This window comes from Moraxella oculi (assembly GCF_023336735.1).
GTDB classification, from domain to species: domain Bacteria; phylum Pseudomonadota; class Gammaproteobacteria; order Pseudomonadales; family Moraxellaceae; genus Moraxella; species Moraxella oculi.
In genome coordinates this window covers 1-42,748 of the sequence record NZ_JAMBAQ010000015.1, presented here as the reverse complement: position 1 = coordinate 42,748, position 42,748 = coordinate 1, and the positions used below count along the sequence as shown (strand labels likewise).

Genomic DNA, 42,748 nt, shown 5'->3' with positions numbered 1-42,748 from the left:
ATCGACGAAATCGCTGACAACACCAATGACATCGGTAAATTGGCTGTGATTTCTGAAACCACTGTTGATGAAGTGGCTAAGAACCGTGCACAGATCAAAGATAATAAAGCAACAATTGATGCCCTAGCTACTGCATCTAATGTACTCGTCGACGAAATCGCTGACAACACCAATGACATCGGTAAGCTTGCTGTCATCTCTGAAACCACTGTTGATGAAGTGGCTAAGAACCGTGCACAGATCAAAGATAATAAAGCAACAATTGATGCCCTAGCTACTGCATCTAATGTACTCGTCGACGAAATCGCTGACAACACCAATGACATCGGTAAGCTTGCTGTCATCTCTGAAACCACTGTTGATGAAGTGGCTAAGAACCGTGCACAGATCAAAGATAACCACGGCAAAATTGCAGAAAACAAGCAAGCCTTGGCTCAAAAAGCAGACAAGAGCGTTGTCGATGCAATGAGAAGCTTCGATACTTACCTTGCATCTCTTGCAGGTACCAACCAAGGTAAGGTTAATAAGCTAGAAACTGCCGTTGCCGATAAAGCTGATCAAGCAACTGTTGACGCCTTAACCACAGCATCTCATGTATTAATCGACGAAATCGCTGAGAATCGTGAGCAAATCGTAGCCAATATCGGTGATATTGACAAGTTGGCAGAAGTGGTAACAGACAACATCACTGCCACTGAAAAAACAGCTGAACAAACTACAAAAAATGCTCAGAACATTGCCAAGAACCAAGCGGACATCGCAACTTTGATGAGCAGAACGCCAGCGGCAGTTGATCTACAGCCCATCAATGACAAGATCGGTGCATTGGACAGCAGCCTTAATGACAAAATCAACAAGCTTGATGACAAGCTAAGTGCAGGCGTGGCTGGTGCTGTGGCCATTGCCATGATGCCAGCACCGGCTGCTGGTAGCCATTACATCACTGGTGGCACAGGCTTCTATAATGGTGAAAAGGCCTTGGCAGTTGGTCTTACTGGTGCAAGTGAGACTGGCACCTTTACCTATAAGATCGGTGGCTCAGTAAATTCCTCTGGCTCTGGTACTTTTGGCGCTGGTGCAGGCTATCGCTGGAAATAATCCACGATCATTGCATGAAAAAATCGCTCAATATTTTGGGCGATTTTTTTATTCAATCATCTGCCCAAGACATGATCAACTGACAAAAAGTTGATGATGCGTGCAAACCCTAAAAACCAAAATCAAGCACAATCATTCAAATTAATGGCATGAGAAATACCCAACAAACACCCAATAAAAAACACCCATCATAGGGTGTTTTTTATCATCTTGATATTTTTTGCATTTAATCAGCGTTTTTTGCGTTGAATGGCGTGAATCGCACGACCATCTGCAGACAGTGCCGCTTCATGCACTGCTTCTGAAACGGTCGGATGTGCAAAAGTCATGAGTTGCAAATCTTCAATGCTAGACACAAACTCAAGTGCAATCATACCTTGATGCACGATGTCGCCTGCGCCCACACCCACCATGTGCATGCCTAGTAGGCGATCAGTCTTGGCATCTGCCACGACCTTGACCAAGCCCATGCCTTCACCCTGTGCTAGAGCACGACCATTCGCTGCTAGGCTAAATGATCCAGTCTTAACTTCATGACCTTTTTCTTTAGCGGCTTGCTCGGTCAGGCCCACCCAGGCGATTTCAGGGTGCGTATATATGACGCTGATGATGGCATCATAGTTTACTTGAGCTTTTTCACCATGAATACGCTCCACCGCCATCATGCCCTCTTCCATGGCTTTATGAGCCAGCATCGGTCCACGCACCAAATCACCAATGGCATACACGCCATCCAAATTGGTTTTGCATTGATCATCTACTGCTACCAAACCACGATCTGTCAGCTCAATGCCACAGCCTTCTGCCAATAGCTTCTCGCTGTATGCACGGCGACCCACGCAGACGATGAGCTTATCAAAAGTCTCAGTCTTAGTTTCGCCTTTGACATCGGTAGTAACGACCACCTCACCATTCACGACTTCAGCATTGGTTACCTTGGTATCCACACGAATGTCCAGACCTTGTTTTTTAAGCAGCTTAGCCGCCTCTTTGGAGATGTCTTTATCCGCCACCGCCAAAAACTCTGGCATGGCTTCATACACGACCACCTCAGAACCCAAGCGACGCCATACTGAACCAAGCTCAAGACCAATCACGCCTGCACCAATCACACCCAGACGCTTAGGTGCTTGGGTAAATTCTAACGCACCAGTCGAATCCACGATGTACTCGCCATCAGTCTTGGCAACTGGAATCTCAATTGGCACAGAACCTGATGCCAAGATGACATATTTGGCAGTGATTGCGTGTTCAGCACCATCATGGTCGGTAAATTTGATTTGCTTTTGTTCAGTCTTACCATCAACCAAAGTGCCCCAGCCTTGCAGCCAATCAACGCCATTACCCTTTAATAGACCTGCAACACCACCTGTCAAGCCTTTGACAATGGCATCTTTACGCGCAAGCATTTTGCTAATATCAATGCTGACATCGCCTGTCGTGATGCCGTGTTCGGCAGTCTCATGGCGAATCGCTTCGTAGCGATGCGAGCTGTCTAGGAGTGCTTTTGATGGGATACAGCCAACATTCAGACAGGTGCCGCCAAGTGCTGGCTCACCCTTATGAATGCGTTTTTCAATACAGGCAACAGAAAAGCCCAACTGAGCACCACGAATGGCCGCTTCATAACCACCAGGGCCGCCACCAATGACGACCAAATCATAAGATGTTTTCATAGTTTTCTCTTAGTTTGTTAACATGGCAATTTTAACAGAAAAATACCGACTTATTCAGCCAGTATTTTTTATCAATATCAGATGTCTAAAATCAGGCGTGCTGGATCTTCGATAAGCTCTTTAATAGCCACCAAGAACTGTACAGCATCTTTACCATCGATCAGACGGTGGTCATAAGATAGAGCTAGGTACATCATTGGTAAGATAACCACTTCGCCATTTACCGCCATTGGGCGTTCGTTGATGGCATGCATGCCCAAAATGGCAGTCTGTGGCGGATTGATGATGGGGGTAGAAAGCAATGATCCGAACACCCCACCATTAGTAATGGTGAATGTACCACCAGTCATCTCCTCGATGCCCAGTTTGCCCTCACGGGCTTTGATGGCATAATCACGAATGCCACTTTCAATATCAGCCAAGCCCATGCCATCAGTATCACGCAGTACAGGCACAACCAAGCCACGATCGCTTGATACCGCCACACCCACATCATAATAGCCATGATACACAATGTCATCACCATCAATAGAAGCATTCACCGCAGGGAAACGCTTCAATGCCTCGGTGGCTGCCTTAACAAACAATGACATGAAGCCCAATTTGACACCATGGCGTTTTTCGAATTGATCTTTATATTTTGCACGCAAATCCATCAACGGCTTCATGTTCACTTCATTAAAAGTGGTCAGCATCGCCGTTTCTTGGGTGGCAGAAAGCAGACGCTCTGCGATACGCTTACGCAGTCGAGTCATTGGCACACGAGTCTCGGCACGCTCACCCACCGCCGTGGCAATCACACTACCAGCAGTGGTTTTTAGCGTTGGATTGATCATATCCGACTTGGTCACACGACCGCCACGACCTGAACCTTGAACATCAGCAGGATTGATGCCAGTCTCCTTGGCAGCCTTGCGTACTGCTGGGCTTTGGTCTTTAAAATCTTGCTCAGCGGTTTTTGGCTGTACAGGAGCTGCGACAGAAACAGGATCAATGGTGGTACCCTTAGCAGCCTCTGACTCAGACAGAGTTTGGGTTGGGGCCGCTTGACTGGCATCGGCGGTCGCACCTGCCTCAAATTGAGCAATGACTTCTGCCGATAAGACTGTGCTGTCAACACCTTTAACGATGGCGGTTACGACACCATCATCAGGTGCGACGACTTCTAATACTACTTTATCCGTTTCAATTTCAGCCAATAATTGATCACGAGACACTTGCTCGCCTTCGCCGACATGCCACTCCACAATCGTACCGTCTTGTACTGATTCTGGGAATACGGGGGCTTTGATTTCAGCCATGGTAAACTCCTAGGTTGATAAATTTAATAAAAATGATAAAAATGCCAAACCAACCACTTCATTGATCTGGCAAAGTCTTGTTTATTGTAATGCTTCTACTGCCACACCAAGTGCGTCAGCAATGACTGTTTGCTGTTGAGCGTTATGAATCTTAGGCGAACCTGTTGCAGGAGCGGCGGCGGCAGGACGAGCTGCAGGAGTAGCCAGCTTGGCAGACTGGGTTGCCATGATACGATACATTTCTGGCAGCAGATAATACCACGCACCTTGATTTAAAGGTTCTTCTTGTGCCCACACGACATCGGTTAGATTTGGGTATTTTGCCAACTCTTCTAAGATGCGGCTTTCTGGCAATGGATAGAGTTGTTCAATTCGCACGATTGCCACATGGTTCAAGCCAAGCTTACGACGCTGGTCAAGCAACTCATAGTAAACCTTACCGCCACACAGTACAAGGCGAGTTACTTGATTGGCGTCTTGTACATCAATCTCTGATAGGACAGTTTCAAATTTACCTTCAGCCAGCTCTTCTAGGGTTGAGGTGGCAAGTGGATGACGCAACAGCGATTTGGGCGACATGACAATCAAAGGCTTGCGTGCTGGGCGAATTACTTGGCGACGAAGTGCATGGAAGATCTGTGCTGGTGTTGTCGGTGTGATCACCTGCATGTTATCCTCAGCACACAGTTGCAAATAACGCTCCAAACGAGCAGATGAATGCTCTGGGCCTTGACCTTCAAAGCCGTGTGGCAATAGCATCACCAAGCCTGACAGACGCTGCCATTTGGTTTCGCCAGAGCTGATGAATTGATCTATCACAACTTGGGCACCGTTAGCAAAGTCGCCAAATTGAGCTTCCCACACGACCAAAGCATTTGGCATGGTGGCAGCATAGCCGTACTCGAATGCCAACACCGCCTCTTCTGACAGCAGTGAGTTATAGGTGGCAAATCTTGCTTGACCTTCACGAATGTGTTGCAAAGGAACATACATGCTGCCGTCTTTTTGATTGTAAAGCTCGCTATGGCGATGTGAGAATGTGCCACGACCAACATCTTCACCAGTGATACGCACCAGCAGACCCTCATCTACCAAAGACGCATATGCCAAAGTTTCAGCCGCACCCCAATTGAGTGGCTCTTGACCTGTCTGCATGGCAAGGCGTTGCTCCATGACTTTAGCAACTTGACGCTGCAACTCAAAACCCTCAGGCATCGTCGCCATCTTCTGAGCATAAAACTTGAGTTTATCAATCGCAACACCCGTCTCCCAATCATCTTCTAGCTGATGACCGAGGTAAGGCGACCAGTCAACGAACAAGCTGGTATCTGGTTCTTTAGTCAGACCTTGTGCCACATCGTCGCCATTATCCAATGCCACACGGTAGTTGTCCTCAATCTGCACACTTTGCTCTTTGCTAATGACACCCTCTTTGATCAATCGATCGGCGTACTGAGTGCGAGTCGTGGGCAGTTTTTTGATGATTTGATACATCAAAGGCTGGGTCGCTGATGGCTCATCTGATTCATTATGACCGTTACGACGATAGCAGACAATATCAAGGACGATATCACGACCAAACTCATTGCGATAATCCACCAGCAATTGAGAGGCAAATACCACCGCTTCTGGATCATCACCGTTGACATGCAAGATTGGTGCATGTACCATTTTTGCCACATCAGTACAGTACTCTGTTGAGCGAGCATCTTCTGGGCGAGAGGTGGTAAAGCCTACTTGGTTATTGATGACAATGTGCAAAGTACCGCCTGTCTTATAAGCACGAGTTTGCGACATTTGGAAAGTTTCTTGGTTCACGCCCTGACCTGCAAACGCCGCATCGCCGTGTACTACGATTGGCAGCACTGTCTTATTATCAATCTCATGACCATATTTATCAGAGCGTCTGGCTTGGCGGGCACGCACCGAACCTAACATCACAGGCGATACGATTTCTAGATGTGAAGGGTTATATGCCAATGCCAAATGCAACTCACCACCATCGGTCAAGACATTGGAACTAAATCCATTGTGATACTTCACATCGCCAGAGCCAGCCGTTGGTTGTACTTTGCCATCAAATTCATCAAATAACGCTGATGGGTTTTTGCCCATGATATTCACGAGCAAATTTAGGCGACCACGGTGCGCCATGCCAATCACCACTTCTTTGGCACCATAGCCACCAACTCGCTGGATCATTTCATGCACGGCAGGAATGAAGCTTTCACCACCCTCCAAGCCGAAGCGTTTGACACCCGTATACTTACGAGCCAAGTACTTCTCCAAACCCTCAGCGGCGGTCAGGCGGTCAAAAATCTCTAATTTTTTATCTTTATCAAATTCGATGCGACCTTGTGCAGATTCGACATAGTCCTCAAACCATTTTTTTTCTTTGGCAGAGAACACATGCGTATATTCATAGCCAATACTGCCGCAATAGATGCGTTCACAAATCTCAATGATTTCACGCAAAGTGGCCTCAGATTTACCGATGCTCATCAATGTTGTTGGGAATACCGTATCAAGATCAGCCTCCGACAGACCATGATAAGCCAAAGTCAACTCTGCAACATCAGGGCGTTTTTGTAGACCTAAGGGATCTAAGTTGGCTGCACGATGACCACGGCGACGATAGGCAGCTATCAATTGCTGTACAGCCATCTGTTTTGGGTTGGTCTCACCAGCACTAACGGATTGTACCATAGGTCGAGCTTTGGTTTGGTTACGAGCGAGCAATAAATACTGCTCTTTAATTGCATTATGCGGTGCATCAGTATCGGCACGATAGTCAGCAAAATACTGCTGCCATTCATCACTCACACTGCCATTATCCGCCAAATATTGCTCATACAGTGCCTCAATGTACGCCGCGCCGTCCGCTGCCAATTCGGTGTTTTGATATGCCACCGCAGTTTTACTATTCGTCATAATTCTTGCCATTTTTTTGGTGAATTTGAGGTTCAATATCCATCAATATCAAAGATTTTGATGCCAATTAATGCCTACCTACGCGCCAGATTTTCTTAGACGCATATCATTGCATAGTGTACGCCATTTCATAACAGATAACAAGTTGCAAAAACTTTTAAAGTGCAAACAATATTAATTTTTTAAAAAAAAAATGACAAAATTCACATCGTTTGCCATTTTTAACATATGATAGAATTCACATGGGCATAAAAAAACCACCAAGCATCGCCAGTATGATTGACAATCACTTCATGACACTCACCTAAGAAACCAATCCTGTACCAAATGCTACCATACACAATCAGCCTTTAACCTTTAAAAAAGACAACGCATCACAAAAGCTTTGGCATGTGATAAGTATTTAAGTGTTGATGACAGATCAGCCCATCATTCAAACTAGTAACATATCACCACCCAAAAAAACAAAAAAATGAGCAGCACATGACACTGCCCATTTTAAAAAATGACTATTTAAAAATTAGCCCGCCGTATCAAGCAGCATGTTACGAATGTGTCCGATTGCCTTGGTTGGGTTTAGCCCCTTTGGACAAACCGACACACAGTTCATGATGCCACGACAGCGGAACAAGCTAAATGGGTCATCAAGTCTGGCAAGACGCGCTTGGGTATCACTATCACGGCTGTCAATGATGAAGCGGTAACCATTAAGCAGTGCTGACGGCCCTAAGAATTTATCAGGATTCCACCAAAATGATGGGCATGAAGTCGAACAGCACGCACACAAGATACATTCATACAATCCATTTAGCTTCTCACGCTCTTGTGGCGATTGTAGGCGTTCTTTTGGCGGTGCAGGCTGGTTGTTGATGAGATATGGATGCACTTTTTCATACTGTGCATAAAACTGGTTCATGTCCACAACCAAATCTTTAATCACAGGCAAACCTGGCAATGGGCGAACAACGATTTTTTTTGGCAAGGTGTTCATGTTAATTAAGCACGCCAAGCCATTTTTACCATTGATATTCATACCATCAGAACCACAGATGCCCTCACGGCAGCTGCGACGGAATGTCAAGGTTTCGTCCATCTTTTTTAGACGCAACAAGACATCAAGAAGCATACGATCAGAATCTAACAATTCAATCTCGTAAGTTTGCATATAGGGGGCTTTGTCTTTGTCTGGGTCGTAGCGATAAATCTCTACAATGCGAGTGCCTCGACTCATAAAAATTCTCCATTGGGCATTTGGGATTTTTAACATGGTCAATCCAATGTTAAAAATGACCTAATTTAATTATGAATATTCAACTTAAAATTGACACAAATAGCAATTTAACCCACATGGTCTATCGTGCCAAAAGGCGGCGGTTTTTTGGTGTCGTCCAAGCAAAACCGCTCTGTTTTTATCAAGCTTAGAAAGTACGCACGCGTGGCTCGCAATAATCCACAGTCAGTGGCTTTTTGCGGACTGGTTTGTAAATCACACGATTCCCCTCTGAGTACCAAAGGGTGTGCTTCATCCACTCATGATCATTACGACCCAGCGGTGCATATTCATCATCAGAAGGGCGTTCATAATCCAGTACTGAGTGGGCACCACGGCATTCATGGCGAAGAGCTGCTGATAGCATGGTAGCCTTGGCGACTTCATAAAGGTTTGCCACTTCTAACGCCTCAATACGGGCAGTGTTAAACACGGCTGATTTGTCTTGCAGATGAATATTTTCAACTTTCGGTGCCAATGCTAAAATTTTCTGCACGCCCTCATCCATCAGGGCTTGGGTGCGGAATACGCCAGCATGTGCTTGCATGATGGCACGAATCTCATCGGCAACCTCTTGGGCATTATGACCTTGAGTTGAGTTTTGAAGTTTGTCAAGGCGTGCTTGGGTAAAGTCAAGCACTCTAGGATCAAGAGGCTTATAGCCACGATCTGACTTAGCAAACTCATCTAAAATGTGCTGACCTGCTGCACGACCAAACACCACTAAGTCAAGCAAAGAGTTGGTGCCTAAGCGGTTCGCTCCGTGCACAGACACACACGCACATTCACCAATCGCATAAAGACCCTTAATGATGCGACCTTCTGTGTAAAGACCTTGTTCATCTACATGACCATCAAGCACAGGGACGGTTACCTGACCGTGAATGTTCGTTGGAATGCCACCCATCATATAGTGAATAGTCGGCACTACTGGTACTGGCTCTTTGGTGATGTCCACATTGGCGAAGTTGTGGCTGATTTCAAATACTGATGGCAGGCGTTTCATGATTTCAGCATGACCCAAGTGAGTCATATCCATCACGATATAGTCGCCATTAGGACCACAGCCACGACCTTCTTTGATCTCTTGGTCCATTGAACGAGAAACGAAATCACGAGGAGCCAAGTCTTTTAATGTTGGGGCATAACGCTCCATGAAGGCTTCACCGTGCTTATTACGAAGAATGGCACCTTCACCACGACAACCTTCAGTCAAAAGCACGCCAGCACCTGCCACACCGGTTGGGTGGAATTGCCAAAACTCCATATCTTGTAGCGGAATGCCTGCACGCACCACCATGCCCAGACCATCGCCAGTATTGATGTAGGCATTCGTCGATGCACGGAATATACGCCCTGCACCGCCAGTTGCTAAGACAGTCGTGGGTGCTTGAAACGCAGAGATGTTGCCAGTTTCTTGGTCAAGAGCGATGACACCGTTGATATTACCATCTGCATCTTTGATGAGGTCAAGAGCAATCCACTCAACAAAAAACTGAGTACCCTTTTCTAGATTCTTTTGATATAGCGTGTGCAAAAGTGCATGTCCAGTACGGTCCGCCGCAGCACACGCACGAGGCACTGGCTTTTCACCATAGTTGGCAGAGTGTCCGCCAAATGGACGCTGATAAATCGTACCATCTGCATTACGGTCGAAAGGCATACCCATGTGTTCAAGCTCATAGACGACCTTTGGTGCTTCACGGCACATGTATTCAATCGCGTCTTGATCGCCCAGCCAGTCTGAACCTTTGACAGTATCATAAAAATGAAAATGCCAGTTATCATTACTCATGTTACCCAAAGATGCTCCGATACCACCTTGTGCGGCAACGGTATGGCTACGAGTTGGAAACACCTTGGTTAGGACGGCCACTTTCATGCCACCTTCTACCAGCTGTAACGATGCACGCATGCCAGAGCCACCACCGCCGACGATGACAGCATCAAAATTGAGCGTTGGGATATTATTAATTTTATTATCTTGTGCTGATGCCATGTTAATTCCTAAAACTTTATCAATGTATCAGATGATGATCGGCAACTTACCAAAAAATCATCACGCCCCAAAACAGATACACCAAAACAGCAATGATGACCACTGCCTGGAGCAACAAACGCAAGCCTGATGATTTGACATAATCAGTAAAAACCGTCCACATACCCACCCATGCGTGGAATACGAGCGATAAAATCGCCACAAGGCTAAACAGTCTCATCGGTAGGCTCATCATAAAGCCATGCCAAGTGTCATAGTTAACATCACTAAGCAAGAAAAAGCCCATAATGACCAGTGAATACACCGCAAGCACAACGGCACTGATGCGCTGCAGCACCCAATCACGAGAGCCTGAGCCAGTCAGACCTGTCGCACTTTTCATACCCGAATTATTTCTAGCCATCAGAACATCACCCATACAAACGAAGCCACAATCAAGACAGCAGCGATCACAAAGCTTACAATCGCAGCCATCTTGCCTGACTTAAATTCTTCATTCATGCCAAGGTCGGCCAACAAATGCTTGCAACCCATCACAAAATGGTATGCCGTTGCCGCCACAAAAACCCATGCTATAAAACGAACCAGCACATGATCAAACACCGAAGCAAAACTTTCTGGCGATGACAATGAGGTTTGCAAGGCAAACAGCATGATAGGAACAAGTAAAAACAGCACAATGCCAGAGACACGGTGCAAAATAGAAGCCATTGCAATCGGTGATTTTGAGTTCACCGCAATGACTTGACTTAAAGGTAAGTTAATCGGTCGGTTGCTTTTCACAGCGGGCATCCTTATCTAATTTTAAGCCACATAGGGCAAGGAGAGCTGGCTGACGGAAAAATCCTTGGGCAGCCATGTCAATGGTAAAATACACCAAAAACAACACATGGCTTTTAATAAGTGATGTGGTCAACCCAACACACCCAAGAGTTCACATTCTACACAGCGAACACCATCAAACTACTTTCATAAACAACACATCTAAGTAAGCTAAGTCATCAAGAATCACATCGCTCAAACCCTTAGGGTGCAAGTGATTATCATTTATAAAAGTAGCTTGGTAAATATTGAAATTATAAAACGCTTAAAGAAATTTTACAAATGAATTTGACCGTTTTTGTTAAAAATGTGGCAATTTTTTGTAACTAATAAAAAACAATCGCAAAATCACAACAAACCTAAAAATATTCAAACAAATCATCACATCAGCATGCAATCAATGACAGCAACTTCAATGACCACTTTTGACAATCATGTTTACAATATCAGCCAAGAATCGTTGAAGAACGGTTTGGCATGCTTGCAACTTTGATGCTTTAAAATAATAAAATAAATTGTTACAAATAATGTCATTGTAAATAAAGTTCTTGCCAAAACAATTCATTCCCCCTAAAATCGCCAACCGCGACCAACACAATCATCTTTTCACTCCGTCAAGACCGTCTGGTCAGCGGAAGGTTTTGATTTTTTTGTGTTGAAAGCTTGTAAGTTGTGCAAAGTTTTTGTATTATCAATACGCCAGCTGTTTGTTTGGTGTATTTTTTCATGCACCAAAGTACAAAACAAGGATGTCGCATCAAGATAAAGGCTTATATGGATGCGATCTGATCGTCAATTGCATTTTTGGTTTGCCATGGTGGTGAAGTAAAGATGCTCAAGGACACTAACAATCAAAAGAGGTTTATCATGTCAGAAGTTAAATTAGTTGTAGATGGCACAGAATATGAGATGCCAGTACTAGAATCGACTTTAGGTCGCCCTGTTTTAGATGTTTCTGCGGTTAGCAAGGCAGGTTTTTGGACTTATGACCCAGGCTTTATGGCAACCGCCCCTGTAGAATCGAAGCTGACTTATATTGATGGCGAAAAAGGCGAGCTGTTGCATCGTGGCTATGCAATTGATGATTTGGCAGCAAATGCCGACTATCTAGAGGTATGCCACGCCCTACTCTATGGCGATTTGCCAAATGCTGAAGAAAAAGAAGCGTTTTATAAACGAATTTCCAATCAAATGGCGGTACACGACCAACTGCGTAAATTTTTTGAAGGCTTTCGCCGTGATGCTCACCCGATGGCAATCATGGTTGGTGTGGTTGGTGCATTGTCTGCATTTTATCACAACCACTTGGACATCTCTGACCCAGAACATCGTGATGAGACGGCAGTTGATTTGATTGCCAAAGTTCCCACCCTAGCAGCGATGAGCTATAAGTACTCAATCGGTGAACCATTCTTGTATCCACGCAAAGATTTTAGCTATGCTGAAAACTTCTTGTACATGATGTTCGCCACGCCAGGAGATGTTGATTACAAGCCAAACCCTGTGGTGGTCAAGGCAATAGATAAAATCTTTACTTTGCATGCCGACCATGAGCAAAACGCCTCCACCTCTACAGTTCGTCTGGCAGGCTCAACTGGTGCCAACCCTTATGCGTGTATCGCTGCAGGCATTGTGGCATTGTGGGGCCCATCACATGGCGGGGCTAATGAAGCGGTTCTTGAAATGCTTGATGAAATTGGCACGATTGAAAATGTCGCACCATTCATGGAAAAAGTAAAAGCCAAAGAAGCCAAATTGATGGGCTTTGGTCATCGTGTTTACAAAAACTTTGACCCTCGTGCCAAAGTAATGAAAGAAACTTGCGATGAAGTACTAGGAGCATTGGGCGTCCACGATCCTAAGCTAAAACTGGCGATGGAGCTTGAACAAATTGCTCTAAATGACCCATATTTTGTAGAACGCAAGCTATATCCAAATGTAGACTTCTACTCTGGCATCATCTTAAAGGCAATTGGCATCCCAACCTCAATGTTTACCGTCATCTTTGCCTTGGCTCGTACGGCAGGCTGGATCAGCCACTGGACAGAAATGCATTCAGAGCCTTTCAAAATCGGTCGTCCACGCCAACGCTACACTGGCGAAACACACCGCCCATTCGTCAAATTAGAAGACCGCAAATAATTTCCATGCACATAAAAAACTCTCCATATTTGGAGAGTTTTTATGTGTCAGAACACATGAGCCATCATAATCAGACGACTCATCTGCCAAATCATCAAAGCCCTGCTTGCTTTAATAGAGTGCCAAAACTACCTACCTTATCAGTCGATTTGGCTTGGTTTGATTTTTGTGGACGGACATCTTTTTTTGACGCGTTCTTGGTCTTTTTATCAACATGCCTTGGCTTGTCAGTCTGGGATTGCTGAGTCGCCGCCTTATCCGATTTCATACTAAAACCGATACGACCACGAGATTCATCCACCGAAATCACACGCACACTAACGATGTCTTGTGGTTTGACTACGGTTGCAGGATTATCTACGAAAGAGTCAGAAAGTTCGGAGATGTGCACCAGGCCATCTTGATGCACACCCACATCAACAAAGCACCCAAATGCCGTCACATTGGTTACCACACCTTCTAACACCATGCCGACTTGCAAATCCTTAATATCATTAACATCATCACGGAACTTGGCCGTCTTAAACTCACCACGCGGATCATGGGCAGGCTTCGCCAACTCGCTAAGCACGGTAGCAAGCTGACTAAAATCATCCGCACTGTCATTAAGTGATCTGGCAAGCACTTCATTACCAAGCACCTCCGCCAAAGACTTATCCGCTTTACGCAAAATCTCATAGACCAGACCATAACTTTCTGGGTGCACGCCAGTAGCATCAAGTGGCTCCGTACCGTCTTTGATACGCAAAAATCCTGCCGCTTGCTCAAAAGTTTTGACGCCCAATCGAGGCACAGCTTTTAACTCTTCACGATTTTTAAACACACCATTAGCACGACGATAATCAACGATTTGCTGGGCGACATTTTTGTTCAAACCTGCAATGTGAGCCAAAATTGCAGGGCTTGCAGTATTGACATCAACCCCCACCGCATTCACACAGTCTTCTGTTACCTTGTCCAGACTGCTACCAAGCTCTGTCTGATTGACATCATGCTGATATTGGCCAACGCCGATTGCCTTCGGCTCAACTTTTACAAGCTCTGATAAAGGGTCTTGTAAGCGACGAGCAATCGACACAGCCCCACGCACCGACACATCCAAATCAGGCAGTTCAGCACTGGCAATTTCACTGGCAGAGTATACGGAAGCACCTGCCTCAGAGATGACGACAGCTTTGGCGGATAACTCATCATCATTAATAATGGATTTGACCAACGATTCAGATTCACGACTTGCCGTACCGTTACCGATGGCAACCAACTCCACACCATGCGTCTTAATCAAGCCAGCAATGATGCGGCGTGCCTCATCAACTTTATTGTAAGGCTCAAATGGATACACGGTATCCGTCGCCAGCACATCACCCACCGCATCAATCACCGCCATTTTTACGCCATGGCGTATGCCTGGATCAACACCTAAAATCACCTTGCGACCAGCAGGCGGTGTCATTAACAGATGTTTTAGATTCTCAGCGAACACCCCAATGGCATCAGTTTCGGCCATCACACGGCGTTCGGTTAAAAGTCGGTGCTCAATTTGACCACGCCATTTGACATGCCAAAGCTTATCTGCCACATCTGCCAAAAACGCCCCGTTATCCGCTGTCTCATCGACTTTAAAGTGTGATTTGATTTTACTAATGAATGGTTCGTCTTCGCCATCAACATGCAATACCAGCACATTTTGTTGGCGACCACGCAACATGGCAAGGAGGCGATGATTGGAAAGCTTTGAGAACGGCTCATCATGCTCAAAATAGTCTTTAAACTTCTCACCCGCCTCTCTTTTTTCCTCACTCACAAGTTCTGAACGAATGCTTGCCGTCTGATTAAAGCCAAGTCTTACCTCATCAAGCAAAGCCAACTCTTGAGCCCAGGCGTCCAAGATGATGGCTTGCACGCCTGACAATTGCTTATCAAACTCTTTAAAATCCGCCTCAAAAGTTTCGCCTGTCTCATCGGTCAAGGTATCAGGGCAATCAAACCCTGCCAACGCATCAACAGGACTTGCTCCTGCCAAAATCGCTTTGGCGACTGGATCTAAACCCGCCAATTTGGCACGAGCAGCAACAGAACGCCTGCGTGGACGATAAGGCTGATAAATCTCTTCAAGTTCCAATTTTGTGCCTGCTTGCTCGATGCGTGCCACCAGCTCATCTGTTAAAACATTTTGAGCAGTCATCAACTCCATGATTTTTAGACGCCTTGCTGCCAAATCACGCTCAATGGTCAAGTTTTTTTCCAAAATACGCAAAACGCCATCATCAAGACCGCCAGTCTGCTCTTTGCGATAACGGGCGATGAATGGCACACTCGCCCCCTCATCAAACAACTGGGCAAATGCCGCCACTTGATTTTGGCGTATGCCATGATTCTTAGCCAGCTTATCATAGATGTCGTCATGATTGATGACGGATTGAATGTTTTCACTCATAAGTATTGTTCAACCGTGGATTTGAAAATAGTTACCATTTTATCACAGTCAACCGATCTTAAAAACCGCAAATTAGACCAAAAGCATGATTTGGGTTAAAAATTGTTATTGTTGGTAAATTTTATCTCATACAAAAGCTTCGGCATGATATGATGATGGTGCATGGTCAAGGCTTGATCAGCAACACTTGATCACTCTAAAATGACCAAGCTTGTCAAAAAACTAGTTACATTTTTTTGTGCAATGTTGTACACTAAATAACACATTTTAAAAACAACCAAGGATAACCCATGACAGAACTCAATGAAAACATCGCTCATCGAATTTTGGTGGTGGATGATGATGTGCGTCTGCGTACGCTGTTACAGCGTTTCTTAGAAGATGCTGGTTTTGTGGTGCGTGTGGCACATGATGGCAAGCAAATGGACAAGCTTATTGCTCGTGAGATTTTTTCACTGATCGTACTTGATTTGATGTTGCCTGATGAAGACGGCATCAGCATCTGCAAACGCTTGCGTACTGAAAATTCCGACATACCCATCATCATGCTCACCGCCAAAGGTTCAGACAGTGATCGCATTGCAGGATTGGAAGCTGGTGCAGATGACTACTTACCCAAGCCCTTTAACCCAAAAGAACTGCTTGCACGCATCAAAGCAGTGCTTCGCCGTCAAAATCGTGAATTGCCTGGCGCACCAAGCCAACAAATGGAAGTGGTGGAGTTTGGCCCTTGGACGCTTGATCTATCCACACGCACCTTAAAGAAAGATGGCAACATCGTTACACTGACAACAGGTGAGTTTAGCGTTCTAAAAGCTCTTGTTCAGCACCCAAGAGAGCCTTTGACTCGTGACAAACTCATGAATTTGGCACGCGGTCGTGAATGGGGAGCAATGGAAAGATCCATCGATGTGCAGGTGTCTCGACTGCGTCGCTTGATTGAGGACAACCCTTCTCAAGCCCGATACATTCAAACCGTCTGGGGTGTAGGATATGTATTTGTGCCAGATGGTGCAGAAGGCTAGATGTTCATCAAATCTGAACAAAAAAGCAGGCGTCCACCTGCTTTTTTCAGACTTAATCTTAATCAAACCTAATGATGATGCAGCACACGCCTGCAACCAAACTTGGTGATGCACCAAATCGCTCAAGCAAATACCGACCATACACTCTGCACAAAGTACCTATCGACGCCTTTGTAATAAGTACATTCCTGCCAACGCACTGATGACAATCGGTAGTAGCGACATCATGAATGGCGACAACTTAGCTGCCAACGCAATGAATCCCATCAAGTCGGTCAAGTAGCTAAACAACAACCCTGTCAATAAAGCCAAAACAATCCGAAGCCCTAAGCCTTGAGAACGCAACGATCCAAAAACAAAAGATGATGCCACCAGTACTAAGGATAATACCGCAAAGGGAGACAGTAGTTTTTGCCAAAAGATAAGTTCATGACGCAAACTGGGTACTCCTTGATGACGCATCAGCTGTCTGTGAGCATACAGATCTGTTAAAGACATGTCATCAGGCTTGCGAGTTAATAAATGCACATCGCTGGGTGCAATCGGTAGCGTCAAGGTTGTGGTGCGTTCACGATTTTGACTCACACCTTTTACACCAACATCAATGGCATTGACATCATTCAACTGCCAAGTATAGCGAGTGTCATTTTTGGCGTTTGTATGACTGCCTGAACCTGCACGCATGGCAGCGATCAGACTGCCCTCATGAAGCGTATAGCTTTTGACCTCGCCCAATCCACCCTCACTGTCGGCATAGCTGATATAGATGATGTCTTGAACGCCATCATGCTCACTGACAGACCAATAGCCGTTCACAGAGGCCAGCCGATCGATGGGCTTACCGACGCTGACAGCATCAGCTTTTTGGTTGGTTATCGGCAAAACGAACTGACTGGTTATTAAAGAGATTGCCACAAATAGGCTTGCAGGCATCATCGCCCAACCAATGATACCTGACTTACTCACGCCTGATGCCTGCATGCTGACCAATTCACTGTTATTTGCCAGCAAACCAAGCCCAATTACCGTACCCAAAAGAGCACCTGTTGGAATGAACTGCACCAAAAAATAAGGCGATCGGTATGCAATGAATTTAAGTGCATCCACCAGCGTATAAGATTCCTTAATATTTTCAAGTTCACTTAAATACGCAAACACCATTTGTAATAGCCAAAGCCCTACAACTGCCCCAAGCATTGCCCAAAATACCGCTTGAATGACATAGCGTGCTAAAATATAGGATCTCATCATCTAACCTTGTTCATCATTTCGAACATTTTGGCGATTGAGTGCTAAGCGTGCCATCAATTGAGCATGGTAATTGACATACATCGCAAACAGCATCAGCAAAACAAGCACCAAAGGATACGCCCAATCACCAAGTCTGCCTTTGGCAACCAAGCCTTTTAGAGAAATCAAAATCAGCACATTTGCCACAAATATGAAAATTGCAGGAATAAGCCTAAACCACCTACCCTGTCTTGGTCGCACCTGTGCCAATGGAGGGGCCAGCATCACCGCAAGCACAATCAGCCATGGTAGACTCATTCGGTAGCCCAATTCGGCGCGAATCTCGGCAAGAGTCACCCCATTGGCAGGTTTATGCAGATGTTGCAACAACTCTCCTGTCGCCCACCCTTCAATTTTCATCGGTTTTAGTTCGTTTGCTTGACCTACTGCCAATGAGATGCGGTAGTTCTCAAAACCAATCTGACTGTACTTCTTGCTGGCAGCATCCACCTCATAACGCCGACCTTGATGCAAATCCAACCGCAACACGCCATCACTACTTGGTATCTGCACGGCAGACTTGGCATAAATGATGGTATCTTGTTCTCGCAACAATTCACTTGGCACATTTTCGGCAAGCGTTTGTGCTTTTTTAGCAATCTCTGCATCCTGTGTTGCAATGTCATTGATTGACTGAATGGATGAATTTTTTGGCATCTGAATGACGATGACATCTTTTAGATATTCCCTATTGTCGTCAACTTCACCTACATACAGATGGTAATCTCCACTACTGACAAATTTTTTTGGTATGATGAAATCAAATACTTCCAATACCGATTGTTCTTGCCAAATGTTGGTCGCTTTTGCCACACCCCACGGCTTACCTATGATTGTGATGCATGATTGTGCCACAAATGCCATGATGACCAATGGCAGCAGCATTCTCGCCACTCGACCACGACTGATGCCACTAGCATTTAAAACCGCCATTTCACGGTCTTCATAGAAACGGCCAAAGACAAGCATCAACCCAATAAAAAATGACAGGGGAAAAATTAATTCTAAAAAATAAGGCAGATTATAGCCGATCAGCGTAAACAGCACGCCGATATCCAACCCACCTTCTGCAGCCATGCCAAAATAACGAATCAGACGCCCGCCTAACAGCATCACCACCAAAAACCCCAAAACCACAGCAGTGGTTATGGCGACTTCTTTATTGATGTATCGGCGTAAAATCACGAATTTATCCAAAATAAGCAGACTAATCGGTCATTATATCAAAACTTTAAGACAAAAATCTTAAATTTTAGATGGTTGACAATCGGTTTTTGCAACCGAATATGTCAATCACCGACCCAAGAATTTTTCAAAAAGCAGTCAAGGGATTTTTAATTCAAGATCAGTTACAACCAGTCTCTTACACAAAATTCAATAAATGTGTTAAACTAAATATGTGCAAATTTTGCCAACCTCATTGATCATTGTCATAAATACACTTAAGGAATAACCATGACATTTACCACCCAAGTTCATTCAAAATTAACTTTAAAAAAACCAACCAAAAACACCCCAGCTCCCCAACTTGTTTTTTTTGCTGACAGCAACGGCAATCTTTTAGGCAATGTCTCTGGCGAACACGCCAAGCGTGCTGAACGATTGATCGCCAAATCAAGCTTTAGCGGTGAGCTGTGTGCCAGCATTAGTGATTATGGACTGGATATTGATGGCAGCGGCATCACAGTCATTGGTGCAGGTAAATTGGAAAAGTTGGCAGGCAATATCCAAAAACTTGGAGCAGCCACCTATAAATCCATCAAAAATCACACAACAGCTTTCATCAATTGGGGTGATGCCATCTGCCAAAAGCATTTCTCACAGTTCGCCCTTGCACTACTAAATGCCAGTTATCGTTTTGACCGACACTTTTCTAAAAAATCAGAATCAGATGCCTTGAAAGCGGTACATTTTGTCAATCATAAAGACAGTTTGGTAGAGTATGAGGCAGCTTTAAGTCTGACAAAAGCAACTTTCAAAGGTCAGTCTTTTGCACGAGATTTGGCGAATGAAGCTCCTAACATCTTAAATCCCAGCACTCTTGCCAAAGAAGCTAAAAAGCTTGCCAAAGAGTATGGCGATAAGGTTGAACTGACTGTGCTTGGCGAAAAGGAAATGACAAAACTTGGCATGGGCTGCTTCATGTCTGTTTCAAAAGGTTCAGCAGAAGAAGGCAAACTGATCATTCTAGAATACTTTGGCAAAACCAAAAAGACCAAAAAATCCAAACTCAATCAACCCATCGCACTGGTGGGCAAAGGCATTACTTTTGACACAGGTGGCATCTCACTAAAACCAAGTGCTGGCATGGATGAGATGAAATTTGACATGGGTGGTGCAGCAGCCATGTTAGGCACCACTAAGGCCATCTGTGAAGCAGGCATTGAGATTGATCTCGTTACCGTCATTGCTGCTGCTGAAAACATGCCTTCTGGCAAGGCGACACGCCCTGGCGATATTGTTACAGCAATGGATGGCACCAGCGTAGAGATTTTGAATACTGATGCAGAAGGTCGTTTGGTTCTGTGTGATGCTTTATGCTATGTCCAAGACAACTATCAGCCTCGAACCATCATTGATGCGGCTACTTTGACGGGTGCCTGTGTCATTGCACTAGGTTCAGTACGCTCGGCTGTGTATAGCAATGATGAAGATACGCTATTTGCCCTAGAAACTGCTGGCGAATACACCAACGACCTGCTATGGCAAATGCCACTTGATGATGAGTACGCCGCACAGCTTAAATCAAATTTTGCCGACCTTCCAAATGTTGGTAGCCGAGAAGGCGGCTCCATCACAGCAGCGTGCTTCTTAAAGCATTTCATCAAAGAAGGTCAAGCATGGGCACATCTGGATATCGCAGGCACAGCATCAATCAGCGGTGCAAATAAAGGTGCTACTGGTCGTCCTGTACCGATGTTGGTACAATTCTTAAAAGCACAAGCATCTTAACCATCTTTTTTAATCCATAGCACACTCAATAAACCACCCTAAGATCTGGGTGGTTTTTCTATTGAAAGATGCGATTGTGAAGATGATAAACGGTGCTTCATCGTAAAACGCAGACACCTAACAGCAAAATGGTGATGGCATCATTGAGAATGGCTGGCATCAGACCATGCCAACCTTAGACACAAAAACATGCATCGCTACCTCAATCACCCATCAAGGCTTCTGCCATGATTATATCCGGTCAACACCAACAGCTTTTGATTTGATCTTAAGTATCTAATATTGGTTCTTGCAGACAGCTTAAAGTCCAATGACTTTTGCATTAAAACACCCCAAAGTTCAGCAGAGTAACTTTTGGGGCGTGGTTCAAATTAAGAGGCTTTCTGATAAGACAGTCAACACATCACTTCAACACTTCCGCCATGGCATTGGCGACATATTCAATGTTTTTATTATTCAAGCCTGCAATGCACATGCGACCATTTTCCACCATATACACCGCAAACTCTTCACGCAAGCGTACCACTTGCTCAGTAGTCAAGCCAGTAAAGCTAAACATGCCACGCTGCTTAATGAAATAGCTAAAATCACGCTCTGGTAATTTGGCACTGAGCAGATCGTGTAGTTTTTGACGCATGTCACGAATGCGATCACGCATTTCATACACCTCGCCCAACCACTGCTCAAATAACACCTCATCATTCATCACGGTATCCACCACCGCACCGCCATGTGCTGGCGGGCTAGAGTAAATACGACGCACGGTGGATTTTAACTGACCAAGCACACGACAAGCTTCATCTTGTGATGGTGCAACGACAGACAGACCGCCGACACGCTCACCATAAAGCGACAGATTCTTTGAAAATGAATTTGAGATGAATACTGGCAAGCCTAACTCGACAGCACGGCGAATCGCATGAGCATCGCTTTCCATGTTCTCGCCAAAGCCTTGATACGCAATGTCCATGAAAGGAATGAGTTTTTTGTCTTTGATGATGTCCAGCACGATATCCCATTGCTCATCACTCAAATCAACCCCTGTTGGGTTGTGGCAGCATGGGTGCAACAACACCACATCATTTTCATTCAAAGTTTTGAAAAACTCGCACATTTCATCAAACTTAACGCCAATCGTAGCAGCATCATAGTATGGGTATTTGCCCACTTCGATCCCCGAGCCCTCAAAGATGCTGATATGATTACCCCAAGTTGGGTTTGACACATAGCATTTGGCAGCTGGGAACCACTGATGAATGAATTCTGCGCCAATTTTGAGTGCTCCAGATCCACCCAAAGTAGCGATTGTCGCCACACGCCCTTCAACCACCGCTTGACTGTCTTTACCTAGCAATAGATTTTGGCAGGCTTGCTGATAACCTTTCAAACCGTCCATCGGCAAATAACCACGAGGGCGTGGTGGATTGGCGATTTGTGCTTCGGCGGCTTTCACACATTCTAACACTGGCAGCTTGCCATCTTCGGTATAATACACCCCCACACCCAAATTTACTTTAATGTCATTGCGTGAGTCATTGGCAAATTTATCCATCAAACCCAGAATTGGGTCGCCTGCATACTGCTCAACATGTTGAAACATATCATTTTTCCTTTTATAAAAAACCAGCTAAAAAGCTTTTTGACCAATCTTTAACCAGCACAGTATAGCGGAAATCATTCCCCTTGTGCAGATAATTTTTTCAATTCAACAATGCGAAATGTAACCAAATATCAATCTGTAGGACTACTGACCAAAAATTCGTGTGCATTATCAATCAAAAATGTTTTAAAAGCGAGTGCAGCTGGCGATAGTGAGCGATTTTTGTGCGTATAAAGTAAGAAATTTCGCTCCACCACAGGCTCAGCAATCGGTCGCATCACAAGCCCATACAATTCCACCCACTCCGCCGCATACAGCAAGCAAATGGTTACCCCAAGACCCATTCTGGTCATGCCCAACGCCGTTGATAGAAAATTAATTTTAAAATCAGGATTAAAAATGCGACTGGAAATCGGTGCTGGCAACTCATTTTGTAAGGATTTGATAAAGGGGCCGTTGAGTGTGATCAGTCGTTCATTTAATAAATCAGACCAACGCACCACCTCTTTGTTGGCAAAAGGATGCGTCTTTGGTAACACCAAATAAAAAGGCGAGCAAAACAGAGTGTCGGTCTGCAAGTCATCTGAGTAGGTGCGTTCAGGTGCAATGCCCAGATCCGCCTCCAGATTCTCAATAGAATTCACCACATCATCAACAGAGCAATCCGTCAGTGTTACTTGAATGTGCGGATGGCGTTCACAGAATTTGGCAATGAACTTTGGCATGGTTGAGGCGGAAAGCTGCTGTGATACCGCCAAGCGTACATGTCCTTGATGCAGGGATTTAAGATTGGCAACCTTTTCATTAAGCACCGACATTTCGTTGAGTACACGGCGAGCCTGTGGCAATAATCGCATGCCTGCATCGGACAAATGCAGCTTTCTGGTTGTCCGATCAAACAGTTTAACATCTAAAGTTTGCTCAAATTCTTTAATTTGTCCGCTTAGTGCAGATTGAGTTAAGCATAAAGTCTCTGCCGCTTTGGTAAAGCTGCTTTGTTCAGCGACCAACACAAAAGCACGCAATTGTCGCAGCGTGGTACTCACGACGATCGTTCCTAATGATGTATGTATCAATTATTATAAATAATAATTTTAAAGATACAAGTGCCTAAAATAAATCCAATCTTACCATCTCACAAAAACCCATCATCAAAATTCAAGCGTTCTGTTAGATGAGAAAAAGCATTCACGCCCAGTCATCGGGTCTATGAAACACAGGGAATATGCCAACAGCTGCAATGGCAAGGTAAAATCATTTGTCGCTTTATGCCGCACGCAAGGATAATAAGGGTCGTTTTTAATAGCAATGCCCAAATGATTTAAATGAACACGCAATTGATGCAATTTTCCCGTACTAGGCTCTAGCTCATATTTCGCCCAATCGCCTTGCGTTTTGATTAAGGTCATGCGTGTGTGTGAGTTGGGTTTTTCACTCTTTACTTGCATGATATAAAACGGATCGCCTCTTGTCAGATGTAAATGTAAATCCAACGGAAATGTCAACTCATGATTGATGGGGGCGATGGCGTGATAAATTTTTTTGATGTCTTGAGTGTGGAATAATGACTGATAAAGGCTACGAGTTTTCGGATTTTTACTGATTAAAATCAGCCCTGCCGTTTCCTTGTCAAGTCGATGTATGGGAGATAGATCTGGATTGTTGGTTTGGTGTTTTAGTCGAGTTAATAGCGTTTGCTTGACATAGTCGCCACTAGGGGTTACTGTCAAAAAATGTGGCTTATCAACCACCATGAATTCTTGATTTTCAAAGATGACTTCATGCTCAAATGGTACAACAACCTCACTCGCCAAAAATCGATAATAGTAAACACTTCGCCCATGCACATAAGGCTCATCAGCACGAACAGGCATGCCATCATCCCAAAAAACCAATCCCTCATCAAATCGCCTTTGCCACTCATCAATGGTGATGTGGGGGAATTTTTGACAAAAAAAATCAAAAATCAAAGCAGGTGTTTTTGCCTTATCACAAAATTTTTCCAAATAAATCTTACTTGGAGACACTCCCTCCATCATGGGCGGTTTGAAAAGCGTGTTCACAAAAATTCTCCTAATTAGCAATGAGCAATACAATTTTGTCAAGTGGCATGCCAACACACTCCTCTTAATAAACCCCTCATCAAAGATGAACGGACACAGCCTTTTATCATGCCCTCATCAAAAAAGACTAAGCCATCGCTCAGTCTTTTTTTTTGACGCTCGGTCAGTATGGAATCGTTGACGATTATTTAATGGACCAGTACTTAGCCTGCCAATTGCCCAAAGCATCTTGGGTTGAATAACCATTAACATAGGGCTTGACCACACGAGCGTTTACTTGATAGTACACCCAAACATTTGGCACATCTTTATCCAAAATGGCTTCTAGCTCATGATAAACTTTCGCACGCTCAGCATCGTTTGACTTGGTCAAGGAAGTCTTTAAAAGAGCATCATAAGTTTTATTAGAATAATTGCCATAGTTACCCGTGCCTTCTGTACGCATGACATTTAAAAAAGTCGCAGGGTCATCATAATCGCCGCACCAAGCAGCACGAGCCATCTGGTGTTCATGATTGCGACGACTTGCCAAATACGCTTTCCATTCTTGATTCACCAAAGTAACCTTAACAAAACCAAGTGCTTCTTGCCATAATGACTGTGCCGCAACAGCGACTTTTTTATGATTCTCACTGGTATTATATAGCAATTCAAATTTTAGTGGGTTTGATTCATCATAGCCCGCCTCGTTCAGCAATCTTTTTGCTTCGGCGATGCGTGCTGATTGATCAAGCTTTTGCCATTCTGGAGTATATTTTGGGTTAGTTGAGACCACCACTGGTGTCATTTGGTAGGATGGGATTTCGCCACGGCCAGCAACTTTGTTGGCGATGGTGTCTCGATCCAGTGCCAAAGTCATTGCACGACGCACACGCACATCGTCAAATGGCGGTTTATTGACATTCATTTCGTAATAATATGAGCAAAAGGATGGTGAAGTTTTCACTTCATCTTTGTTTGCTGATACCAGTACATCACTTGGCACATCAGTAAAGGTGATGTCAATCTCGCCTGCTTGATAGCGTGAAAAATCCGTTGGACCGCTGTCAATCGGTAGAAGTATCAAATTTTCAATGGCGACATTCTTTGCATCATAATAATGTGGGTTCTTAGCGAAAACCATTTTTTCGCCCACACGCCAATCTTTTAGAATGTATGGACCATTAACCACAATGTTTCCTGGCTTTGCCCAAGCATCACCCAGCATTTCCACCACTTTTCTTGGCACAGGACGCATGGCAGTATAAGCAAGCATCTGTGGAAAATACGGCACAGGCTCAGACAAGGTAATTTTTAGCGTTTTGTCATCAATCGCCATCACACCCACCTGTTGCGGTGGTAGCTTGCCCTCAATGATTGCATTGGCATTAAGCACTTTGGCATCTGCAATAAAATTGGCAAAATTAGCGGCAGTTTTTGGATCTACCATACGCTGAAAACTGAACACGAAGTCGTGTGCCGTTACAGGGTCGCCATTCGACCATTTCGCATCTCTCAACTTAAATGTCCAAGTAACATCATCATCACTTTCCCAGCTTTCAGCCATGCCAGCAATCAACTTACCATCAGCATCTGTCGTGGTCAATCCTACAAATTGTTGACGAGCCACCGATGATTCTGGCACACCACCTGTCTTATGCGGATCAAGGGAACTGATCTCCGCCCCATTATTAATGGTCAGTGTGGTCTTATCCTGCTTGCTTGAGGCTGATTTTTTGGTTTGGTTGCTTGATTGGGCGTCTTGTGTTGAGTTATTTCCACAACCCGCCAAGGCGATTGCCATGCTGATGGCCAGTGCAGATGTCGCATATCTTAAAATGATCATAAGCATCCTTTTCTTTTTAATAAACTGTGAATATCATATCATATGACAGTACGCGTTGATCCGTTTTGCCATATTGATAAAAATTTGATTGATGATAATGCAGTCATGAACAAATTAGTTATTCAAAATTGGAATATAAATATACAAAAATTTCAATTGATTAACTTGATTGAGATGGTAGAAGCCAAGAATACTCAATGTCAGCAATTGCTTACAAAAATTGACGATATTGGCGTATTTTCATCAAAGACAGAAATTGGCATAATACCTCCATCAGCAAGGAAATGGCAAATGGACATGCCCAATGGATGAATGCTGAGCTGCCAAGGTGGCAACATACGGAATTTTATGGACAACCAAATAAGGTAAAACCATGGAGCTTGCTCTGTGGTTTTATTTTTTTAATATTGACTTAACACCAAAAGCCTTTTTAGCCCCTTATTAATCGCTTGCAACTTTAACACCAAGGCTAATCAGCACAAATCCTTCCAAACACGCCCAAACTCTCACGAAATTCATTCACCCTTTTGTCAATCATCTGCACTGTCATGAAGACATTTTCGGCATAATCAACCAAGACGATTTCACCGCCCACCTGCTCCACAAGGTAGCGAATTTGAGTCTCATGGGCAAAGGTGGTTACTACCTTAATGATGGACTTTGCAACAAATGGTACAAGAATCATCTCATCTATCAACAGCTGAGTGGCTGTAGCATAAGCTCTTGTCAATCCTCCTGCTCCCAACTTAATCCCACCAAAATAACGCACCACCACGACCAACACATTTCCAATGCCTTTATGCTGCAAAACACTTAAAATCGGTCTGCCTGCCGTGCCATTTGGCTCGCCATCATCATCAAATCCTGCCGAGGTGGTATTGCTTGGATCACCAATGATGTAAGCTGTGCAGTGGTGGCGAGCATCTGGATAACGATGTCGTAGTTGTTCCACATGAAACATGACTTCGTCTTTGTTGTGAATGGGGTACGCAAAAGCAAGAAACTCAGACTTCTTAATTTCATGAATCGCTTGGCAAGGTGCAGACGGTGTGTGGTAAGTCATTTTTTGGCTTTACTGATTAAATATGATAAACTAAAGAATATTCTAACCCATTTTTAAGCAAAAAATCATGCGATTGGACAAATTTATCAGCAAGGCAACAGAGTTGTCTCGCAATGAATGCAAAAAAATTCTGCATCGTGGTGAAATCACCGTCAATGATGAAATCATCAAAGATGGCAGTACTCACATTCAAGCAGATGATGAGGTATTATGGGCAGGCGAACCGTTATTAGTGGCAAATGGCAGTCGCTATATTTTACTGCATAAGCCAGATGGCTTTGAATGCACGCTCAAAGCCAAAGAGTATCCGATTGTTACTGAGTTGATTGCGGTACCAGAAGTATCAAGCTTGCGTATCGCAGGTCGGCTTGATGTGGATACCACAGGGGCATTACTACTATCAGATGACGGTGCTTGGCTACATCGTGTTACCAGCCCGAAAAGACATCAGCCTAAACGCTATGAAATCACGCTGGCAGAGCCGATGAATGCGGACGAACAAGCACACGCCATCAAGCAAGTGGCAAACGGCATCATGCTAGAAGGCGAAACTCAAAAAACCCTGCCTGCCAAGCTGTCCTTTCTTGATGAAACGCATGCCGTTTTAATTCTGACGGAGGGCAAATACCATCAAGTCAAACGCATGATGGCGTATTTTGGCAATAAGGTCATCAGCCTACACCGAGCCAGCATCGGCACAATCAACCTAGATGGCTTGCAAATGGGGGAATGTCGTTTTTTAACCCAAGATGAAATCAAACAATTTTGAACGCATTCAGCTGACCACCTACTCACAAAACATATGAAAAAAATCATCACGCTTTTAGTCATCAGCATGGTCATCGGTGCCGCACAAGGTGCCAATCCGACTGAAATTCGCACAATGTTAATGAATGCAGGACTGACCGCCCCCATTCAGCACATCACGCCCAGCCCCATCAAGACATTAAGCCAAGTTACGCTACTTGGTCAAGAGCCTCTACTCATCAGCGACGATTTACAATACATCATTTTGGGCAATATTGAGACCAATCCAAGTAAAATTCTCAATACAGATCATCACATCAGCACAGGTAAGGCGGGCACACCAATCAGTCAAGACCATAAAAAAGCCCTGCTTTCCAACATGACCGCCCTAACTAAAATAGACAAAAATGCAGCTTTTTATCACACCAATGTTAAAGGCGTGCTTTGGGGGATTGCTGAAGGCACACCGCCATTTTTAGTCAGTGCTGACGGTCGTCATCTCATCAACGGCGAGATTTCTGTCATCAAAGATGGGCAGTTTTTAGGGCTGGATCAAGCTTTTGAAACCGCCAAAAACCGCCATGTTTTATCACAACTTGATGAGCAAACACTCGTCATTTACCCTGCCAAAGGACAAGAAAAAGCCATCTTATATGTTGTTACTGACATCAACTGCCCTTATTGCAGAATTTTTCATGATAAAATTCATGACTTAAATAACAAGGGTGTTACCATCAAGGCCATCGGATATCCTGTATATGACGAATCACACCTTCCGATGCAACAGATTTGGTGTCAGGCAGACCCCACCAAGCGTGCTTTACTGTTATCAGCAGCCATGAAAGGCATCTATACTGTCAATGATGCCTGCCAAGGGAATGACAGCCCCATTGCACACAACCAAACCGTAGCACATGCGTTGGCAATTATCGCCACGCCCAGCATATTGAATGAACAAGGTGAGTTTTTTGAGGGTGATTTCATCAAAAGTAATGACGAACTGCTCTCTTTTTTACATCTCAAATGACCCCGCAACGAGCCATCAATTTTTCCATCATTACTGCCAAGCAAGGGGGTAGGGTTATTTGGAGAGGTGAAGCAACTGCCTATTCATCGGCTTTATTGATCAATCAGACTGATGATAAAGTATGTATCCGCCAATCAGTCAATTGATTGTTTGATGGTACAGTAGCGATTAATGATGGTGATTGACGGGATTTTATGACCAATCTTTCAAATTTTGCCCAGTAATTGTCATTAATCCAAATTTCCCGAACTTACTAGGCATTTCACAAAACATCATTACTACCTTTTCTTTAAAAGGGCATTCACTATTAAATTTCAACAAAACACCACGCTCAATTTCACCTTGATAATGACACTCCTCTGATGAAGGTGGGTATTGTATTATAAGATGTTTTTACAAAGAATGGGCAAATGGTGTTGGATACGATGACTTGCTGATTACCCTTAGGGTCGATGATGGTCACATAGACGGTTTCTTGATAGTGGTTGTGATGCCAATTGGTGACAGGTTGGTAGCTGCATTTTCCTGTTTATTCATACGAGACCAAACATAGTTCCCAATCTTGATGGTTGGGATTGAGCTGCTGAACAATGAGTTATCTCAAGCACAAAAAAAATCAAGCAATCTTTTTTGTGCTTTTTAATTAATTTTCAATAGATTATCTTCATAAAACTGGCATGACATCAGCGTTATGCCAGTACAATCCCAATACATTGACAAGTCAAGCCTTAATGTGTCGCAAAGGCTTTTTTGCATACAATTGCAAGACAATCAAGATTGCCATGTAAGCCAATTGCGCCATCATTCCTTGCACGCTTGGATAAAATCCGATAATTTCCATACTGGGCATATTAACCATCGTTCTTGGTAAATGATTGGTCAGTTGTAAAGCCAAAATACTCACCCCTAAAATTTTAAAACCAAGCACATAAATGGTTGCAGTCAAAATCTTAAAAAGTAAAGGAATGGGCAATTTGACGGAGGTTTTTAAGAGTATGACCGCCATCGCCACCAAAATCAGCAACGCCAAGCCGATTCCCATGAAGAAATCAACCATGCCAATGTTTGGTAGAATACCTACATAGAACAAAATTGTTTCCGCCCCTTCTCTAAATACAGATAAAAAACTAAGCAAAAACAATGAAATAAAGCTACCCGTTGTCATCGCCCTACCCAGTTGATTATGGATATAGTCATGCCACGCTTTGATGGATGATTTAGAATGCAACCACGCTCCCACACCAATCATCATCACAACCGCCACAAGACCGACCACACCTTCTAGCATTTCACGATTCATTCCACCAGCCATCTTGGGAAATAGCTGATAGAAAATCACCGCTCCAAGCACACTCCCAAAAATTCCTAGACTCACACCACCGTATACCCATTTTTTACCTTGAGTCTGACCGCTGGCGTTCAGAGCTGCCATCAAGGCAATGACAATCAGTAATGCCTCCAAGCCCTCACGAAGCAAGATTAGCATGCTATCGACTGCCGTATAACGAACTGTCGGATTAATCTGTTTTAATTGTCCGATCAAATCGGCTAATTTTTGTTGGGCGTTGGCATCGCCTGTTGCCATAATGATGGGGATTTGACTTTCAATTTTGCTGTATAGGCCAGGATTTCGGGCAGACACCTCACCTTCAAAAACAACCCATTTTTGAATAAATTCAGAGAGTTTGGCTTGACCATTTGCAACATCATTTGCCTGAAAGTCATGCAATCCTTGTTCTAACAGGTTGATGCCGTACGCCAAATCTACATTCATGTCCACCTTTGGTTTGGCAAGTGACTCACCTTTGATGTAGCTGTCAATGACTGCTTGCAAGTCATGAAATCGTGCGTCCATATTGGCAATATTTTTAGTCTCTATCGCCACCCTAAGCAATGCCATCGCCATTTCAATCGCACCATAATGTGACTGCTGCGTGTTACGGACAACTCGTTCATTAGCACCCCACGACTTATTAAACTTATCATAAGCCATTCTCAACGCATCTAAATTGCCATCAACCTTAAAGGCATCAATCGCCTCCCCAAGCTCTTTGATAGCAGGGCGGATTTTTTGGGCGAATTTGGCGTTATCTTGACGATAATCAACAGGATTTTGTGCCTTTTCAAGATCGTAAAGGGCGATGGATAAAGCTTGCAAAGTTTCATTATTAGGGGTGGATTGAGCAGTGTCAAAGGCGGCAGCAACCCGTTTGGTCAGTGCGGTGTGAGCAGTGTCAATTGGCAGTTTTGCAAAATCCATAGCAAGAGCATTAAGTTCTGATCTTGCCCTGTCTGTCTCACCTGTCTTTACCAAGGTCATGATATCAGACAAACGCACAAAAATGGGGGTAAAATTAACCCTTGCAAACTGCATTTGAGTTTGTGGTGATGGCATGATTGGGTTATTGGCAAAACCAGTGAGCGGCATTGTCATAATAACGACCATGGCTATTTTTTGGAAAAATTTTAACATCATCAAGTCCTTATTTTTACCAATTTTGTACCAAAAATATCGCATATTTACTCAAATAATGCTTGCCCTAAGTACCCACCTTGCTCCACTCCGCCAAAACATAAAAACAACCCAGAACCGATGTGGGTGGTGTATTCGGTCATCTTGTCATTGTTGCCAAAGGCATTTTGGATGACGCTAAACTGCATGGGATTTTTTTGAAAGCTGATGAACAACAACCCTGCGTTAAACTGCCCCTTATCATCAATACCACTGCTGTACGAATATGAACGACGGAGCAATTTCAATCCTGTACGGTTGGCGATTCCTGCATGGCTTGCATCTCCTACAATATGATTACCCTGATCATCTGTAGCTTGAATGTCAAGTGGTGCAAATTCATCAGTCTCACCAATGCTCGCGCCGCTGTCACGATGGCGACCGAAGGTATCCTCTTGCCCCAGCAACGAAGTTCTATCCCAAGTTTCAAGGTGCATTTGAATGATTCGTGTCACCAAGTAAGACCCATTTTTAAATGGCCCTTGATCAATCCAAAGCCATTTTTCAGGATTTTGTAGTGTTTGCTTGTTTGCTGTACCATCCTTAAAAGCAAATAGATTGCGCGGAGTGTCTGCCGCACCATCAAAAGCATTATAACCCGATTGCGACCACTTCATCGTAATGAGCGAGCGTGCCTGACGGACAAGCTGACGCACCGCATGAAAAGCAACTTGCGGATCTTCACTACACGCTTGAATGCAGATATCACCGCCTGTCAACTGGGGTTTTAGTTGGTCTCGTGAAAATTTGGGCAAATCAGAAAACTCTGGTGGCTTTTTATCACTCAGCCCCAGCTTGTCAAAAAACGATGGCGACACCCCAAAAGTCAAAGTCAGACCATACGCACCCAAGCTGTCCGACTCTCCTGTATCACTTGGAGGCAGATGAGGATTGGTATCATAAGGCTTGATGTTTTCACCGGCCATCAATTTGGCACTAAACTGTGTCCAATTTTTAAACATCTGTTTGACTTCATTCACATCAGTACTGTGCAAGTCCACCACCAAAAAATACGCATGTCGCTGGGCAGGTGTCACAATGCCCGACTGATGCTTACCATAGAAACCATATTTTAGATTGGCAAAAGGGTTGGTGCTCTCTGGTGCCTCGGACTTAGGAACGGTTTTGGCTTTTGGTACACAAGCACTCAATAGTGGCACGCCAGCCGCACCAAAAAGTCCTGCGGTTTTTAGGAATTGACGACGATTACTCATTTTTTTTACTCCTTAATAACGACAAAAAGCATTAACAATAAAGTTAATGCTTTTGTACTAACACATTAAAACATTTATTGCATCACCACGCCCATTTGTGCTAAAGGCTCTCCTAGCTTATTGACCGCTTCGGCAAGAGCTTTAATCTCATCTTTGCTTAATTCATCATAATCTTTGTAGTGCTGCTCATTGATTTTATGTACATCAAGTAATGCGTGCACTTCGGCAAATTTGACTTTTAGGTCAGCAACCAATTCAGGATTTTTAGCTTCTATTTTTGGCGTTAGGATTTGGAAAATCTTTTGTGCTCCTTCAATATTGGCTTTAAAATCATACAAATCTGTCTTTGAAAAAATTTCCTCTTCGCCAGTAATCTTGGTGGTAGTAACTTCGTTTAGTAAATCCACCGCTCCTTGAATCATTAAGTCTGGCGTAACTTCAGCAGTTGGAATTTTTGCTCTCAGCTCTTTGGTGTCTGCCAACAGTTGATCAGCAAGCATCTCTGTGCCCTTAGTTGTGTTTTTTGTCCAAAGAATTTTTTCGATGGCGTGAAATCCTGTCCATTTTTCGTCTTTTTCAAGATCAGCTTCACGGTTATCAATGCGTGGATCAAGGTCGCCAAAACTCTCGGCAATCGGTTCACTGCGTTCAAAATACATGCGGACGAGCGGATATAAGGCTTTAGCCTCGTCTGTTTTTCCTGCCTTTAAGAGAGAAACAAATTTTTCGGTGTCAGTAACAAGACCATCCATCTGTCCCTCTACCCATTTTTTATATTCAGCGGTTTCAGCAGATAAATCAACGGTTGAGACTTGTTCTGCTTGTGTTTGAGTAGACACTTCTGTTTTTGTTTCGGCAGGCTTATTGTCGCCACAAGCCGTTAATAACAGGGCTGATAAAGCTATGACAAGGGTGGATTTAACGGTTTTCATAAAACTCTCCTTAGAGTATCGTGTATGGATATTTTAATACAGTTAATAATGACTATCAATAAAGTTTAATTGATTGATTATTCAAATTCCATTAAAAATACCGATGAACACCAAGCTCATGGACAAACTCATCAATCAATACCAACCATAATCATGATGAGGGTCATGTTATGAAATTAGTAATTAGCCCAATTTGCTTCGTCAACTCTGTTCGCTTGCATGTTATTAGACACATTAACCATTACTAGCGACCATATCCTACTCCCTTACAATGCTTATTTTAGTCATTGATTTGCATACCAACATAGTCAACGCTTGACACAACCTAAAGTTATGACATTCTTGACTGGTTAAAAATTACCCAATTGAGTTTGTTCGTTGTATGGATGAGCATGTTTTTTGTTTTGTTTTTTTGGGTGAAATTTATGAAAAATTATCAGCTTTCGCCTTGATAATTGAGCCAAAACCACCATAAAAAACCAAATCTATTTTGACACTGTGGAATTAACATGAGCAGAGATTTTTATACCGTTTTGGGTGTGGATAAGTCAGCCGACGAAAAAGAAATCAAAAAAGCCTATCGCCGCCTGGCAATGAAATATCACCCTGATAAAAATCCAGACGATCCTGCCGCTGAAGAAAAATTTAAAGAAGCAACCATGGCGTACGAAGTGCTATCCGATGCACAAAAGCGTGCCAGCTACGACCGCATGGGGCATGCCGCCTTCGAACAAGGCATGAATAATGGTGGTTTTGGTGGTGCTGGCGGATTCCATGGAGATTTCGGAGATATTTTCGGTGATCTTTTTGGTCAAGCGTTTGGTAGGGGTTCAGGCGGAGGTTTTAGCGACTTTTTTGGCGGACACTCTTCTCGTAGCCGTGCCAGCAAAGGCAACGACTTGCTATATCGCCTAACCTTGACACTTGATGAGGCAGTCAAAGGCTGTAAAAAAGAAATCCAATTCAGCTCATCAATCAACTGCCCAACCTGTCATGGCAAAGGGGCAAAATCAGATGCAGACATCATTACCTGTAAGAGCTGTGGCGGACATGGCCAAGTGCGTATGCAGCAGGGTTTTTTCGTCATGCAGCAGACTTGTCCCCAATGCCATGGCACAGGAAAAACCATCAAAAACCCCTGCTCAGATTGCCACGGCGAAGGCAAAAAGCAAAAAATGCAAACTTTGGAAGTCTCCATACCAGCAGGTATCGATGATGGCGACCGCGTGCGTCTGGCAGGCAAAGGTGAGGTAGGCGAAAGGGGCATGCCAAATGGCGATTTATATGTAGAGATTCATGTCAAACCACATGACACATTCACACGAAATGGTGCGGATTTACACATGGATGTGCATGTGGACATTGCCACCGCTGCTTTGGGCGATGATGTCGAGATTGCAACTTTAGATGGTCGTCTAAAAATTAAAGTGGCCGAAGGCACGCAGTCAGGTCAAATGCTTCGTGTGCGCGGCAAAGGCGTTACCACAGTGCGTAGCGGCATGCAAGGAGATTTGATTTGTCGTATCATCGTTGAAACCCCAACCAATCTATCACACGAACAAAAAGAAATCCTTCGCCAATTCAAGGCTACGCTTGGCAAAGAAAATACCGCCTCCGCCAAGAAAAAAGGCTTATTTGATCGCATTAAAGATGATGTCAAAGACTTGTTTGACTAAGTCATCAGTACCATGAACACAGACCCTGCTTAAGAAAAGTGTACTTTCATGGCAGGGTTTTATTTTTATAAAAAATTTGGGTATAATCAAAAAAACAGATGATTTTATGAGGACATGGCATGAAAAACACCAACATAGGCATCATGGGTGCATCAGGTCGCATGGGCAGAATGTTATTACAAGCCACCTTGGACCATGCAGATACCACTTTAAAAGCAGGGTTTGTACCCAGCTATTCAAGTTTGATTGGTGTTGATGCAGGTGAATTCATTGGTGAATCCAAGACAAATGTGGCATTATCAGCATTCACAGACTCTCAGAGTCTAAAAGGTCTGGATGTGTTGATTGATTTTAGTCTTCCAGATGCGGTTGATGCGACAGTTGCAGCTTGCGTATCAGCGGGTATTCCCATGGTGATGGGGGTGACTGGTCTTTCTGAAGAACAGGAAATCAAGCTTAAAGAAGCAGCTCGCAAGATTGCAATTGTCTATGCAGGCAATTACTCAACTGGCGTCAACCTATCTTTAAATTTACTTGCCACCACCGCCAAGGTGCTTGGTATGGAAGCTGATATTGAGATTATTGAACACCATCATCAACATAAACTAGACGCACCCTCTGGCACTGCCCTCATGATGGCCAAATCCATTGCTGATGCTCGTGGTCAAAGCTTAAAAACCGCTTTGATACATGGTCGCCATGGCACTTCCAAAAGAAATGCAGGTGAGATTGGCATACATGCTGTGCGTGGCGGTGAGATTATTGGAGAGCATGCGGTCGAATTCATCATGAATGGAGAGATTGTTACAATCACTCACAAAGCAATGAGTCGCACCACTTTCGCCTCAGGTGCTGTGAAGGCTGCAAATTGGGTGTACTACCAACCAGCTGGCCTATATGACATGCAGGATGTGTTGGGAATCAAGTCATCATGATCAAAAAAATGCCAAAAGGCACTCACACATGAGCATCTTTTAGCATCATCCACATTGATCACCACGAACTGATGACATAAGCAGAGAAAGCCTGTCTGTTATGGATGCTACATCCTAAGACTTGTCTGTCAATGAGCAGACTGTCATTTTCTCTCACTCACCACACTCAAATGCAAAAGACATGCCACTGGCTTATCAAGCTGTATAACAAGCTGCATAAAAAGTGGCGTACGACTGGCATGCAGGCATGATAAGCAGGCAAACCAAGTAGCCCTAATGACGAAATCACAAATACCACCAATAAAGCCGTTTTTATATAAAAAACCGCTCATATAAACCGCCAATACGCTAAAAACCAAAGCACGACCAACGATATCAGTACGCAGCTAAAAGATGCTGATGACGGCCGCTAAAACAGCATTCGCATCATTTAATGCCTTTAAAAAATGCTAAGGCTTGTTGCGGTACGAAGTCTAGGTTGAAGGTTCGTGTGTCATAATCATAGTCCACAAATCCAATATGACCACCATGCTCGGTATTTAATAGACATACCTGCTTTGAGACATCTCCTGGCTCCGCCATCACCCCCAAGAAAGGATCATCTTTAGCAGTAATCATTAAAGTTGGCTTGGTGATATTTCTTAGATGTGGCAGTGCGGACGCTTGGCGATAATAATCATTTTTTGAGCAAAATCCATGCCTAGGGGCAGTGATGATATTGTCAAAATCACCCATACGCTTGACCGACTTTAACGCCTGGACTTCTTTGGTGCTAAGGCGGTTATCTAAGGCTTTTTTGATGATGGGATTGAGTAGATAGGGTGTGTAAATCACTCTACCCGCCCACTTTTCCAAAGAAATTGATGAGCTGGACAAATCCACAGGTGCTGACACCACCACCGCCTTTTGACAAATGGCATCATGAGCATATTCACCCATATATTTAGCAAGTGCATTGCCACCTAACGACACCCCAACCGCATATATCGTCTGATAATGCTCGCTTAAATGAGTAAGGTAATGATGTAGCTCCTTGGTGTCGCCAGCATTATAAAACACCTCACCAGATATCGCCACTCCACCACATGAACGAAAATGTGCCACCACAAAATGCATGCCTGCCGCTTGTACATGTTTGGCAAGTGTGCGTGCATAGTGACTTTGGCTTGAGCCCTCCATACCATGAAACAATACGACCAATGGTGTACTCAACCTACCATCTGTACCACGCTGCTCGTCAATGGGTAAAAAATCAAACGCAACATCACTTTCATTCAAAGAGTCCTTAATGAGTGTGCGTTCATAATCTGGTTTAAATGTTACCAAAAATTTTGGTAAAATCGTTTGGATATGAGGATTTTTTAGCCAAAATGGTGGGTGAAATGATGCCTTCTCCATACTATCTCCTTTGTTATTTCATTCTTGAATGCGAATGACGAACCATATAGGCACATCTTTAATGATCATTTTGATTTTCATGCCGTCTTTTAAGCCTTTTGGTAGATTGACTTGTACGCACTGCTTTTCATGAACAAAATGAATGTTGCCGCCAACCATCGCCGTCTGCTCACTTATGGTTAAAATATAAAAACACTCTGACCAATTAACAAACTGGCATTGCATCTTTTCTAAAATAAGATGAGCACTTTTAAGCCAAATCTTACCATTGGTATCAATCCGCCCCTTGGCCAGCTTGAAAAAATCTTGTTGACGGCGAGCTAATGATTGTAAACTTTTATCAATACGCCCTATGCCTTGCAAATGACTCTTAAACTTTTTGGCAAGGACATCCATCACACCGAAATAAGCATGGCTTGCATCATACTCAGCACGCCGTTTTGGGTCTTTTAAGGTTGCATAAGCCTCATTGATCAGTGTGATCTTTCCACTCCCACCCGCACGATCAGGGTGATGGCGTTTGGCAAGTTGGCGATAGGCATGCTTAATCTCATGGATGTCGGCTGCTTTTGAGACACCCAAAATGGCATAGTAATCCTTCGCATTCTTAAAACTCATGACAAACCACTCTCCAGCACTTCCAACTCATCCATGGCAATCAATAAAGCCTCTTCGGTATCTAAGGCATGTTTTTGTAGCTCATTTTGCTCACGAAGCAGAGCCAAAAGCTCATCCTTTCTCATCTCATCATACAAGCTTTGATCAGAAAGTTGGATTTCCATGTTTTTAAGCTCACAACTTAATTGATCAAGCATTTGCTCCAACTCATTGATTTTTTTACGCAGTGGAGCAGTTGCCTGGCGATTTTTAGCGTTTTGTTTGCGAATCTCTTCCTTGGACAAGGTGGGTTGCTGTGTGCCTTGCAGAGGATCGGAAGTACACTGTTTGTTTTCAAGTTTATTTTGAGTAAGTTTGGCAAGGCGTGCCTGTCGCAGATGCTCGGCATAGTCCGCCATATCACCCACGAACTCATCAGCCCTGCCATCTGCAACCAAAACCAACGAGTCGCACACACCCGTAATCAACCCTCTATCATGCGACACAAGAATCAATGCTCCCTTAAAGTTTTGCAAAGCAAGCATCAGTGCATTACGCATTTGTAGATCCAAATGGTTGGTTGGTTCATCCAGTACCAGTACATTTGGTCGCTTCCAAACGATGAGTGCCAAGGTCAATCTTGCTTTCTCACCACCAGAGAAAGAACGAACTTCAGTATCTATTTTATCACCACAAAAATCAAAACTACCCAAAAAAGCACGCAAAACAGCATCCGATGTGTTACCAGCAATTCTACGAAGCATCACCATGGGCGTAGCAGACTCATCAAGCGACTCCATTTGGTGTTGATTAAAATATCCAAGCGTCAGATTTTCAGAGATTTTATGCACGCCATCAAGTAGCGGCAACTCACCCACCAATGACTTGATCAGTGTTGACTTTCCCGCACCATTCGCACCCAAAATACCCAAGCGAATCTCAGGAGTGATTTGAAGATTCACCTTGGTGATTAAAGGTTGGTCATAACCTATGGTTGCATTCTCCAAAACGATCAATGGACTTGCTATGTGGCTTGGTGAATAAAATTCAAAACCAAAAGCCGAATCTGCCATCACGGGTGCAAGTTCTATCATATTAGACAGTTGCTTAATACGACTTTGAGCCTGTTTCGCTTTGGTTGCTTTGGCACGAAAGCGGCGAATATAATCTTCTAAGTGTGCTTTAGTTGCTTGCTGTTTTTCATAGGCATGCTGCTGCTGTGCCAATCTTTCATTACGCATGCGTACAAATTGGCTATAATTACCCACATAAAGCGTCATGACCCCGCGTTCAATATGCAGGATATGACCACATACAGCATCTAAAAATTCCTGATCATGACTGATGAGCAATACAAGACCATCGAATTTCATGAGCCACTCTTCAAGCCATAAAATTGCATCCAAATCTAAGTGGTTGGTTGGCTCATCAAGCAATAACACATCTGCCCGACACATCAGTGTGCGAGCCAGATTCAATCTCATGCGCCAACCACCTGAAAAGGACGCTACTTTCCTTTGATGATCACTCTTAGAAAAACCCAATCCTGATAAAATCTGCGCTGCTTTCGTTGGCGTACGAAAGCCATCAATCTCTTCAAACCGTTGATATGTCGGTGAGATCTCATCTTCGGATAATGATGCTTGATTTTGTAATTTTGCATTTAACTCATACCACTCTCTGTCACCAGAAAGTACATAATCCATCGCCACGACATCAGTGGCACGCACCTCTTGTGCCATATGTGCCAATTGCCATGCTGAAGGAATGGAAATCTCACCCATATCAGTATGATGCTCTCCCAATATGGCAGAAAATAAAGTAGATTTCCCTACCCCATTATTGCCCGTCAGACCGATTTTTTGGGGTTTATGTAATTGTAAATTAACATTACCAAATAACAATCGCCCTTCTCGACGAATCGCCACATCTTTAAACTCAAGCATGAATGACATTCCAAACTAAGATTCACTTATTATAACAGACCTACCGCTCAGGTTATTAAAAATTACAATCATTGTGGTATAATAATCAAGGATATAAAAAATTCAGACAGAGAATCTCATGAACAATACGATGACACTCACAGACAATGCCGCCAAAAAACTGGCGAAACTTAAAGCTGCTGAAGAAAATGACTCACTAATGCTACGCATTTATGTTACTGGTGGCGGTTGTTCAGGCTTTTCTTATGGATTTGACTTTGCTGAAGAGATTGATGAAGATGATGCCACTTTCCTAAACGGTGATGCAATTTTGGTGGTTGATAGCCTAAGCTACCAATACTTACACGGTTCAACAATTGACTATGTAGAAGGATTGGAGGGCTCTCGTTTTGTGGTGAATAATCCTAATGCAACCACCACATGCGGCTGCGGATCATCTTTTTCAATTTAATGCGATTTTAACACCAAAAAAAAGGCTGTGAATCAACCTTGATATCCAACCTCTCAAAATAAAATAACTAAAATAAGACCTGTAATTTATAACCATATTTAACTTGATAGTATCAAAAGAATTCCGAGCTGATGTTAACTCACAAGCTCATATAAAAATACCCCTAAGCACTGGTCCTTGGGGTATTTTTTATGATTAATTCATTATTTCAATCAATGATTTTGATGATCACGCAATACTACTGGCGCTGCAGCTAGGCGATAACTGGCAGCAGCTGCTCGTGCACCAGCAACGCTCGCCAAAAAAGTCATCAATGTACTAATCAACCAAAGAATGCCTGAATACAAAGCAGCTTTACGAGCAGTATCTTCAGCAGCTTGTAGTGCTTGCTCTACCTTCAAACGAGCATCAGCAATTGCTTGCTCAGTATTAGCACGATACTCATGATAAGAAGCCAAAGTTTCTTGCTGAACTTCAACAGCTTGAGCCCGATTTAAACCTTGTGCTTGCAAACGATTAATCAACTCATCACCAGTCAAAGCATTCTCAATCTCATCTGCACGCTTTTTGGCATAATCATCGATGTTTTTCCAAGTTTCAAGATTAGTAAAATCCATTTGTGCGATATCAACACGGGTTTGATTCAGCAATCCTTCTAACACATTAACAGCTGCACCAACCTGTGTCCGATCAAGGGTTTCATTATTCTTGGCAAGCCATGCCTCAATGTCTTGACGACCGATATTGCCCATCGCCTTTTGATACAATTCTTCAGCACGACCAACAAGATTGCCATCTGCATTGGCTGTTGCCACATCAGCAGCTGTTGCTGTTATGGTCGTTGATGTGACAGCACTGGCAGCTCCGCCAATAGCGTTTGCTGTTGTGCCAACAACATTACCAGCAGTTCTAATAACGCTTGATACACCATTCATTGCAAAAAAAGAAGTGATGACAACGATCGTAGCCGCTGTTAAAATACCTGTCAATGTTGCATCTTTTGGCAAAATATCCGTACCATCACCGAATAGAGCTTCTGGTGCAGATGCTTTTACCGCAAAGAATCCTGCCACAAAAGAACTTAGTAGTGCGGTAACTACTGCATAGATACCTGCCATAATGCCTGCGCCACGCAGGTCTAATGATAGGAATGAACTCAACACCAACGCTAATGCAAGCATGGCCATAGAAACCACAAGACCCATTAAAAGTCCTGCAATAATACCTCGCCATGATGGGCGTCTGGCTACAGTTGTATGAATTTTCATAAGCATTCTCAAATTAAAAAGTTAGGAACAAATTAATAACTGAAATTTGAATAAAAATTATAAGAAAAAATTATGTAAGCTTCAGTAAGTTTATAGTGGTAATTAAGTAGTAGAAATGTATAGCTAATTTAAAGGTAAGGATGATGAGATAATTACTCTAACTCCAACAACTTTCTTTGATTAAATAATAAAGAAGCCGCTGACAATAAATTTATTACTGTCCAAATTTCTTTTGGGAAATAAACTTTAATGATCGGATTGTACACCAATGCCAATATTACAAAAATCCAAGGTAAAGGTTTATCATGCCTTTCAAAGCTGAAATAGGCCACCCAAGCAAAACACCAAATGCAATCAGACACAACAAAGCATAATAGCCGTAAGGTAGGGGCAACACCGCCAATACTAGAAATACAACTGTTATATGTAACATTATTTTGGGCACTTTTTATCCCCACTAAAAAAACAATACCCCCTCCATCATCTGATGAAGGGGGTAATCAAATAAGGTGCTGACGATGACCTACTCTCACATGGGCGAACCACACTAC

35 protein-coding genes and 1 pseudogene are annotated in these 42,748 nt (G+C 43.7%); 11 read left to right on the top strand and 25 right to left on the bottom strand.

Translation table 11 applies throughout. The features are described from left to right. On the top strand, positions 1-1,098 hold a 1,098-nt coding region (locus M2R47_RS07655), incomplete at its 5' end, for a YadA C-terminal domain-containing protein (RefSeq protein WP_249101281.1). A 230-nt stretch (positions 1,099-1,328) separates the two neighbouring features. Here the strand turns inward: M2R47_RS07655 and lpdA are convergent. The 7 genes from lpdA to sdhC all read right to left on the bottom strand — a co-directional run bounded on the left by lpdA (position 1,329) and on the right by sdhC (position 11,067). Next, positions 1,329-2,774 (bottom strand): dihydrolipoyl dehydrogenase, encoded by a 1,446-nt coding sequence (lpdA, locus tag M2R47_RS07650; protein ID WP_249101278.1) that lies wholly within the window; start codon positions 2,772-2,774, stop codon positions 1,329-1,331. A 77-nt stretch (positions 2,775-2,851) separates the two neighbouring features. Then, positions 2,852-4,075 carry a 2-oxoglutarate dehydrogenase complex dihydrolipoyllysine-residue succinyltransferase gene (gene odhB, locus M2R47_RS07645; RefSeq protein ID WP_249101275.1) on the bottom strand — a complete coding sequence of 408 codons (1,224 nt, stop codon included), beginning with the start codon at positions 4,073-4,075 and terminating at the stop codon, positions 2,852-2,854. A gap of 81 nt (positions 4,076-4,156) precedes the next feature. Beyond that, complete coding sequence (locus M2R47_RS07640; RefSeq protein ID WP_249101273.1) at positions 4,157-7,006, bottom strand: 2-oxoglutarate dehydrogenase E1 component; 2,850 nt, start codon at positions 7,004-7,006, stop codon at positions 4,157-4,159. Positions 7,007-7,526: 520 nt separating this feature from the next. Further along, positions 7,527-8,237: a succinate dehydrogenase iron-sulfur subunit gene (locus tag M2R47_RS07635; RefSeq protein ID WP_249101269.1), complete on the bottom strand. Its 711-nt coding sequence runs from the start codon at positions 8,235-8,237 to the stop codon at positions 7,527-7,529. Between the two features lie 187 nt (positions 8,238-8,424). Beyond that, positions 8,425-10,275, bottom strand: a complete 1,851-nt coding sequence (gene sdhA / locus M2R47_RS07630; protein WP_249101266.1) for a succinate dehydrogenase flavoprotein subunit — start codon at positions 10,273-10,275, stop codon at positions 8,425-8,427. A 46-nt stretch (positions 10,276-10,321) separates the two neighbouring features. Further along, positions 10,322-10,678, bottom strand: coding sequence for a succinate dehydrogenase, hydrophobic membrane anchor protein (gene sdhD, locus M2R47_RS07625; RefSeq protein ID WP_249101264.1), 357 nt, complete (start codon positions 10,676-10,678; stop codon positions 10,322-10,324). After that, a complete protein-coding gene (gene sdhC / locus M2R47_RS07620; RefSeq protein WP_249101262.1) occupies positions 10,678-11,067 on the bottom strand; it encodes a succinate dehydrogenase, cytochrome b556 subunit in 390 nt (129 codons plus the stop codon). Before sdhC ends, sdhD begins: the two co-directional genes overlap by 1 nt. A gap of 897 nt (positions 11,068-11,964) precedes the next feature. Here sdhC and gltA point away from each other — a divergent pair. Continuing rightward, positions 11,965-13,239, top strand: a complete 1,275-nt coding sequence (gene gltA / locus M2R47_RS07615) for a citrate synthase (RefSeq protein WP_249101259.1) — start codon at positions 11,965-11,967, stop codon at positions 13,237-13,239. 94 nt (positions 13,240-13,333) lie between these two features. Here the strand turns inward: gltA and M2R47_RS07610 are convergent, their stop codons facing one another. After that, positions 13,334-15,676, bottom strand: a complete 2,343-nt coding sequence (locus tag M2R47_RS07610; RefSeq protein ID WP_249101256.1) for a helix-hairpin-helix domain-containing protein — start codon at positions 15,674-15,676, stop codon at positions 13,334-13,336. A 290-nt stretch (positions 15,677-15,966) separates the two neighbouring features. Here M2R47_RS07610 and ompR point away from each other — a divergent pair, with 290 nt between their 5' ends. Continuing rightward, positions 15,967-16,701, top strand: a complete 735-nt coding sequence (gene ompR / locus M2R47_RS07605) for an osmolarity response regulator transcription factor OmpR (protein ID WP_249101253.1) — start codon at positions 15,967-15,969, stop codon at positions 16,699-16,701. Between the two features lie 159 nt (positions 16,702-16,860). Here ompR and lptG read toward each other — a convergent pair whose 3' ends face one another. Then, positions 16,861-17,952, bottom strand: coding sequence for an LPS export ABC transporter permease LptG (gene lptG, locus M2R47_RS07600; RefSeq protein WP_249101249.1), 1,092 nt, complete (start codon positions 17,950-17,952; stop codon positions 16,861-16,863). Continuing rightward, the gene (locus M2R47_RS07595) at positions 17,953-19,176 is read right to left on the bottom strand and encodes an LPS export ABC transporter permease LptF (protein WP_249101246.1); all 1,224 of its coding nucleotides are present in this window, start codon (positions 19,174-19,176) and stop codon (positions 17,953-17,955) included. Between the two features lie 270 nt (positions 19,177-19,446). Between M2R47_RS07595 and M2R47_RS07590 the strand changes: the two genes are divergently transcribed. Further along, entirely contained in the window at positions 19,447-20,943 is a 1,497-nt protein-coding gene (locus M2R47_RS07590; RefSeq protein WP_249101243.1) for a leucyl aminopeptidase, read from the top strand. A gap of 403 nt (positions 20,944-21,346) precedes the next feature. On the opposite strand, the gene M2R47_RS07585 is transcribed toward M2R47_RS07590, so the two are convergent. The 4 genes from M2R47_RS07585 to M2R47_RS07570 all read right to left on the bottom strand — a co-directional run bounded on the left by M2R47_RS07585 (position 21,347) and on the right by M2R47_RS07570 (position 26,431). Continuing rightward, the gene (locus M2R47_RS07585; RefSeq protein ID WP_249101240.1) at positions 21,347-22,543 is read right to left on the bottom strand and encodes an amino acid aminotransferase; all 1,197 of its coding nucleotides are present in this window, start codon (positions 22,541-22,543) and stop codon (positions 21,347-21,349) included. Between the two features lie 131 nt (positions 22,544-22,674). Continuing rightward, positions 22,675-23,589 carry a LysR family transcriptional regulator gene (locus M2R47_RS07580; protein WP_249101237.1) on the bottom strand — a complete coding sequence of 305 codons (915 nt, stop codon included), beginning with the start codon at positions 23,587-23,589 and terminating at the stop codon, positions 22,675-22,677. Between the two features lie 105 nt (positions 23,590-23,694). Continuing rightward, the gene (locus tag M2R47_RS07575; protein WP_283162936.1) at positions 23,695-24,582 is read right to left on the bottom strand and encodes a pseudouridine synthase; all 888 of its coding nucleotides are present in this window, start codon (positions 24,580-24,582) and stop codon (positions 23,695-23,697) included. A gap of 208 nt (positions 24,583-24,790) precedes the next feature. After that, on the bottom strand, positions 24,791-26,431 hold the full coding sequence (locus M2R47_RS07570; protein WP_249101233.1) for a peptide ABC transporter substrate-binding protein: 1,641 nt from the start codon (positions 26,429-26,431) through the stop codon (positions 24,791-24,793). Between the two features lie 42 nt (positions 26,432-26,473). Here M2R47_RS07570 and M2R47_RS07565 point away from each other — a divergent pair, with 42 nt between their 5' ends. Next, on the top strand, positions 26,474-26,743 hold the full coding sequence (locus tag M2R47_RS07565; RefSeq protein WP_249101230.1) for a hypothetical protein: 270 nt from the start codon (positions 26,474-26,476) through the stop codon (positions 26,741-26,743). 157 nt (positions 26,744-26,900) lie between these two features. Here the strand turns inward: M2R47_RS07565 and M2R47_RS07560 are convergent, their stop codons facing one another. Then, positions 26,901-27,494, bottom strand: coding sequence for a YigZ family protein (locus M2R47_RS07560; RefSeq protein ID WP_249101227.1), 594 nt, complete (start codon positions 27,492-27,494; stop codon positions 26,901-26,903). 67 nt (positions 27,495-27,561) lie between these two features. Here M2R47_RS07560 and M2R47_RS07555 point away from each other — a divergent pair, with 67 nt between their 5' ends. From M2R47_RS07555 to M2R47_RS07545, 3 genes are read left to right on the top strand one after another with little or no spacing between them, the layout of a single operon-like run. Then, entirely contained in the window at positions 27,562-28,263 is a 702-nt protein-coding gene (locus M2R47_RS07555) for a pseudouridine synthase (RefSeq protein ID WP_249101224.1), read from the top strand. A 33-nt stretch (positions 28,264-28,296) separates the two neighbouring features. Next, a complete protein-coding gene (locus tag M2R47_RS07550; protein ID WP_249101221.1) occupies positions 28,297-29,268 on the top strand; it encodes a thioredoxin fold domain-containing protein in 972 nt (323 codons plus the stop codon). Continuing rightward, positions 29,265-29,414: a hypothetical protein gene (locus M2R47_RS07545; protein ID WP_249101216.1), complete on the top strand. Its 150-nt coding sequence runs from the start codon at positions 29,265-29,267 to the stop codon at positions 29,412-29,414. Before M2R47_RS07550 ends, M2R47_RS07545 begins: the two co-directional genes overlap by 4 nt. Before the next feature lie 191 nt (positions 29,415-29,605). Here M2R47_RS07545 and M2R47_RS09655 read toward each other — a convergent pair. From M2R47_RS09655 to efeO, 4 genes and pseudogenes are all read right to left on the bottom strand, one after another. Then, a pseudogene (locus M2R47_RS09655) lies at positions 29,606-29,785 on the bottom strand (polymorphic toxin-type HINT domain-containing protein); the annotation flags it as partial. Positions 29,786-29,989: 204 nt separating this feature from the next. Next, on the bottom strand, positions 29,990-31,702 hold the full coding sequence (locus M2R47_RS07540) for an FTR1 family iron permease (RefSeq protein WP_249101213.1): 1,713 nt from the start codon (positions 31,700-31,702) through the stop codon (positions 29,990-29,992). 86 nt (positions 31,703-31,788) lie between these two features. Continuing rightward, entirely contained in the window at positions 31,789-32,994 is a 1,206-nt protein-coding gene (efeB, locus tag M2R47_RS07535) for an iron uptake transporter deferrochelatase/peroxidase subunit (RefSeq protein ID WP_249101212.1), read from the bottom strand. A 74-nt stretch (positions 32,995-33,068) separates the two neighbouring features. Beyond that, a complete protein-coding gene (efeO, locus tag M2R47_RS07530) occupies positions 33,069-33,926 on the bottom strand; it encodes an iron uptake system protein EfeO (protein WP_249101210.1) in 858 nt (285 codons plus the stop codon). A 509-nt stretch (positions 33,927-34,435) separates the two neighbouring features. Here efeO and dnaJ point away from each other — a divergent pair. Together dnaJ and dapB are read left to right on the top strand one after the other, a co-directional pair. Further along, a complete protein-coding gene (dnaJ, locus tag M2R47_RS07525) occupies positions 34,436-35,602 on the top strand; it encodes a molecular chaperone DnaJ (protein WP_249101207.1) in 1,167 nt (388 codons plus the stop codon). Positions 35,603-35,721: 119 nt separating this feature from the next. Continuing rightward, positions 35,722-36,537 (top strand): 4-hydroxy-tetrahydrodipicolinate reductase, encoded by an 816-nt coding sequence (dapB, locus tag M2R47_RS07520; protein WP_249101203.1) that lies wholly within the window; start codon positions 35,722-35,724, stop codon positions 36,535-36,537. A gap of 143 nt (positions 36,538-36,680) precedes the next feature. Here the strand turns inward: dapB and M2R47_RS07515 are convergent, their stop codons facing one another. The 4 genes from M2R47_RS07515 to M2R47_RS07500 form a co-directional block, all read right to left on the bottom strand. Further along, on the bottom strand, positions 36,681-36,869 hold the full coding sequence (locus M2R47_RS07515) for a hypothetical protein (RefSeq protein WP_249101200.1): 189 nt from the start codon (positions 36,867-36,869) through the stop codon (positions 36,681-36,683). Between the two features lie 94 nt (positions 36,870-36,963). Beyond that, positions 36,964-37,935, bottom strand: coding sequence for a YheT family hydrolase (locus tag M2R47_RS07510; protein WP_249101198.1), 972 nt, complete (start codon positions 37,933-37,935; stop codon positions 36,964-36,966). Positions 37,936-37,953: 18 nt separating this feature from the next. After that, positions 37,954-38,553: a J domain-containing protein gene (locus M2R47_RS07505; protein ID WP_249101195.1), complete on the bottom strand. Its 600-nt coding sequence runs from the start codon at positions 38,551-38,553 to the stop codon at positions 37,954-37,956. Then, positions 38,550-40,478, bottom strand: a complete 1,929-nt coding sequence (locus M2R47_RS07500) for an ABC-F family ATP-binding cassette domain-containing protein (protein ID WP_249101193.1) — start codon at positions 40,476-40,478, stop codon at positions 38,550-38,552. The genes M2R47_RS07505 and M2R47_RS07500 overlap by 4 nt, the downstream gene beginning before the upstream one ends. Positions 40,479-40,596: 118 nt before the next feature. Between M2R47_RS07500 and erpA the strand changes: the two genes are divergently transcribed. Further along, a complete protein-coding gene (erpA, locus tag M2R47_RS07495) occupies positions 40,597-40,929 on the top strand; it encodes an iron-sulfur cluster insertion protein ErpA (RefSeq protein WP_249101190.1) in 333 nt (110 codons plus the stop codon). A gap of 212 nt (positions 40,930-41,141) precedes the next feature. Here the strand turns inward: erpA and M2R47_RS07490 are convergent, their stop codons facing one another. Together M2R47_RS07490 and M2R47_RS09650 are read right to left on the bottom strand one after the other, a co-directional pair. Then, on the bottom strand, positions 41,142-42,197 hold the full coding sequence (locus tag M2R47_RS07490; protein WP_249101187.1) for a TIGR04086 family membrane protein: 1,056 nt from the start codon (positions 42,195-42,197) through the stop codon (positions 41,142-41,144). A gap of 152 nt (positions 42,198-42,349) precedes the next feature. Then, positions 42,350-42,559, bottom strand: a complete 210-nt coding sequence (locus tag M2R47_RS09650) for a DUF6804 family protein (protein WP_418001190.1) — start codon at positions 42,557-42,559, stop codon at positions 42,350-42,352. Positions 42,560-42,748 lie beyond the last annotated feature (189 nt).

Coding starts and splice junctions, on each gene's coding strand:
- sdhD (WP_249101264.1), bottom strand. CDS start 10,678: ATGGCTAGAAATAATTCGGGTATGAAAAGTGCGACAGGTCTGACTGGC.
- M2R47_RS07590 (WP_249101243.1), top strand. CDS start 19,447: ATGACATTTACCACCCAAGTTCATTCAAAATTAACTTTAAAAAAACCA.
- sdhA (WP_249101266.1), bottom strand. CDS start 10,275: ATGGCATCAGCACAAGATAATAAAATTAATAATATCCCAACGCTCAAT.
- M2R47_RS07555 (WP_249101224.1), top strand. CDS start 27,562: ATGCGATTGGACAAATTTATCAGCAAGGCAACAGAGTTGTCTCGCAAT.
- ompR (WP_249101253.1), top strand. CDS start 15,967: ATGACAGAACTCAATGAAAACATCGCTCATCGAATTTTGGTGGTGGAT.
- M2R47_RS07490 (WP_249101187.1), bottom strand. CDS start 42,197: ATGAAAATTCATACAACTGTAGCCAGACGCCCATCATGGCGAGGTATT.
- lptG (WP_249101249.1), bottom strand. CDS start 17,952: ATGATGAGATCCTATATTTTAGCACGCTATGTCATTCAAGCGGTATTT.
- M2R47_RS07500 (WP_249101193.1), bottom strand. CDS start 40,478: ATGCTTGAGTTTAAAGATGTGGCGATTCGTCGAGAAGGGCGATTGTTA.
- efeO (WP_249101210.1), bottom strand. CDS start 33,926: ATGAAAACCGTTAAATCCACCCTTGTCATAGCTTTATCAGCCCTGTTA.
- M2R47_RS07565 (WP_249101230.1), top strand. CDS start 26,474: ATGACAGTACGCGTTGATCCGTTTTGCCATATTGATAAAAATTTGATT.
- M2R47_RS07505 (WP_249101195.1), bottom strand. CDS start 38,553: ATGAGTTTTAAGAATGCGAAGGATTACTATGCCATTTTGGGTGTCTCA.
- efeB (WP_249101212.1), bottom strand. CDS start 32,994: ATGAGTAATCGTCGTCAATTCCTAAAAACCGCAGGACTTTTTGGTGCG.
- sdhC (WP_249101262.1), bottom strand. CDS start 11,067: ATGCCCGCTGTGAAAAGCAACCGACCGATTAACTTACCTTTAAGTCAA.
- gltA (WP_249101259.1), top strand. CDS start 11,965: ATGTCAGAAGTTAAATTAGTTGTAGATGGCACAGAATATGAGATGCCA.
- dnaJ (WP_249101207.1), top strand. CDS start 34,436: ATGAGCAGAGATTTTTATACCGTTTTGGGTGTGGATAAGTCAGCCGAC.
- M2R47_RS07640 (WP_249101273.1), bottom strand. CDS start 7,006: ATGACGAATAGTAAAACTGCGGTGGCATATCAAAACACCGAATTGGCA.
- M2R47_RS07575 (WP_283162936.1), bottom strand. CDS start 24,582: ATGATGGAGGGAGTGTCTCCAAGTAAGATTTATTTGGAAAAATTTTGT.
- M2R47_RS07545 (WP_249101216.1), top strand. CDS start 29,265: ATGACCCCGCAACGAGCCATCAATTTTTCCATCATTACTGCCAAGCAA.
- M2R47_RS07610 (WP_249101256.1), bottom strand. CDS start 15,676: ATGAGTGAAAACATTCAATCCGTCATCAATCATGACGACATCTATGAT.
- erpA (WP_249101190.1), top strand. CDS start 40,597: ATGAACAATACGATGACACTCACAGACAATGCCGCCAAAAAACTGGCG.
- M2R47_RS07510 (WP_249101198.1), bottom strand. CDS start 37,935: ATGGAGAAGGCATCATTTCACCCACCATTTTGGCTAAAAAATCCTCAT.
- M2R47_RS07560 (WP_249101227.1), bottom strand. CDS start 27,494: ATGACTTACCACACACCGTCTGCACCTTGCCAAGCGATTCATGAAATT.
- odhB (WP_249101275.1), bottom strand. CDS start 4,075: ATGGCTGAAATCAAAGCCCCCGTATTCCCAGAATCAGTACAAGACGGT.
- M2R47_RS07550 (WP_249101221.1), top strand. CDS start 28,297: ATGAAAAAAATCATCACGCTTTTAGTCATCAGCATGGTCATCGGTGCC.
- M2R47_RS07635 (WP_249101269.1), bottom strand. CDS start 8,237: ATGAGTCGAGGCACTCGCATTGTAGAGATTTATCGCTACGACCCAGAC.
- lpdA (WP_249101278.1), bottom strand. CDS start 2,774: ATGAAAACATCTTATGATTTGGTCGTCATTGGTGGCGGCCCTGGTGGT.
- M2R47_RS07585 (WP_249101240.1), bottom strand. CDS start 22,543: ATGTTTCAACATGTTGAGCAGTATGCAGGCGACCCAATTCTGGGTTTG.
- M2R47_RS07540 (WP_249101213.1), bottom strand. CDS start 31,702: ATGACAATGCCGCTCACTGGTTTTGCCAATAACCCAATCATGCCATCA.
- M2R47_RS07515 (WP_249101200.1), bottom strand. CDS start 36,869: ATGAGCGGTTTTTTATATAAAAACGGCTTTATTGGTGGTATTTGTGAT.
- dapB (WP_249101203.1), top strand. CDS start 35,722: ATGAAAAACACCAACATAGGCATCATGGGTGCATCAGGTCGCATGGGC.
- M2R47_RS07570 (WP_249101233.1), bottom strand. CDS start 26,431: ATGATCATTTTAAGATATGCGACATCTGCACTGGCCATCAGCATGGCA.